General features: G+C 69.8%; 51 protein-coding genes (2 of these 51 cut by a window edge). 41 read left to right on the forward strand and 10 right to left on the reverse strand.

The window, feature by feature from the left end; translation table 11 throughout:
- Both ACEXQC_RS14005 and ACEXQC_RS14010 read left to right on the forward strand, forming a co-directional pair.
- Positions 1–440, forward strand: partial view of a benzoate/H(+) symporter BenE family transporter gene (locus ACEXQC_RS14005; protein WP_374823664.1) — the 3' portion only. Its footprint begins 721 nt before the window's first position; 440 of the gene's 1161 nt are visible here — the last part of the coding sequence; its start codon lies off the left edge, out of view; the stop codon is at positions 438–440.
- A complete protein-coding gene (locus tag ACEXQC_RS14010) occupies positions 437–1417 on the forward strand; it encodes an aldo/keto reductase (RefSeq protein WP_374823427.1) in 981 nt (326 codons plus the stop codon). Before ACEXQC_RS14005 ends, ACEXQC_RS14010 begins: the two co-directional genes overlap by 4 nt.
- Before the next feature lie 125 nt (positions 1418–1542).
- Here the strand turns inward: ACEXQC_RS14010 and ACEXQC_RS14015 are convergent, their stop codons facing one another.
- From ACEXQC_RS14015 to ACEXQC_RS14030, 4 genes are all read right to left on the reverse strand, one after another.
- Positions 1543–1785 carry a hypothetical protein gene (locus ACEXQC_RS14015; protein ID WP_374823430.1) on the reverse strand — a complete coding sequence of 81 codons (243 nt, stop codon included), beginning with the start codon at positions 1783–1785 and terminating at the stop codon, positions 1543–1545.
- A complete protein-coding gene (locus tag ACEXQC_RS14020) occupies positions 1785–2249 on the reverse strand; it encodes a GNAT family N-acetyltransferase (RefSeq protein ID WP_374823433.1) in 465 nt (154 codons plus the stop codon). The genes ACEXQC_RS14015 and ACEXQC_RS14020 overlap by 1 nt, the downstream gene beginning before the upstream one ends.
- Positions 2246–4864, reverse strand: a complete 2619-nt coding sequence (gene valS, locus ACEXQC_RS14025; RefSeq protein ID WP_374823436.1) for a valine--tRNA ligase — start codon at positions 4862–4864, stop codon at positions 2246–2248. The genes ACEXQC_RS14020 and valS overlap by 4 nt, the downstream gene beginning before the upstream one ends.
- A gap of 128 nt (positions 4865–4992) precedes the next feature.
- On the reverse strand, positions 4993–6837 hold the full coding sequence (locus tag ACEXQC_RS14030; RefSeq protein WP_374823439.1) for a phosphoenolpyruvate carboxykinase (GTP): 1845 nt from the start codon (positions 6835–6837) through the stop codon (positions 4993–4995).
- Positions 6838–6949: 112 nt separating this feature from the next.
- Here ACEXQC_RS14030 and ACEXQC_RS14035 point away from each other — a divergent pair, with 112 nt between their 5' ends.
- Positions 6950–8389: a helix-turn-helix domain-containing protein gene (locus ACEXQC_RS14035; protein WP_374823442.1), complete on the forward strand. Its 1440-nt coding sequence runs from the start codon at positions 6950–6952 to the stop codon at positions 8387–8389.
- A 3-nt stretch (positions 8390–8392) separates the two neighbouring features.
- Here the strand turns inward: ACEXQC_RS14035 and ACEXQC_RS14040 are convergent, their stop codons facing one another.
- The gene (locus ACEXQC_RS14040; RefSeq protein WP_374823445.1) at positions 8393–9427 is read right to left on the reverse strand and encodes an App1 family protein phosphatidate phosphatase; all 1035 of its coding nucleotides are present in this window, start codon (positions 9425–9427) and stop codon (positions 8393–8395) included.
- A 116-nt stretch (positions 9428–9543) separates the two neighbouring features.
- On the opposite strand from ACEXQC_RS14040, the gene ACEXQC_RS14045 reads away from it, so the two are divergent.
- The 5 genes from ACEXQC_RS14045 (at position 9544) to ACEXQC_RS14065 (ending at position 13486) form a co-directional block, all read left to right on the forward strand.
- Positions 9544–10194, forward strand: a complete 651-nt coding sequence (locus tag ACEXQC_RS14045; RefSeq protein ID WP_374823448.1) for a TetR/AcrR family transcriptional regulator — start codon at positions 9544–9546, stop codon at positions 10192–10194.
- 115 nt (positions 10195–10309) lie between these two features.
- A complete protein-coding gene (locus tag ACEXQC_RS14050; protein WP_374823451.1) occupies positions 10310–11122 on the forward strand; it encodes an ABC transporter ATP-binding protein in 813 nt (270 codons plus the stop codon).
- Positions 11119–11817, forward strand: a complete 699-nt coding sequence (locus ACEXQC_RS14055; RefSeq protein WP_374823454.1) for an ABC transporter permease — start codon at positions 11119–11121, stop codon at positions 11815–11817. The genes ACEXQC_RS14050 and ACEXQC_RS14055 overlap by 4 nt, the downstream gene beginning before the upstream one ends.
- The gene (locus ACEXQC_RS14060) at positions 11814–12545 is read left to right on the forward strand and encodes an ABC transporter permease (RefSeq protein WP_374823457.1); all 732 of its coding nucleotides are present in this window, start codon (positions 11814–11816) and stop codon (positions 12543–12545) included. Before ACEXQC_RS14055 ends, ACEXQC_RS14060 begins: the two co-directional genes overlap by 4 nt.
- A 5-nt stretch (positions 12546–12550) precedes the next feature.
- The gene (locus tag ACEXQC_RS14065) at positions 12551–13486 is read left to right on the forward strand and encodes an ABC transporter substrate-binding protein (RefSeq protein WP_374823459.1); all 936 of its coding nucleotides are present in this window, start codon (positions 12551–12553) and stop codon (positions 13484–13486) included.
- A 7-nt stretch (positions 13487–13493) separates the two neighbouring features.
- On the opposite strand, the gene ACEXQC_RS14070 is transcribed toward ACEXQC_RS14065, so the two are convergent.
- Positions 13494–14180: a DedA family protein gene (locus ACEXQC_RS14070; protein ID WP_374823462.1), complete on the reverse strand. Its 687-nt coding sequence runs from the start codon at positions 14178–14180 to the stop codon at positions 13494–13496.
- Between the two features lie 151 nt (positions 14181–14331).
- On the opposite strand from ACEXQC_RS14070, the gene ACEXQC_RS14075 reads away from it, so the two are divergent.
- From ACEXQC_RS14075 to ACEXQC_RS14090, 4 genes are read left to right on the forward strand one after another with little or no spacing between them, the layout of a single operon-like run.
- Positions 14332–15744 carry a cytochrome ubiquinol oxidase subunit I gene (locus ACEXQC_RS14075; protein WP_374823465.1) on the forward strand — a complete coding sequence of 471 codons (1413 nt, stop codon included), beginning with the start codon at positions 14332–14334 and terminating at the stop codon, positions 15742–15744.
- Positions 15745–15753: 9 nt separating this feature from the next.
- Positions 15754–16761 (forward strand): cytochrome d ubiquinol oxidase subunit II, encoded by a 1008-nt coding sequence (gene cydB / locus ACEXQC_RS14080; RefSeq protein ID WP_374823468.1) that lies wholly within the window; start codon positions 15754–15756, stop codon positions 16759–16761.
- Positions 16762–16765: 4 nt separating this feature from the next.
- Positions 16766–18436, forward strand: coding sequence for a thiol reductant ABC exporter subunit CydD (gene cydD, locus ACEXQC_RS14085; protein ID WP_374823471.1), 1671 nt, complete (start codon positions 16766–16768; stop codon positions 18434–18436).
- The gene (locus ACEXQC_RS14090) at positions 18433–20265 is read left to right on the forward strand and encodes an amino acid ABC transporter ATP-binding/permease protein (RefSeq protein WP_374823474.1); all 1833 of its coding nucleotides are present in this window, start codon (positions 18433–18435) and stop codon (positions 20263–20265) included. The genes cydD and ACEXQC_RS14090 overlap by 4 nt, the downstream gene beginning before the upstream one ends.
- A gap of 10 nt (positions 20266–20275) precedes the next feature.
- Here ACEXQC_RS14090 and ACEXQC_RS14095 read toward each other — a convergent pair whose 3' ends face one another.
- Positions 20276–21151: an aminotransferase class IV gene (locus ACEXQC_RS14095; protein ID WP_374823477.1), complete on the reverse strand. Its 876-nt coding sequence runs from the start codon at positions 21149–21151 to the stop codon at positions 20276–20278.
- A gap of 40 nt (positions 21152–21191) precedes the next feature.
- On the opposite strand from ACEXQC_RS14095, the gene ACEXQC_RS14100 reads away from it, so the two are divergent.
- The 5 genes from ACEXQC_RS14100 to holA all read left to right on the forward strand — a co-directional run bounded on the left by ACEXQC_RS14100 (position 21192) and on the right by holA (position 30543).
- Positions 21192–22727: an anthranilate synthase component I family protein gene (locus ACEXQC_RS14100; protein ID WP_374823480.1), complete on the forward strand. Its 1536-nt coding sequence runs from the start codon at positions 21192–21194 to the stop codon at positions 22725–22727.
- 107 nt (positions 22728–22834) lie between these two features.
- Positions 22835–25417, forward strand: a complete 2583-nt coding sequence (gene leuS / locus ACEXQC_RS14105; RefSeq protein ID WP_374823483.1) for a leucine--tRNA ligase — start codon at positions 22835–22837, stop codon at positions 25415–25417.
- Positions 25418–25653: 236 nt separating this feature from the next.
- Positions 25654–26586, forward strand: coding sequence for a ComEA family DNA-binding protein (locus tag ACEXQC_RS14110; protein WP_374823486.1), 933 nt, complete (start codon positions 25654–25656; stop codon positions 26584–26586).
- Between the two features lie 461 nt (positions 26587–27047).
- Positions 27048–29369, forward strand: coding sequence for a ComEC/Rec2 family competence protein (locus ACEXQC_RS14115; protein ID WP_374823489.1), 2322 nt, complete (start codon positions 27048–27050; stop codon positions 29367–29369).
- A gap of 127 nt (positions 29370–29496) precedes the next feature.
- The gene (gene holA, locus ACEXQC_RS14120; RefSeq protein ID WP_374823492.1) at positions 29497–30543 is read left to right on the forward strand and encodes a DNA polymerase III subunit delta; all 1047 of its coding nucleotides are present in this window, start codon (positions 29497–29499) and stop codon (positions 30541–30543) included.
- 129 nt (positions 30544–30672) lie between these two features.
- Here holA and rpsT read toward each other — a convergent pair whose 3' ends face one another.
- The gene (gene rpsT, locus ACEXQC_RS14125; RefSeq protein WP_374823495.1) at positions 30673–30933 is read right to left on the reverse strand and encodes a 30S ribosomal protein S20; all 261 of its coding nucleotides are present in this window, start codon (positions 30931–30933) and stop codon (positions 30673–30675) included.
- A gap of 182 nt (positions 30934–31115) precedes the next feature.
- Between rpsT and ACEXQC_RS14130 the strand changes: the two genes are divergently transcribed.
- Positions 31116–32270 carry a pyridoxal phosphate-dependent aminotransferase gene (locus tag ACEXQC_RS14130; protein ID WP_374823498.1) on the forward strand — a complete coding sequence of 385 codons (1155 nt, stop codon included), beginning with the start codon at positions 31116–31118 and terminating at the stop codon, positions 32268–32270.
- Positions 32267–33262, forward strand: a complete 996-nt coding sequence (locus ACEXQC_RS14135; protein ID WP_374823500.1) for a ketopantoate reductase family protein — start codon at positions 32267–32269, stop codon at positions 33260–33262. Before ACEXQC_RS14130 ends, ACEXQC_RS14135 begins: the two co-directional genes overlap by 4 nt.
- A 39-nt stretch (positions 33263–33301) precedes the next feature.
- Here ACEXQC_RS14135 and ACEXQC_RS14140 read toward each other — a convergent pair whose 3' ends face one another.
- Complete coding sequence (locus tag ACEXQC_RS14140) at positions 33302–34195, reverse strand: NAD-dependent epimerase/dehydratase family protein (protein WP_374823503.1); 894 nt, start codon at positions 34193–34195, stop codon at positions 33302–33304.
- A 120-nt stretch (positions 34196–34315) separates the two neighbouring features.
- Between ACEXQC_RS14140 and lepA the strand changes: the two genes are divergently transcribed.
- Genes lepA through hemW form a run of 3 tightly spaced genes read left to right on the forward strand, consistent with a single transcriptional unit; the run spans position 34316 to position 38064 of the window.
- A complete protein-coding gene (gene lepA, locus ACEXQC_RS14145; protein WP_374823506.1) occupies positions 34316–36166 on the forward strand; it encodes a translation elongation factor 4 in 1851 nt (616 codons plus the stop codon).
- Positions 36167–36168: 2 nt separating this feature from the next.
- Positions 36169–36834: a DUF1990 domain-containing protein gene (locus tag ACEXQC_RS14150; protein WP_374823509.1), complete on the forward strand. Its 666-nt coding sequence runs from the start codon at positions 36169–36171 to the stop codon at positions 36832–36834.
- Positions 36835–36840: 6 nt separating this feature from the next.
- Positions 36841–38064, forward strand: a complete 1224-nt coding sequence (gene hemW / locus ACEXQC_RS14155) for a radical SAM family heme chaperone HemW (RefSeq protein WP_374823512.1) — start codon at positions 36841–36843, stop codon at positions 38062–38064.
- 9 nt (positions 38065–38073) lie between these two features.
- Here the strand turns inward: hemW and ACEXQC_RS14160 are convergent, their stop codons facing one another.
- Positions 38074–38625, reverse strand: a complete 552-nt coding sequence (locus tag ACEXQC_RS14160) for a DUF4870 domain-containing protein (RefSeq protein ID WP_374823515.1) — start codon at positions 38623–38625, stop codon at positions 38074–38076.
- Between the two features lie 208 nt (positions 38626–38833).
- On the opposite strand from ACEXQC_RS14160, the gene hrcA reads away from it, so the two are divergent.
- From hrcA to miaA, 19 genes are all read left to right on the forward strand, one after another.
- Positions 38834–39868 (forward strand): heat-inducible transcriptional repressor HrcA, encoded by a 1035-nt coding sequence (gene hrcA, locus ACEXQC_RS14165; RefSeq protein WP_374823518.1) that lies wholly within the window; start codon positions 38834–38836, stop codon positions 39866–39868.
- Between the two features lie 47 nt (positions 39869–39915).
- Complete coding sequence (dnaJ, locus tag ACEXQC_RS14170; RefSeq protein ID WP_374823521.1) at positions 39916–41028, forward strand: molecular chaperone DnaJ; 1113 nt, start codon at positions 39916–39918, stop codon at positions 41026–41028.
- 7 nt (positions 41029–41035) lie between these two features.
- A complete protein-coding gene (locus ACEXQC_RS14175; protein WP_374823523.1) occupies positions 41036–41791 on the forward strand; it encodes a 16S rRNA (uracil(1498)-N(3))-methyltransferase in 756 nt (251 codons plus the stop codon).
- A 29-nt stretch (positions 41792–41820) separates the two neighbouring features.
- Positions 41821–42183, forward strand: coding sequence for a histidine triad nucleotide-binding protein (locus ACEXQC_RS14180; RefSeq protein WP_374823526.1), 363 nt, complete (start codon positions 41821–41823; stop codon positions 42181–42183).
- A 52-nt stretch (positions 42184–42235) separates the two neighbouring features.
- Positions 42236–43168: a PhoH family protein gene (locus tag ACEXQC_RS14185; protein WP_374823667.1), complete on the forward strand. Its 933-nt coding sequence runs from the start codon at positions 42236–42238 to the stop codon at positions 43166–43168.
- Between the two features lie 10 nt (positions 43169–43178).
- Complete coding sequence (gene ybeY, locus ACEXQC_RS14190; RefSeq protein ID WP_374823530.1) at positions 43179–43646, forward strand: rRNA maturation RNase YbeY; 468 nt, start codon at positions 43179–43181, stop codon at positions 43644–43646.
- A complete protein-coding gene (locus tag ACEXQC_RS14195; RefSeq protein ID WP_374823533.1) occupies positions 43643–44944 on the forward strand; it encodes a hemolysin family protein in 1302 nt (433 codons plus the stop codon). The genes ybeY and ACEXQC_RS14195 overlap by 4 nt, the downstream gene beginning before the upstream one ends.
- A complete protein-coding gene (gene era / locus ACEXQC_RS14200) occupies positions 44941–45843 on the forward strand; it encodes a GTPase Era (RefSeq protein WP_374823536.1) in 903 nt (300 codons plus the stop codon). The genes ACEXQC_RS14195 and era overlap by 4 nt, the downstream gene beginning before the upstream one ends.
- 42 nt (positions 45844–45885) lie before the next feature.
- Positions 45886–46863 carry a 4-hydroxy-tetrahydrodipicolinate synthase gene (dapA, locus tag ACEXQC_RS14205; RefSeq protein WP_374823539.1) on the forward strand — a complete coding sequence of 326 codons (978 nt, stop codon included), beginning with the start codon at positions 45886–45888 and terminating at the stop codon, positions 46861–46863.
- Between the two features lie 38 nt (positions 46864–46901).
- The gene (locus ACEXQC_RS14210; RefSeq protein WP_374823542.1) at positions 46902–48578 is read left to right on the forward strand and encodes a ribonuclease J; all 1677 of its coding nucleotides are present in this window, start codon (positions 46902–46904) and stop codon (positions 48576–48578) included.
- A 67-nt stretch (positions 48579–48645) separates the two neighbouring features.
- On the forward strand, positions 48646–51564 hold the full coding sequence (locus ACEXQC_RS14215) for an FtsK/SpoIIIE family DNA translocase (RefSeq protein ID WP_374823544.1): 2919 nt from the start codon (positions 48646–48648) through the stop codon (positions 51562–51564).
- A gap of 3 nt (positions 51565–51567) precedes the next feature.
- Positions 51568–52197 (forward strand): CDP-diacylglycerol--glycerol-3-phosphate 3-phosphatidyltransferase, encoded by a 630-nt coding sequence (pgsA, locus tag ACEXQC_RS14220; protein WP_374823547.1) that lies wholly within the window; start codon positions 51568–51570, stop codon positions 52195–52197.
- Positions 52194–52730 carry a CinA family protein gene (locus ACEXQC_RS14225; protein ID WP_374823550.1) on the forward strand — a complete coding sequence of 179 codons (537 nt, stop codon included), beginning with the start codon at positions 52194–52196 and terminating at the stop codon, positions 52728–52730. Before pgsA ends, ACEXQC_RS14225 begins: the two co-directional genes overlap by 4 nt.
- A gap of 175 nt (positions 52731–52905) precedes the next feature.
- Positions 52906–53214 (forward strand): helix-turn-helix domain-containing protein, encoded by a 309-nt coding sequence (locus ACEXQC_RS14230; protein ID WP_374823553.1) that lies wholly within the window; start codon positions 52906–52908, stop codon positions 53212–53214.
- A gap of 13 nt (positions 53215–53227) precedes the next feature.
- A complete protein-coding gene (locus ACEXQC_RS14235) occupies positions 53228–53455 on the forward strand; it encodes a DUF3046 domain-containing protein (protein WP_374823556.1) in 228 nt (75 codons plus the stop codon).
- A 319-nt stretch (positions 53456–53774) separates the two neighbouring features.
- Positions 53775–54878 carry a recombinase RecA gene (recA, locus tag ACEXQC_RS14240; protein ID WP_374823559.1) on the forward strand — a complete coding sequence of 368 codons (1104 nt, stop codon included), beginning with the start codon at positions 53775–53777 and terminating at the stop codon, positions 54876–54878.
- A gap of 3 nt (positions 54879–54881) precedes the next feature.
- The gene (locus ACEXQC_RS14245) at positions 54882–55556 is read left to right on the forward strand and encodes a regulatory protein RecX (RefSeq protein ID WP_374823562.1); all 675 of its coding nucleotides are present in this window, start codon (positions 54882–54884) and stop codon (positions 55554–55556) included.
- A 38-nt stretch (positions 55557–55594) separates the two neighbouring features.
- The gene (gene miaB, locus ACEXQC_RS14250) at positions 55595–57238 is read left to right on the forward strand and encodes a tRNA (N6-isopentenyl adenosine(37)-C2)-methylthiotransferase MiaB (RefSeq protein WP_374823565.1); all 1644 of its coding nucleotides are present in this window, start codon (positions 55595–55597) and stop codon (positions 57236–57238) included.
- A gap of 6 nt (positions 57239–57244) precedes the next feature.
- On the forward strand, positions 57245–57671 hold the 5' end (the start) of the coding sequence (miaA, locus tag ACEXQC_RS14255; protein WP_374823568.1) for a tRNA (adenosine(37)-N6)-dimethylallyltransferase MiaA. The gene runs 503 nt beyond the window's last position; 427 of the gene's 930 nt are visible here — the first part of the coding sequence; the start codon lies at positions 57245–57247; its stop codon lies off the right edge, out of view.

Genomic DNA, 57671 nt, shown 5'->3' on the forward strand with positions numbered 1-57671 from the left:
TGGTCGGCTCGTTCTTCGGGGGCCACGCCGTGAACCTCGCCGCCATCACGGCCGCGCTCATGGCCGGCCCCGACTCGCATCCCGACCGCTCGAAGCGGTGGATCGCCACGGTCACCTCCGGCGTGCTCTTCATCGTGCTCGGTCTCTCGGCGGGAGCGGCCACCGCCCTCATCTCGGCGGCCCCGCCCATCCTCATCACGGCCGTGGCCGGGCTCGCCCTGCTCGGTGCGCTCGTCTCGTCGATCGCCTCGGCGCTCGAGAACCCGGCGCAGCGCATCCCGGCCATCGCCACGTTCCTCGTCACCGCCTCCGGCGTCGTCATCGCGAGCATCGGCTCCGCCTTCTGGGGCCTCCTGGTGGGCGGCATCGTCATGCTCTGGAGCGCCTTCCCCTGGCGGCGCTCCTCCACAGGCACCACTCCCGAAAGGATGAACCCATGACACCCGTCCGTCTCGGCCGATCCGGCCTCAAGATCTCACCCATCGTGCTCGGCTGCATGAGCTACGGGGAGCCCAGCCGCGGCACCCACGAGTGGTCGCTGCCCGAAGCGGAGTCGCGCCCCTTCTACGAGCGAGCGCTCGAGGCGGGCATCACCACGTTCGACACCGCCGACCAGTACTCCGACGGCACGAGCGAGGAGTTCCTCGGGCGCGTGCTCGGCGACCTCGCACGGCGGGAGGAGGTGGAGATCGCCACGAAGGTGTTCTTCCCCATGCGCTCCTCGGCCAACGGCGGCGGGCTCTCGCGCCGGCACATCCTCACGGCGATCGACGACAGCCTGCGCCGCCTCGGCACCGACTACGTCGACCTCTACCAGATCCACCGCTTCGACCCCGAGACCCCGGTGGAGGAGACGATGGAGGCGCTGCACGACGTGGTGAAGTCGGGCAAGGCGCGGTACATCGGAGCCTCCTCGATGTGGGCGTGGCAGTTCGCCGGTATGCAGCACGTGGCCGACCTCGGTGGGTGGACCAGGTTCATCTCGATGCAGGACCAGTACAACCTGCTGCAGCGCGAGGAGGAGCGGGAGATGCATCCGCTCGCCCTCGACCAGGGAGTGGGGGTGCTGCCGTGGAGCCCGCTCGCGCGCGGGCGGCTCACGCGACCGTGGGGTGAGGAGACCGCCCGCACCGGCACCGACCTCGTGACGCAAGCGATGTACAACCAGGCGGAGCAGGCGGATCGCGCCATCGTGGGGGAGGTGGGGCGGATCGCCGACGAGCGCGGCGTGCCCCGTGCGCAGGTGGCCCTCGCGTGGGTGCGTCAGCAGCCGGCGGTCACGGCCCCCATCGTGGGAGCCACCAAGCCGCACCACATCGACGACGCGATCGCGAGCCTCGACCTCACCCTCACCCCGGAGGAACTGGCGGCGCTGGAGACCCCCTACACCCCCCGAAACCCCGAGGGCTTCCAGTAACCACACAACGCAACGGGCCCCACCCACCCGGCCCCAAGGCGGCACAGCCGCCGGACGGCGCCGCGAAGCGACGGCGCCCGGCGGTTGCGCCGCATGTCGCCCGCGCCGCAGAGGCGGCGGCGCGGCTAAGACGCAGCCGTGATCACGGCTGCGTCAGTACTAGCGTCGTACTCGATGACCGTCTCGTCGTCGAGCTCCACGACGGGGCGGCCCTCGAGCCACGTGAGCGTCCAGCTCCACTCGCCGGCGGCGGCGACACCCTGCTCGGCGAGTTCGCCCTCCACCTCGTAGACCGCGTCGATCACGACCTGCGGGAGCTTTGACGGCGGCTCGTCACCGACGAGCCAGCGTGTGCCGAGTTGGATCATCAGAGGGCCTTGTCGTAGGTGACCCACTTGGTCTTCTCGGCGACCTGGTCGTAGAGCGCGCGAGCGGCCTCGTTGTCCTTCGCCGTGACCCAGCGCAGCACGCTCGCCCGGCGGCGGCGGCCCACCTCGGCCACGGCCTCGATGAGGGCACGACCGATGCCCTGCTTGCGCGCCTCGGGCAGCACGAACAGGTCGTCGAGGTAGATGCCCTTCGATCCGTCGAGCGGCCGGCTGAACGAGCGGAAGTGGGCGAGACCCACGATGGTCCCCTCCTCGTCGACGGCCACGAGGCACTCGAGCTCGTTGGCGTCGTCGATGATCCAGCTCCAGACCAGCACGGCCTTCTCGTCGTGCAGCGGGTTCTCGTAGAACTCCCCGTAGCCCGTGTACACAGCGTGCCAGGGGAAGAACTCTCCCGCTGCAACCGGTCTGACCTCGATCGGCATGGTGGACTCCTGGCTCATGCTGTGGCCTCCGGCTTCTCCTCGGGCGCTAGAACTACATCCTGCACCACCAGCTCCTCGGCGGCCGCGAACGACAGCTCGGCGATCTTGCCGACGGCCTGCAGGTCGGCGGCGGCGAGCTCGAGCAGCGCCATCTCCTCGGCGGGGCCGGCGATCACGGCGGTGGCCACGGGGGTGCGCTGCGAGGCCTTCGCGTCGGTCTTGGCCCGACGGATGCCCACGAGGGCACGCGAGGCGATGGGCAGCAGGCCGGCGTGCTGCGGCAGCTCGGCGGTCACGCCCTCGGGCAGCGCAGACGCGACCGACGTGGGCCAGGCCGCGGCGTGCACGGACCCGTCGTGGGTCCACGACCAGACCTCTTCGGTGGCGAAGGGCAGGTAGGGCGCGAAGAGGCGCAGCAGCACGTCGACGGCGGCCTGCAGGGCGAGCACGGCCGAGGCCTTGCCCGCCGGGTCCGACTCCGCACGGTAGGCGCGCTCCTTGGCGAGCTCGAGGTAGTCGTCGCAGAAGGTCCAGAAGAACGTCTCGGTCACCTCGAGCGCCCTCGCGTGGTCGTACTTCGCGAGTGCGGCCGTCGCGGCCGTGACCACGGCGTCGAGCTCGGTGAGCATGCTGAGATCGAGCGGTTCGGTGACCTGGGTGTAACCGGAGGGCAGCTCGAAGCCGTAGACGAACTTCGCCGCATTGAGCACCTTGATGGCGAGGCGCCGGCCGATCTTGATCTGCGTGGGGTTCTTCTCGTCGAAGGCCGCGTCGGTGCCGAGGCGAGACGAGGCGGCCCAGTAGCGCACCGCATCCGAACCGTGGCTGGCCAGGATGTCGGCGGGCGTCACCACGTTGCCCTTCGACTTCGACATCTTCTTGCGGTCGGGGTCCACGATGAAGCCGGAGAGCGCGGCGTGCGCCCACGGCTTCTCGTCGGTCTCGAGCGTGGAGCGCAGCATGGTGGAGAAGAGCCAGGTGCGGATGATGTCCTGACCCTGAGGGCGCAGGTCGAAGGGGAACACCGTCTCGTAGAGCGCGGGGTCGCGCTCCCAGCCGCCCGCGAGCTGCGGGGTGAGCGAGGAGGTGGCCCAGGTGTCCATCACGTCGACCTCGCCCTGGAAGCCGCCCGGCACACCGCGCTGGGACTCGTCGTAGCCGGGAGCGGCATCCGAGGAGGGGTCGACGGGCAGGATCTCCTTGGTCGCCACGATCGGCTGGTCGAACACGGGGTTGCCGTCGCCGTCGAGCGGGTACCAGACCGGCAGCGGCACTCCGAAGAAGCGCTGGCGCGAGATGAGCCAGTCGCCCGTGAGGCCGCCCACCCAGTTCTCGTAGCGCACACGCATGAAGTCGGGGTGCCACTCGAGCTCCGCACCGAGCTCGAGCAGGCGCGAGCGCAGCGTCTCGTCGCGAGCGCCGTTGCGGATGTACCACTGGCGGGTCGAGACGATCTCGAGCGGTCGGTCGCCCTTCTCGAAGAACTTCACGGGGTGGGTGATGGGCTTGGGCTCGCCGATGAGCTCGCCGGTGCCGCGGAGCAGCTCCACCATGGCCTGCTTGGCCGAGAACACGGTCTTGCCGGCCAGCTGCGCGTACGCCTCGCGGCCCGCGTCGGAGGTGATCGCCTCCGGAGCCTCGCTCACCACGCGGCCGTCGAACCCGATGATCGCGCGGTTGGGCAGATCGAGGTCGCGCCACCAGATCACGTCGTTGAGGTCACCGAACGTGCAGACCATGGCGATGCCGGAGCCCTTGTCGGGCTGGGCGAGGTGGTGGGCCACCACGGGCACCTCCACACCGAAGACGGGGGTGGTGACGGTCGTGCCGAAGAGCGGCTTGTAGCGCTCGTCGTCCGGATGCGCCACGAGGGCCACACACGCGGGCAGGAGCTCGGGGCGGGTCGTCTCGATGAAGACGCCCTGGCCGTCCGGCTTGTGGAACTCGAGCCGGTGGTACGCACCCGGCTGCTCCTTGTCCTCGAGCTCGGCCTGGGCCACGGCGGTGCGGAAGGTCACGTCCCACAGGGTGGGGGCCATGGCCTGGTAGGCCTCGCCGCGCTCGACGTTGCGGAGGAAGGCGAGCTGCGAGGCGGCCTGCGACTCGCGCGAGATGGTGCGGTAGGTCTGGGTCCAGTCGACCGAGAGGCCGAGGTCGCGCCAGAGCGACTCGAACTGCTTCTCGTCCTCCACCGTGAGCACTTCGCACAGCTCGATGAAGTTGCGGCGCGAGATGGGGATCTGGTCGGCGGCCTTCGACGACTTGTTGTCGCCGCCCTCGAACGGCGGCGTGAAGTCGGGGTCGTAGGGCAGCGTGGGGTCGCAGCGCACGCCGTAGTAGTTCTGCACCCGGCGCTCGGTGGGCAGGCCGTTGTCGTCCCAGCCGATCGGGTAGAACACGCGCTTGCCGGTCATCCGCTGGTAGCGGGCGATCACATCGGTGTGCGTGTAGGAGAACACGTGGCCGATGTGCAGCGAACCGGAGGCGGTCGGCGGCGGGGTGTCGATGGAGTACACCGTCTCGCGGGTCGCACCCTCACGCGGGAAGAGGTAAGTGCCCTTCTCGGTCCATTCGGCGTCCCACTTGGCCTCGAGACCTTCGAGGGCGGGCTTGTCGGGTACGTTCGCGGCCATGGGGACCTCCTGGCGATATGGGCGGCACCGTGTCAAGTGGTGAGGTGCCTCGATGTGATCGTTCCAGAATACCGAACGGCCGCCGCCCGCAGGCGACGGCCGTTCGTGGAGGGGGTCTGGATGCGCGGTCAGCGGATGTTGGCGCGCAGGGTGGAGAGCTCGCGGAGCAGACGGTCGGGCACTGCTCGGCCGGCGTCGACGGAGAGCTCGTCGAAGTAGCGGGCCACCTCGTCGACCTCGCGGTTCCAGGCGGGCCGGTCGACGGCGAGGATCGCCTGCAGCTGCTCGTAGGGCAGGTCGAGGCCGTCCATGTTGAAGTCGCGCACCCGGGGGAGCTTGCCGATGGGGGTGTCGACGACCTCGACCTCACCCTCTAGACGGCGCACGATCCACTCGATCACGCGCGAGTTCTCGGAGAAGCCGGGCCAGATGAAGTGGCCGTCAGCATCCTTGCGGAACCAGTTGACCGAGAAGATCGGGGGCGCGTCGTCGCCGAGCGAGTCGCCGATCTTCAGCCAGTGCGCGAAGTAGTCGGTGATGTTGTAGCCGCAGAACGGCAGCATGGCGAACGGATCGTGGCGCAGGCGGCCCACGGCGCCCTCGGCCGCGGCCGTGGTCTCGGAGGCCATCGTGGCTCCCATGAACACACCGTGGGTCCAGTCGCGGGCCTGCGAGACGAGCGGCACCGTGGAGGGGCGGCGTCCGCCGAAGAGGATCGCGTCGATCTGCACACCGTCGGGGGAGTCCCAGTCGGAGGCGATCGAGGGGCACTGGTCGGCGGTCACCGTGAAGCGCGAGTTGGGGTGCGCGGCGGGCGTCGACGAGGCCGGCGTCCAGTCGTTGCCCTGCCAGTCGATGAGGTGCGCGGGGGCCTTCGGGGTGAGGCCCTCCCACCAGATGTCGCCGTCGTCGCGCAGCGCCACGTTGGTGAAGATCGAGTTGCCCCACACGGTGTCGACCGCGGTGGGGTTCGTGGTGATCCCCGTGCCGGGAGCCACTCCGAAGAAGCCGCGCTCGGGGTTGATGGCGCGGAGCTTGCCGTCGGCGCCCTGACGCATCCAGGCGATGTCGTCGCCGATGGTCTCGACCTTCCAGCCGGGCACGGAGGAGTCGAGCATGGCCAGGTTCGTCTTGCCGCAGGCGGAGGGGAAGGCGGCGGCCACGTGGTAGACCTTGCCGGCGGGCGAGGTGATCTTGATGATGAGCATGTGCTCGGCCAGCCAGCCCTCGTCGCGGGCCATCACCGAGGCGATGCGCAGTGCGAAGCACTTCTTGCCGAGCAGCGCGTTCCCGCCGTAGCCCGAGCCGAACGACCAGATCTCGCGGGTCTCCGGGAAGTGGCTGATGTACTTCGTGGGGTTGTGCGGCCAGGCCACGTCGGCCCGACGCGTGCCGTCGGCATCCACGAGGGGAGCGCCGACGGAGTGCACGGCGGGCACCCACGGCGTCTCCTCCTCGATGAGGTCGAGGGCGGCGGATCCCATGCGCGTCATGAGCTGCATGCTCACCACGACGTAGGGGGAATCGGTGACCTGCACGCCGAGCTGCGAGATCGGCCCGCCGGAGGGGCCCATCGAGAACGGCACCACGTACATGGTGCGGCCGCGCATGCTGCCGGCGAAGAGGGTGTCGAGCTCCTCGCGCATGGCGAAGGGGCTGCGCCAGTTGTTGGTGGGGCCGGCATCCGCCTCGTTCTCGGAGCAGATGAAGGTGCGGTCCTCGACGCGCGCCACGTCGGCCGGGTCGCTGCGGGCGAGGAAGCTGTTCGGCCGCCACTCGGGGTTGAGGCGGATGAGGGTGCCCTGGGCGACCATCATCTTGGTGAGGTCGTCCCACTCGCGTGTGGATCCGTCGCACCACACGATGCGGTCGGGCTGGGTGAGGCGTGCGATGTCGCGCACCCACTCGTTGACCGCCGTGTTGCGGCTGGGTCCGTCGACATCGACCATGCTGCTCGTCTCGAGGATGCTCATCGTTGACCTTCTTCTCTTCACTCGCGTGCCTGTTCTTCCACTATTGATGAGGATTCGGGTCCATTCCGGATATATTGACGGAAAGAAGTACGTTTCTTGACAGGAGATGAAGATGGCGGAGAGCAGTGACCTCATCACCCTCGGGCGGCGCATCCGTCACCATCGCAAGCTGCACGGGCTGACCCTCGACCAGCTGGGGGCGAAGGTCGGGGTGGTGGGCAGCCAGCTGTCGCTCATCGAGAACGGGCGCCGCGAGCCCAAGCTGTCGCTGCTGCAGTCGATCTCCACAGCGCTCTCGGTGCCCGTGCCCGATCTGCTGAGCGACGAGGCACCGGATGCGCGCACGGCGCTCGAGATCGAGCTGGCGAAGGCGCAGCAGGGCCCGCTCTACGCCTCGCTCGGCTTGCCGTCCGTGCCCGCCAGCCGCTCGCTGCCCCTCGAGACGCTCGAATCGCTCGTTGGGCTGCACCGGGAGCTGCGCCGCCGCGCGAGCGAGTCGATCGCCACCCCCGAGGAGGCGCGCAGAGCCAACACCGAGAACCGGCTCGCCATGCGCGCTCGCAGCAACCATCTGCCCGAGCTCGAGCAGCTCGCCGAGGAGACGCTCGCCACGGTGGGCCACACCTCGGGCGCACTCACCCACCGCAGCGTCTCCCTGCTGGCCGAGAAGCTCGGCTTCACCCTCATCTACGTCGACGACCTGCCGCACTCCGCGCGCTCGGTCACCGATCTCGCGAACGGGCGGATCTACCTGCCGCCGGCCTCCATCCCCGGCGGTCACGGCCTGCGGTCGATGGCGCTGCAGGCGATGGCGCACCGGCTGCTCGGGCACACACCGCCCTCGAGCTACGCCGAGTTCCTGCAGCAGCGGCTCGAGATCAACTACTTCGCCGCAGCGTGCCTCATGCCCGAGACCGCCTCGGCGGCGTTCCTGCAGGCGGCGAAGCAGCGCAAGGACCTCTCGGTCGAGGACTTCCGCGACGCCTTCGGGGTCACCCACGAGGCGGCGGCGCTGCGGCTCACCAACCTCAGCACCGTGCACCTCGACATGCGGGTGCACTTCTTGCGGGTGGGGGAGGACGGCGCCATCTACAAGGCCTACGAGAACGACGGCCTCGCGCTGCCCGCCGACGTCACGGGAGCGGTGGAGGGTCAGCTGGTCTGCCGCAAGTGGGCAGCCCGGGGAGCCCTCGGCCGCACCAATCGCACGACCGAGTTCTACCAGTACACCGACACCCCCGGCGGCACCTTCTGGTGCGCCACCCAGACGGGCAAGACCGACGCGGGGGAGTTCTCGATCTCGTTCGGGGTGCCGTTCTCGGAGGCGAAGTGGTTCCGCGGCCGCGACACCCAGATGCGCCAGCGCTCCTACTGCCCCGACGAGTCGTGCTGCCGCAAGCCCGCCACCGAGCTCGCCGAGCGGTGGAGCGACAGCGCCTGGCCGAGCGCCAAGCTGCACGCGCACATCCTCTCGCCGCTGCCCTCAGGCAAGTTCCCGGGGGTCGACGAGAACGAGGTCTTCCAGTTCTTGGAAGCCCACGCGGGCAAGTAGCGGCTAGAGGTTGTCGAGCTTCTCGGCGAGGCCTGCGCCGTCGGGGGCGTAGACGCGCGGGGCGAGGGAGGCGGCCGCCGCCTGCTCCGACTTGGAGCGACCACCGGCCAGCACGGCCTCGCTCGGTGAGAGCTGACGGATGGCGATGGCCCGCACGCTGTCGGGCTTCTCGACGGCGAACTCGCCGTAGATCTCCTCGTCGTGCTGCCCGTCGTCGCCGATGAGCACCCAGCGGATGTCGGGGAACTCCTCCGCCAGCCGGCGCAGGTTCTTCTCCTTGTGCTCCCGGCCGTTGCGGAAGAAGCGGTCGTGCGTGGGGCCCCAGTCGGTGAGCAGCAGCGGCCCCCGCGGGTAGAGGTTGCGCGAGAGGAACCGGGTGAGGGTGGGCGCCACGTTCCAGGCACCCGTGGAGAGGTAGATGAAGGGTGCTCCCGGATGATCGGCCATGAGCCGCTCGAGGAAGACCGCCATTCCCGGCGTCGGGGTGCGCGCGTGCACGTCGAGCACGAACGTGTTCCAGAACGCGAGGAAGGGCCGCGGGAGGGCCGTGACCATGACGGTGTCGTCGATGTCGCAGACCACGCCGAAGGTCGTGTCGGCGGGGACGATGTAGACCGGCGCCTCCACCGCATCCGACTCGTGGGTGCGCATCGTGATGGTGTGCCAGCCCGGCTCGAGGTCGACGTCGACTGAGGTGTCGACCACCCCGCCCCTGTCGGCCCGTACCTTGCGCTCGATGCCCTCGATCTCGATGGTCACCTCGACGTCGCCGACGGGCACGCTCGTGAAGCTGCGCCAGCCTCGCACGCGCTCCTCGCGGCGCAGCATGCTGCTCGTCGACTCGCCCTCTTTCGGGGGCTTCGTGAGCAGCACTCGACCGAGCACACGGATGCGCGTGGTGCTGCCGTAGCCCGCGTAAGGGATGACCGTGGGCAGATGGCCCCAGCGCCTCACCCACTTCTCGCGGAAGTCGTGGATGGCGTCATCGATACGAGCGGCGCGGTGCAGGCGGGGTGCCGCGGCGGAGAGTTTTGGCACGACCTCAGTCTGTCACGACCTGAGGTGGAGCGCGCGGTCGCGCCGTTCTGGTGCTGGTTCAGGGAAGACCGAACTACACTCATGTTAACGGGAACCTGCGGAAGGAACGGTCTGAAGTGGCATTCAACGAGCTCATCAGCGGTGCGATGACGTCGACCGGTCAGGTGCGCAACGAGCCTGTGCAGGCCAGGAGCAGCGAGCGCATCGACGCCCTGCTCGACGCCGCATCCGCCGTGGTGGCCGAGGTCGGCATCGAGCGCCTCACGACCGCCATGGTCGCCGAGCGCGCCGGCGCCTCGATCGGCACCGTCTACCGCTACTTCCCCGACCGCATCGCGGTGCTCGCGGCCATGGGACTCCGCGGCTTCGAGCGCTTCCTCCGCCGGAGCGTCGAGAAGCTCGAGGAGCAGCCGCCCACCACGGTCGACGACGTCTTCACCGTGCTCATCGACTCGGCCGTCGAGATGCACCGCGAGGAGCCCGGCTTCACCTCCATCCGCCTGAGCGACCAGATCGCCCTTCCGGCGGTCGACGGCAGCACGGCGGCCGCCGCCCGCATCGCGGGCCCGTTGGCCGGCATCGTGGCGGCCGAGCTCGACGTGACCGACGACGGTTCGCTCTCGGAGCGCTTCGACATCGCGCTGACCGCACTCGATGCGCTCCTCGTGCGCGCTTTCGTCATCGATCCCGCGGGTGACGAGAAGGCCATCGCCGCCTGCCGCGCCGTGGTGACCGGCTACCTGGCCGAGGCGCCTGTCGCGGCCTGAGCCTGCCTTCGCCAATGTGACGTCTTCTGTCACAGGGGTTTGCGTTTCACCCGAGTGATGTTTGGGTTGTCAAGAGGGTTGCAGTCCGCGATCCGATGAACGTTAGGGCGGCACCATGATCGAGTTCCGTTCGGTGACCAAGAAGTTCCCGGATGGCACGGTCGCGGTCGATTCCTTCGATCTCGTCATCCCTCCGCGGAAGACCACCGTGCTCGTCGGCTCGTCCGGCTGCGGCAAGACCACTCTGCTCCGGATGATCAACCGCATGATCGACCCGACCTCGGGCAGCATCCTCATCGACGGGGAGGACACGGGCACCCTCGAGCCCGTGAAGCTCCGCCGCCGCATCGGCTACGTCATGCAGAACTCCGGTCTGCTCCCGCACCGCAAGGTCATCGACAACGTCGCGACCGTGCCGCTGCTCAACGGCGTCTCCAAGTCCGAGGCGAGGGAGCAGGCCCTCGATCTCCTCGACACCGTCGGGCTCGACCGCTCCCTGGCCTCCAAGTACCCGCGCCAGCTCTCCGGCGGCCAGCAGCAGCGTGTGGGCGTGGCCCGCGGGCTCGCGGCCGACCCGAACATCCTGCTCATGGACGAGCCCTTCGGCGCCGTCGACCCGATCGTGCGTGCCGAGCTGCAGCAGGAGACCATCCGCCTGCAGGAAGGGCTCGGCAAGACGGTCGTCTTCGTGACCCACGACATCGACGAGGCCTTCCTGCTCGGGCACCAGGTGGTCATCCTGCAGAAGGGCGGCCACATCGCGCAGGTCGGATCGCCCGCCGAGATCCTCGCGCACCCGGCCGACGACTTCGTGGCCTCGTTCGTGGGCGCCGACCGCGGCAAGCGGGCCCTGCGGATCCAGCGGGTGGGCGACCGCGACGTGGTGGTCGACGAGAACGGCACACCCACGGGGGTCCTCCAGTCGTGAACTGGGTCACCTCGAACCTCGGTCTCATCTGGGAGCTGACCCTCGCGCACATCTCTCTGAGCGCGCTGCCGATCGTGCTCGGCTTCGTCATCTCGGTGCCGATCGCGTGGGTCGCGAACCGCTTCCGGCTCACCCGCGGCACCATCCTCGTGGTGCTCGGACTGCTCTACACGATCCCGTCGCTGCCGCTCTTCATCTTCATGCCGCTCATCCTCGGCACCCCCCTGCTCTCCTCCGTGAACGTCACCGTCGCGCTCACCATCTACGCCGTGGCTCTCATGGTGCGCACGGCGGCCGACGGTCTCGCCTCGGTCGACAAGGACGTGCTGCAGGCCGCCTCCGCCATGGGGTACTCGGGCTGGCAGCGGTTCTGGAGGGTCGAGCTGCCGCTCTCGGGCCCGGTGCTGCTCGCGGGCCTCCGTGTGGTGTCGGCCAGCACGGTGAGCCTCGCCACGATCGGCTCGGTGGTGGGGGTCACGAGCCTCGGCTACCTCTTCATCAACGGCTTCCAGCGCAACATCCCGGCCGAGGTGCTGAGCGGCATCATCGCCGTGCTCCTGATCGCCGTGGTGTTCGACCTCGTGCTCGTGCTGCTCGGGCGCCTCGTGCTGCCGTGGAATCGCAAGGATGCGGCGCCGCGCGCCAAGGCGATCGCCAAGACCCGTGTGGCCGTGCTCACCGGAGGCGGCTCGTGAACCTCCTCCTCGAGGGCATCGCCTGGATCCTCGATCCCGCCAACCAGACCGGGCCGACCGGGTGGTTCGCCCGGCTCGGCGAGCAGCTGGCGTACACCTTCGGTGCCGTCGCCATCGCGGCCGTGATCGCGGTGCCCCTCGGCTATCTCGTGGGGCACACCGGTCGGGGTCGGGACGTGGCGGTCTCGCTCTCCGGCGGTTTCCGGGCCCTGCCGAGCCTCGGTGTGCTGATCCTGCTGGGCCTGGGTCTCGGGATCGGCTTCCGCGCACCCCTCCTCACCTTCGTGGTGATCGCCATCCCACCCATCCTCGCCGGGGCCTACGCCGGCTTCGAGGCCGTCGACCGCAGGACGATCGACGCGGCCCGCGCGGTGGGGATGACCGAGGGCCAGATTGTGCGCAAGGTCGAGGTGCCCCTCGGCCTCCCGCTGCTCATCGGCGGTCTGCGCTCCGCTCTGCTGCAGGTCGTGGCGACCGCGACCCTGGCGGCTTACGTGAGCGGCGGCGCCCTCGGCGCGTTCATCTTCGCCGGGGTGGCGACGCGCGACTACTCGCAGATGCTGGGGGCGTCGATCCTCGTCACGCTCCTCGCGCTCGCATTGGAGGGCGTGTTCGCCCTCCTGCAGAAGCTCGTGGTTCCCCGTGGCGTCGTGGCCAGGGAGCTCAAGGAAGTCCGCACGACTCCGGTTCGTGCGGCGATGGGAACTCCCATCCGAGAAGGGAAATGAATCACATGTTCACAGCAATCAGGAAAGGCCGGCTCGTCGTTGGGCTAGTCGCGGTCAGTGCGGCAGTGGCACTGGCAGGGTGTGCGTCGAGCGATCCTCTCGACACCTCGTCGACGTCCGGCGCCGGCGCGAGCGAGGGCGGCCCGATCGTCATCGGCTCGCAGGCGTACTACTCCAACGAGATCATCGCCGAGATCTACGCCCAGGCGCTCGAGGCGAACGACATCGAGGTGACGCGTCAGTTCAACATCGGCCAGCGCGACGCCTACCTCCCCGCCCTCGAGAGCGGAGAGGTGCAGCTGTTCCCGGAGTACACCGGCAACCTGCTGCAGTACTACGACGCCGAGACCACCGCCAAGACGAGCGACGACGTCTACGCCGAGCTCGCCGGCGCCCTCCCCGAGGGCCTCGAGGTGCTCGACCAGTCGCCCGCGACCGACCAGGACTCCTACAACGTCACGAAGGAGTTCTCCGAGGCGAACAGCGTCACGAGCCTGGCCGACCTGGCCTCCGTGACCACGCCGCTCACCCTCGGCGGCAACTCCGAGCTCGAGACGCGCCCCTACGGACCCGAGGGCCTCCAGAGCACCTACGGCGTCACGGTCGGCTTCACGCCCATCGAGGACTCGGGCGGACCGCTCACGATCCAGGCACTGAAGGACGACCAGGTGCAGCTCGTGAACATCTACTCGGCCGACCCGAACATCAAGACGAACGACCTCGTGACGCTCGAGGACCCCGAGGGCCTCTTCCTCGCCTCCAACGTCGTGCCCCTGATCAACACCGACGCGGCGACCCCCGAGGTCACCGAGGTCATCAACAAGGTCAGTGCGGCGCTCACCGCCGAGGACCTCGTCGACCTCAACTCGCAGAGCGTGAACGACCAGGAGTCCGCCGACACGATCGCCACGAACTGGCTCGAGAAGGTGGCGCTCTTCTAGACCGCCGTCACTCCCTCGGGGCCTCGCCCTCCTCCGCTTCGGCCGAGGAGGGCGGGGCCTCTTCCATGTGCCGTTGCTCGAGGCGGTTGAGCACCTTCTTGACCACGATCACGAGCACCGCGAACAGCACGATCACGCCCACGAAGACGTAGCCGGCCCAGTGCAGCTCGTCGGCGAGCTCGCGGTAGCCGCCCGCGGCGAACGTGCCGACCGAGACGTAGGCGAACGCCCAGAGCACGCAGGCCGGCACCGTCCAGGCCATGAACTGGCGGTAGCGCATGGGGCTCATGCCCACCGTGAGCGGGATGAGGGAGTGCAGCACGGGCAGGAAGCGGGAGAGGAACACGGCGATGCCGCCGCGCCGGGCGAGGTAGTTCTCAGCCCTCACCCAGTTCTTCTCACCGATGCGCCTGCCGAGCCTCGAGGCACGCAGTCGCGGCCCGAAGAACCGCCCCAGGGCGAAGCCGATGCTCTCGCCGCTGAGGGATCCGACGATCACCACGGCCACCAGGGACATGTATTCAAGTGGTGTCGACACGGCGGTCGACGAGACGATCACCACGGTGTCGCCCGGCACCACGAGACCCACGAGCACGCTCGTCTCGAGAAGCATGGCGACGCCCGCCAATGCGGTTCTGACCAGCGGATCCACCGACGAGACGGTATCCAGGATCCAGGACAGGACCTCGTTCATGGATGTATTCCACAGTGCATGCGCAGAAGCCTAGCGTGTGCCCTATGACATTCGCTGAATGGCCGGATCGCTTGTATACAAGCAGCTAGGATGGAGGCATCGCACACCCCCGCGATGGCAGCGTGGCCCCGTTTCCCACAAGGAGTTCCGCGTGAACGAGTTCCTCGACCCCCTGCTGCTGTCACGGTGGCAATTCGGTCTCACCACCATCTACCACTTCCTCTTCGTGCCCCTCACGATCGGGCTCGTCACCACGGTGGCGATCTTCCAGACGGCCTGGGTGCGCACCGGAAAGCTGCACTACCTGCAGCTCACGAGGTTCTTCGGCAAGATCTTCCTCATCAACTTCGCCATGGGCGTGGTGACGGGCATCGTGCAGGAGTTCCAGTTCGGCATGAACTGGTCGGACTACTCGCGGTTCGTGGGCGACGTGTTCGGCGCCCCGCTCGCCCTCGAGGGCCTGCTCGCGTTCTTCCTCGAGGCCACGTTCATCGGGCTGTGGATCTTCGGCTGGGACAAGCTGCCCAAGAAGCTGCACCTCGCGAGCATCTGGGCGGCCACGGTGGGCAGCATCCTCTCGGCCTACTTCATCATCGCCGCCAACTCGTTCATGCAGAACCCGGTGGCGTTCCGCATCAACGAGGAGAAGGGGCGCGCCGAGCTCACGAACATCTGGGAGCTGCTCACCAACAAGGTGGCGCTCGCGGCCTTCCCGCACACGATCTTCGCGTGCTTCATGGTGACGGCGGGCCTCATCATCGCCGCGGCCGCCTGGCACCTCTACCGCAACCAGCACCTCGAGACCATGCGGCCGGCGCTCAAGTTCGGCCTGTGGCTGATGGTGGGCGCCGGTGCGCTCACCGTGCTCACCGGCGACCAGCTCGGGCTCGCGATGGTCGAGACCCAGCCCATGAAGATGGCGGCGGCGGAGGCGCTCTACCACACGGCCACCGGGGCCAACGCGTCGTTCTCGGTGTTCACGCTCGGCACCCCCGACGGCGTGCACGAGCTCTTCTCCATCCGCATCCCGTACCTGCTGTCGTTCCTCTCCACGCACACCTTCGACGGCACCGTGGAGGGCATCAACAACCTGCAGGAGCAGTACGTGCAGCTGTACGGCCCCGGCGACTACTCGCCCACGATCTGGATCACCTACTGGTCGTTCCGCTGGATGATCGGGCTCGGCATGATGCACGTCATGATCGCCGTCGTGGGCCTCTGGCTCACCCGCAAGGGGCGGAGCCCGCGCTGGCGCTGGATGTGGAGGGTCGCCGTGTGGGCGTTCCCGCTCTCGCTCGGCGCCATGATCGTCGGCTGGATCTTCACCGAGATGGGCAGGCAGCCGTGGATCGTGTTCGGTCTGCTGAAGACCGAGGACGCGGTCTCGCCCGGTGTCACCGGCGTCGAGGTGCTCATCTCGCTCATCGCGTTCACCCTCATCTACGGCACCCTCGCCGTGGTGGAGTTCAAGCTCATCAAGAAGGCCATCCAGAAGGGCCCGGATGACGCACCAGAGGAGGATCCCGTGACCGGGGAGCTCCAGCACCAGACGACGGTCTACTAGGAGACGCTCATGGACCTGACAATCCTGTGGTTCTGCATCGTCGGCTTCCTCTTCGTGGGCTACTTCGTGCTCGACGGCTTCGACTTCGGCGTGGGCATGTCGCTGCCCTTCCTCAGCAAGGACGACACGGATCGGCGCGTGCTGATCAACACGATCGGGCCGATCTGGGATCTTAACGAGACCTGGGTGATCGTGGCGGGTGCCGCCCTCTTCGCAGCCTTCCCCGAGTGGTACGCCACGCTCTTCAGCGGCTTCTACCTGCCGCTCCTGCTCATCCTGCTGGCCCTCATCCTGCGCGGCGTCTCGTTCGAGTACCGGCACCAGCGGCCCGAGATGGTGTGGAAGAAGCGCTTCGACCGCATGATCGTGATCGGCTCCGCGGTGCCCGCGTTCCTCTGGGGCGTGGCGTTCTCGAACATCGTCGCCGGGGTGGCGCTCGATGCCAACCACGACTACACCGGCACGGTCTTCGACCTGCTGAACCCCTACGCCCTGCTCGGCGGCCTCACCACGCTGCTGCTGTTCTTCACCCACGGCGTGGTGTTCGTCTCGCTCAAGACCGATGGCGAGATCCGCGAGCGCGCCCGCCGGCTGGCCGTGCGGGCCGGCGCGGTCACCATCGTGGTGGCCGCCGTCTTCCTCGGCTGGACCTCGGTGGCCTTCGGCACTCCCGCGTCGATCCTGCTCTCGGTGGCCGCGGCCGTGGCGCTCGTGGCCGGGTTCCTCGCCAACCTGCGGCGTCGGGAGGGGGTGGCCTTCGCCTTCATGGCCGCCACCATCGGACTCGCGGTGGCGAGCCTGTTCTTCGCGCTCTTCCCCGACGTCATGCCCGCGTCGAACGACCCCGCGAACAGCCTCACCATCGTGAACGCCTCGTCGTCGGAGTACACCCTGCAGATCATGAGCTGGGTCGCGCTGATCTTCCTGCCGCTCATCCTCGCCTACCAGGGATTCACCTACTGGGTCTTCCGCAAGCGCGTGACGCGCGCGCACATCCCGGTCGAGGCCGCACACTAGAACGGTGCGTCCCGTCGATCCCAGGCTCCTGAGGTACGCCGCCTCCGCCCGGGCGTTCTTCGCCGCAGGCGGTGTGCTGGCGGTGCTGCAGACCGCTGCGGTGGTGGCGTTCTCGTACTGCGTGACCCAGGTGATCGTGCAGGCGATCGACGCCGTGCCCCTGTCGGCGCTCGCCCCGCTGCTGCTCACCCTCGCGGGCGTCGTGCTCGTGCGGTTCGTGGTGGGGTGGGCCGCGGATGTCAACGCCGCCCGAGGGGCCGCCGTGGTGAAGAGCGAGCTGAGGCAGCGCGTGCTCTCGGCGGTCTCGGCGCTCGGGCCCGGCTGGCTCGGTGCCCGCAGCGCCACGGCCGTGGGGGTGACGGTGGGGCCCGGGCTCGACGCGCTCGACACCTACTTCTCCAAGTACCTGCCTCAGCTCATCCTCACGGCGATCGCCACGCCCGTGCTCGTCGTGGTGATCTGGTGGCAGGACTGGATCTCGGGGGTCATCGTGGCGCTCACGCTGCCGATCATCCCCGTGTTCATGATCCTCATCGGCTGGGCCACTCGCTCGGTGCAGGAGAAGCAGTGGCAGAAGCTCTCGCGGCTGTCGACGGCGTTCCTCGACGTGGTGGGCGGGCTGTCGACGCTCAAGATCTACGGGCGCGAGGGGCGGCAGGGTGCCCGCATCCGCGCCGTCACCGAGGAGTACCGGGGGCAGACCATGAAGGTGCTGCGGGTGTCGTTCCTCAGCGGATTCGCGCTCGAGCTCGCCGCGAGCCTGTCGGTGGCGCTCGTGGCGGTGTCGGTGGGCATCCGCTTGATCGAGGGATCGCTGGGGCTCGGTGTCGGGCTGTTCGTACTGCTGCTCGCGCCTGAGGCTTTTCTGCCGCTGCGGAATGTGGGGGCGCAGTTCCATGCGGCGGCGGATGGGGTGGCGGCGTCGACCGAGGTGTTCGAGATCCTGGATGCGGGAGCCGGTAGTCCCATCCGGGAGACCCACGCCGACCAGAAGGCGGTCACCGGCCGCGCCGTCGATGTGGATTCCGGCGGGCTCACGGTCTCGGGGCTCGGTGTGCGGTACGGCGAGGCGGTGGCGTTCGAGGGGCTCGACGCGCGTGTGCCCGCCGGGAGCGTGACGGCGGTCACCGGGCCGAGCGGCAGCGGCAAGTCGTCGTTCGTGGCCGCGCTGCTCGGCTTCGCGGAGGCGGCGAGCGGGCGCATCGAGGTCGACGGCGCCGATGTCACCGACGCACCGGCACCCCGCGCGTGGATCTCGTGGGCCGGGCAGCGCTCGACCCTCGTCTCGGGAACCGTGCTCGGCAACGTCGCGCTCGGCGACGCGGAGCCCGATCCGGAGCGCGCTCGTGCGGCACTCGATCTCGCGGGGGCCGAGGGCATCCCGCTCGACGGCGTGATCGATGCGCGCGGCGAGGGGCTCTCGGGCGGGCAGGCGCAGCGCGTGGCGAGTGCGCGCGCCGTCTACCGGGCTCGGCGCCTCGACTGCCGGGTGGTGGTCTTCGACGAGCCGACGTCGGCGCTCGACGCCGAGACGGAGCACGCGGTAATCCGGTGCCTCCGGGCGCTCGCCGCCGAGGGGCGGGCCGTCGTGGTGGTGAGCCACCGTCGTGCGGTCATCGAGGCCGCCGACCACGAGCTGCGGTTCGGCGTGCCAGTGGCCGGGGGTGTGTCGTGAGGCGGGCGGAGGTGCTGCGGCTCGCGCAGCCGCGGCTGCGGCGGTTCCTGCCCGGCATCGTGTTCGGGCTGCTGAGTGCGCTCTGCGCCGTGGCGCTGCTTGCCACTTCGGCGTACCTCATCACGCGGGCGGCCGAGCAGCCGCCCATCCTGTACCTCTCGATGGCCATGGTGGGAGTGCGGGCGTTCGCCCTCGGGCGAGCGGCGTTCCGCTATGTGGAGCGGTTGTTCGCGCACGATGCGGCGTTCGCCACCATGCCGGAGCTTCGTGTGGGGGTGTACGAGCGGCTCGTGCCCGTCTCGCCCGACGGCCTCGGTCGCAGTCGGCGCGGTGACCTGCTGAGCCGTCTGGTGTCGGATGTCGACGAGCAGCAGAACCTGCCGCTGCGGGTGGTCTCGCCGCTCGTGGTGTCGGGCCTCACGGCGGTGGCTGCGGTCGTGGTGGTGTGGCTGCTGCTGCCCTCGGCGGGGATCATCCTGCTCGCCGGGCTCGTGCTGGCGGGGGTTCTCGGCACCGCGGTGAACGCGGTGGTGTCTGCGCGGCAGGAGCGCGCGGTGGCCGGACTCCGCGGCGACTACCAGGCCGAGCTCGCCGACCACCTCGAGAACCTCGACCTGCTCGTCGCCTACGGGGCCGACTCGTCGCACCGGGCCGAGCTCGCTCGACGCGACGAGTCGCTCACCCGCGCGCTCGTGCGTCGGGCGGCGGGATCTAGTGTCACCGCGGCCCTCGTGGCCTCTGTCTCGGGGGTCGTCACGGTGCTCGCGCTCGTCGTGGGCATCCCGCAGCTCGGCAGCGGTGGTTTCGACGGGCCGGCGCTCGCCGTGATCGCCCTCGTGCCGCTCGCCGTCTTCGAGGTCTTCGCCATGGTGCCGCTCGCCCTCGGCGCCTGGCGCCAGGTCGCCGCGAGCGCCACCCGCATCGCCACCGTCGTGCCCGACGAGGTCCCCCGCGGAATCCCCGTCGACCCACCCCCCACCCTCACGCCCTTCCCTGGTGGTGCCACCTCCGCGGCCACCTCCACTTCCGCGGGTGCGGCCACCTCCACCCCCACCTCCGCGGGCGCGGCCACCTCCACCCCCACCTCCGCGGGCTCGGCCACCTCCACCCCCACCTCCGCGGGCTCGGCCTCCTCCACTCCCACCTCCGCGGGCTCGGCCCGGGGGCGCGGGGTGCGGGTGTCGCTGCGGGGGGTGACCGCTCGGTGGCCGGGGGAGGGGGCGCCCGTGGCGCTCGGGCCCGTGTCGCTCGAGCTCGGGGCCGGCGATCGGATGCTCGTGCGCGGGCCGAGCGGCTCGGGCAAGACCACGCTCGCCCACGTGCTCGTGCGCTTCCTCGACCACGAGGGCGAGTTCCTCCTCGACGGCGTCGACGTGCGGCAGTACCCGCAGTCGGAGGTGCGCCGGGTCATCGGTCTCTGCGAGCAGCGGCCCTACCTCTTCGACGACGACATCCGCCAGAACCTGCTCTTCGCCCGCGACACCGCCTCCGACGGCGAGCTGCTCGACGTGCTCGACCGCGTGGGCCTCGCCGACTGGGTGCGGGAGCGCGGCGGGCTCTCGGCGCGCGTGGGGGATCGCGGATCCCTCGTCTCCGGCGGTCAGGCCCAGCGCCTCGCGCTCGCCCGCGCTCTGCTCGCCGACTTCCCGGTGCTCGTGCTCGACGAGCCCACCGCCAACGTCGACCCCGACCGCGCCGACCTCCTGCTCGAGCAGCTGCTCGCCGCGGCGGCCGACGACTCCCGCGCCGTGCTCCTCATCTCGCACACCCCCGTGCCCGCCGGCCTCGTCACCTCCACCCTCGAACTCCGCGCCCCGACCACTCCCTGACCCGCGGAGGCTAGAGGGGGCGGGCGAGGGCCTCGAGGCGCTTCTGCCAGGTGGCCGCGCGGGTCGGGCGCACCACCACGACGGGGCCGTCGATCCACGCGTCGACCACGCTGATGCCGTGCAGCGCGCTCACCACCCACACCTCGCAGCCCTCGAGATCCGCAGGCCGGGCCCGTTCCTCCACGACACGGGTGCCCGTGGCCGAGGCGATCAGCCGGATGCTCCTCGCCGTCACGCTCGACACCCGCGCCAGGTCGCCTGCGGGGGCTGCGAGGGTCTCGCCGCGCCACCACAGCACCGCCGAGCTCGAGCCGTCCACCACGAGGCCGTCGTGCAGCAGCACGACCTCGTCGGCGCCGTTCTCCTGCGCAGCGGCGCGCAGCGAGAGGAGGTGCTCGAGGTCGGGCCCCTTCACGCGCGGCACGCGGCGGGGGTCGGCACCGACGTGGGTGGTGAGCACGGCGGATTCGCGCCGCCTCGGCGCCACCCGCACCCGCAGCCGCAGCTCGGGGGTGCCGTCGGCCTCGAGCGCCGCGAGCTCCACCCGCGGGAAGAGCGCCGCACCGCGGTACGCCCGCAGCCGCCCGATCGCGGCCCCCCAGAACGCATCGACAACCTCGGCAGCCGGCCACGTTGGTGCGACGTCGGCGAGCACGCTCGATGCGGGGAGCCCCGCGGCGGCGCGCTCGACCTCGCGCGATCCGCTCGATGGCTTCCTCTCGGCGATGCCCGCGCGGAAGCGCTCGTGGTGGGTCTCGAGCGCCCGTGCCCGCCCCTCGGCGGAGACGAAGAAGGAGTCGGCCACGAGCAGGGCACGATGCGCCTCGAGCGGGCGCTCCACGAGGGCACCGTCTCGCCACACGAAGGTCGCTGGGGCCTCGGCCACGCGCGCTCCCTCCGTCGATTGCACGATCTACGCTAGTACAGTGCCGCCGACGCTCATCCGACGCCCTCTGGCCGTCGCGGCAGACCCGGCGGAGGTGTTCCAGGCGCTCGCCGGTGACGCCGAGAACGCCTTCTGGCTCGACAGCGGCCCCACGGCCACCACGGGCCGCAGCTACCTCGGCGTCCCCGCGGCAGTGCACCCCTGCCGCTCCTGGGCCGACCTCCGCGCCCTCCTAGCCGACCTCGGCCCCCTCCCGCCCGAGCCGGCACCCCTCCCGCCCGAGTCGGCACCCTTCTCGCCCGAGCCGGAACCCCTTTCGCCCGAGCCGACATCCCTTCCGACTGCACCCAACGGCCCTCGTTTCCACCTCGGCTGGGTCGGGTGGCTGTCCTACGAGCTCGGCCTCCCCGATGGCGCTTCCGTCGGACCCGATGCCGCCATGCTCCTCCGGGTCGACAGGGCTGTCGAGTTCGACCACGCCACCGGTGAAGTCACCCTCCTCACCCTCCGGGATCCGGATGCGGCCGCGTGGCTCGACCGCATCGAAGCGCTCATCACCTCGCTCACCCGCCGCACGACACATTCGCCCCTCGACACCGGTGCGCATCCGCTGTCCGTCGACGAGCTCGCGCATCCGTCGCCCGGGGCCGGGGCCGGGGCCGGCGTCGGGGCGCCCGCGCTCGTGGCGCGGCCGCGCCACAAGTACCGCGCCTACGCCGCACTCGTCGACGCGTGCAAGGCCACCATCGCCCGCGGCGACGCCTACCAGCTCTGTCTCACCAACGAGTTCCGCGTGGACGTGCGGCCCGATCCGCTCTCCACCTACCTCCGACTGCGCACCCTCAGCCCCACCCACCACGGCGGCTACCTCAAGGTGGGGGAGCGGGCCCTGCTGAGCGCCTCGCCCGAGCAGTTCCTCGCCGTCACCGCCGATGGAACGGTGTCGAGCAAACCCATCAAGGGCACCCGCCCCCGAGGCGCAGGCCCGGTGGAGGACGCCCTGCTCGCCCGAGAGCTCGCGGCGAGCGCGAAGGAACGCGCCGAGAACCTCATGATCGTCGACCTCGTGCGCAACGACCTCTCGAAGGTCGCCGCGCTCGGTACCGTCGCGGTCCCGGTGCTGCTCGAGGTGGAGACGTACCCCCAGGTGCACCAGCTCGTGAGCACCGTGCAGGCCACACTCGCCGAGGGGCGCACCGGCCTGGACGCCGTCGAGGCGTGCTTCCCCGCCGGATCCATGACGGGCGCGCCCAAGCGGAGCGCCGTGCGCCGCCTCGCCGAGCTCGAGGCGGCGCCCCGCGGCATCTACTCGGGAGCCTTCGGGTACTTCTCCCTCGACGGCGCCGTCGACCTCGCCATGGTCATCCGCAGCATCGTGATCGACGGATCGGGTGCGAGCGTCGGGGCAGGCGGAGGCATCACCGCCCTGTCGGAGCCCTGGGACGAGGTGGAGGAGACCCGGGTGAAGGCGTCGGCCCTGCTCGCGGTGCTCGGCGCGCGCAGCCCCGAGCCGGAGGAACGCCCGGCAGCAAGGGTGCCGGACAGCGGCCCCCGCCGGGAACGCGCGAACGTTTAGTACTGTTGTCTCCTGGTGCGCCTCGCGCGCCGTTCCGAGCACCTCACCCCACGACCCCCGCCGGCCGACCGGTGTGAGACGCTGCGCACGCAACGAATGAGAGTCCTGTGGTCACCGAGAACACGTCTGCCCCCGAGTCGCGCGACGACGAGGGCGCCGAGCGCTACGACTTCCAGAGCATCCAGAACAAGTGGCAGCCGATCTGGGAGGAGCAGAAGCCCTTCCGCACCGACATCGAGGGCGACAAACGCCCCCGCAAGTACGTGCTCGACATGTTCCCCTACCCCTCCGGCGACCTGCACATGGGCCACGCCGAGGCCTACGCGCTGGGCGACGTCATCGCGCGCTACTGGCGCCAGCAGGGCTTCAACGTGCTGCACCCCATCGGCTGGGACTCCTTCGGCCTCCCCGCCGAGAACGCCGCCATCAAGCGCGGCCTCGACCCGCGCCAGTGGACCTACGACAACATCGAGCAGCAGCGCACGAGCATGAAGCGCTACGCGACCAGCTTCGACTGGGACCGCGTGCTGCACACCTCCGACCCCGAGTACTACAAGTGGAACCAGTGGCTGTTCCTCAAGATGTACGAGAAGGGCCTCGCCTACCGCAAGGCCAGCTGGGTCAACTGGGACCCGGTGGACCAGACCGTGCTCGCCAACGAGCAGGTGCTGGCCGACGGCACGTCCGAGCGCTCGGGCGCCGTCGTGGTGAAGAAGAAGCTCACGCAGTGGTACTTCCGCATCACCGACTACGCCGACCGCCTGCTCGACGACCTCAAGCAGCTCGAGGGCACGTGGCCGTCGAAGGTCATCGCCATGCAGCGCAACTGGATCGGCCGCTCCATCGGCGCCGACGTCGACTTCGCCATCGAGGGCCGCGAGCTCCCCGTCACCGTCTTCACCACCCGCCCCGACACGCTCTACGGTGCGACCTTCATGGTGGTCGCCCCCGATTCCGAGATCGCCCAGGAGCTCGTGGCCAACGGCTCGTCGGATGAGGTGCGCGAGCGCTTCGCGAAGTACCTCGCCGACGTGCAGAAGTCGTCCGAGACCGAGCGCCAGGCCACCGACCGCCCCAAGACGGGCATCTTCCTCGAGCGCTACGCGATCAACCCCGTCAACGGTGAGCGCCTGCCCATCTGGGCCGCCGACTACGTGCTGGCCGACTACGGCCACGGCGCCGTCATGGCCGTGCCCGCCCACGACCAGCGCGACCTCGACTTCGCGCGCGCCTTCGGCCTGCCGGTGCGGGTCGTGGTCGACACGCTGGCTCCCGTCACGGGTGTCATCCCCGTGCTCGACCCCGACGACCTGCCCGAGCTCGAAGACCTCAACCCCGGCACCACGGGCATTGCGCTCGCCGGCGAGGGCCGTCTCATCAACTCCGGATCGCTCGACGGGCTCTCGAAGTCCAACGCGATCCGCAAGATCATCGAGGTGCTCGAGCAGGCGGGCACGGGCCGCCCGGCCAAGAACTACCGCTTGCGCGACTGGCTCATCTCGCGGCAGCGCTACTGGGGCACGCCCATCCCGATCATCCACGGCGAAGACGGCTCCGAGCATCCCGTGCCCGAGGACCAGCTGCCCGTGCTGCTGCCGCCCACCGAGGGTCTCAACCTCACGCCCAAGGGCACGTCGCCGCTCGGTGGCGCCGAGGACTGGGTGAACGTGCCGAACCCGGTCGACGGATCGCCGGCTCGCCGTGACCCCGACACCATGGACACGTTCGTAGACAGCTCGTGGTACTTCCTCCGCTTCCTCTCACCGAACGACGACACGAAGGCCTTCGACCCGCGCGAGGTCGACAAGTGGGCGCCCGTCGACCAGTACGTGGGCGGCGTGACGCACGCCATCCTGCACCTGCTCTACGCCCGCTTCATCACCAAGGTGCTCTTCGACCTCGGGTACGTCTCGTTCACCGAGCCGTTCAGCGCGCTGCTCAACCAGGGCATGGTGCTCATGGAGGGCTCGGCGATGTCGAAGTCGAAGGGCAACATCGTCAAGCTCTCCGACCAGCTCGACGAGCACGGTGTGGATGCGGTGCGCCTCACCATGGCGTTCGCCGGCCCGCCGGAGGACGACATCGACTGGGCGGATGTCTCGCCGGCCGGTTCGGCCAAGTTCCTGGCGCGGGCGTGGCGGCTCGTGGGCGACGTGACGTCGTCGCCGTCGGTCAACTGGCGTGACGGGGATCGTGCGCTGCGTCGGGTGACGCACCGCTTCCTCGCCGAGGCGCCAGGGCTCATCGAGGCGTTCAAGTTCAACGTGGTGGTGGCGCGGCTCATGGAGCTCGTCAACGCGGCGCGCAAGGCCATCGATTCCGGCCCCGGTGGCGGCGACCCCGCCGTGCGGGAGGCCGTGGAGACGGTGGCGCTCGGGCTGTCGCTGTTCGCGCCGTACACGGCGGAGGACATGTGGGAGCGGCTCGGCTACGAGCCCTCGATCGCCAACTACCGCTGGCGCGGGGCGGATCCGTCGCTGCTGACCGAGGAGACCGTCACCGCTGTGGTGCAGGTCGACGGCAAGGTGCGCGACCGCATCGAGGTGTCGCCGAAGATCGACGGGGCTGCCCTCGAGGCTGCGGCGCGCGAGCTGGCGTCGGTGACGCGGTCGATCGGGGATCGCACGGTGGTGACGGTCGTGGCGCGTGCGCCGCGGCTGGTCAACTTCGTGACCCGGCCGTCGTCGTAGGGGCTCTTTCGTAGGGGCTCCGTCGTAGCGGCTCTTCCGCAGGGGCTCCGTCGTAGAGGCTCCGTCGTAGGGGCTCCTGCGGCAGAGTCTCCTCCGGCACGGTCTCCGGAGGGGTCTGCTCCGGCAGGGTCTGCTCCGGCACGATCTTCTCCGGCACCGCCCCTGGGGAGAGTGGTTCTCTCCCCAGATCTGCGGATACGCCATGCTGTCGCGCCGGAGATTCCTACAGTGGCGCCATGTCACGATCAGGATCCCTCCCGGCCAGCCCAGCGGATGCGCGCAACGAGCCGCCTCCGGATCCGGACCGCGCGGCGCCGTCCGCCCGTGGCAGGATCGCCATCGGTGCCGCGATCGTGCTCGTCGTGCTCGCGCTGGTGGCGTCGGTGCTCATCACGGCGCTCTCGCCGGTGGGGGCGACCACGGTGTTCGCTTCCGACCCCACTCAGCCCGGCTCCACGGGCTCCGACGCCGCTCAAACAGGCCCCGCTGGATCCGGCCAGGCTGGATCCGGCCCCGCTGGGTCTCCACCTGCCTCGGCGATCCCTCCGGGCGCGACGGGGGTTGCTCCAGCGGGAGAGGGTGGGTCCGTCGCTGGGGACACGGCTGGGGCGGAGGTGGGTGGGTCGCGGGCGTCGATCCTCGTGCACCTGCTCGGGGCGGTGGCCCGGCCGGGTGTCTACGAGCTCGCGGAGGGATCGCGGGCGGTGGATGCGGTGGCGCTCGCGGGTGGGTTCACCGAGACGGCCGACCAATCCTCGCTCAACCTCGCGCGCATTCTCGTGGACGGTGAGCAAGTGCGTGTGCTCGCGGTAGGGGAGACCCCACCGGTGGCGGCCCCTGGCTCAGGCGCGGGCGGCGGTTCTGGCGGCGGTGGATCTGCTGGCGGTGGCGGTGGATCCGGTGGTGCTGGTGCTTCAGTCGGCGGCGGGTCTGGTGGGGGCGCGAGCGGTGGTGGAGCGGGTGGCGGTGCGGCCGGTGTGCTCATCAACCTGAACGCTGCCACGGCACTGGACCTCGACACGCTGCCTCGCATCGGCCCCGCCATGGCGGAGCGCATCATCTCCTGGCGCGACGAGAACGGGCCGTTCAGCTCGGTCGACGACCTCCTGCAGATCACGGGCATCGGCGACAAGACCCTCGAGTCCCTCCGCCCCCTCGTCACCGTCTGAGCGCTCACGCCGTGCCTCTCGACCTCCGACTCGCACCTCCCGCGGTCGCAGCCTGGCTCACGGCGCTAGCACTCATCGGCGCCCCACCCCTCGCGGCCCCCGCCGCCGCAGCAGCCTGGCTCGTCACGCTCACCCTCGCGCTCCTCTGCATCCGCAGGGCGACCCCATCCACCAGCCGGAGCACCCCACCCACCAGCCACCGCGACCCACCCATCACCCACCGCATCCCACCCATCAACCACGGCGACCCGCCTATAGGTCACCGCAACCCACCCATCACCCACCGCATCCCACCCATCAACCACGGCGACCCGCCTATAAGTCACCGCAACCCACCCATTGGTCACCGCGAGCCAGTCGTCGGCCGCCGTGATCCACCCTTCGCGGTGGCCAGTCTTGCGCCAAGACCCCCGAGATCGGTTCACCTGGGAGGGCTGTCTCGGGCGCGTGGCGTGTGGCGGGTGCTGCTCCCCGGTGTCGCCCTGGCCGCCGCATCTGCAGCGCTCATCTGCACGTCGGTGGTCGCCCTGGGCCACTTGCGGCACCCGCCGGCCCTCGATCTGCCCGGCCCGCGCACCGGCACCGCCATCCTCACCATCACCGGCACCGTGGACGAGACCGACGCGCCGACCCTTGGCGCTCCCGGAGGTGCCGGTGCTGGTGGTGGTGGCGGTGCGGGGAGTGTCGCCCTGCCCGTCAGGGTCATGGTGGAGGCCTCGCTGGAGGGGTTCTCGTTCGGTGGACGCTCGGTGTCCGCGCGCTCGCCCACGCTCGTCTTCGCGACACTCGATACGTCGGCACTGTCGGCACGATCTGCATCGGCGGCATCGGCACCATCGATGGCTTCGTTGGAATCGGCATCGGTGGGCCTGGCATCGGCGCCGGGATCGGCGGGTGGGGGGCTTGCGATCGGGGCGCGGGTGAGCGCTCGGGGCACCTTGACGCCGGTGGAGGCGGGGGAGTCTAGGGAGTTCCTGTTCTTCGCGCGGGGCGGGCTCGAGGTGGTCGGGGATCCTCCGTGGAGCGTCGCCTGGGCCCACGGCATGCGCGACGCCTTCCGCGAAGCCACCTCCGAGCTCCCCGGCGACGGCGCAGACCTCCTCACAGGCCTCGCCATCGGCGACGACACCGAGGTCACCGACGACCTGCGCGACGCCATGACCGTCACAGGCCTCACCCACCTCACTGCGGTCTCCGGCGCCAACTGCGCCATCGTGGTGGCCGCCGTGATGCTGGTGGGCGGCGCCCTCGGCCTGCGTCGCCGCGTGCGGGTGGCGGTGGCGATCCTCGTGCTCGTGCTCTTCGTGGTGCTCGTCACCCCCGAACCGAGCGTGCTGCGCGCCGCCACCATGGCCGTGATCGTGCTGGTGGCCCTCGCCCTCGGCCGACCCGCCGCCGGCATCCCGCCGCTCTGCCTCTCGGTCGTCGTGCTGCTCGCTCTCGACCCGTGGCTCGCCCGCAGCGCCGGCTTCGCGCTCTCGGTGCTCGCCACCGCGGGGCTGCTGCTGCTCACGCGCCCGCTCACCGCTCTGGTGTCGCGGTGGGTGCCCCCGGTGCTCGCCGTCGCGATTGCGGTGCCCGTCGCCGCCCAGCTCGCCTGCCAGCCGATCCTCTTCCTCCTCGCACCTCAGCTCACGCCCTACACGGTGCCCGCCAACCTGCTCGCGGAGCCCGCCGCCGCCGCGGTGAGCGTGCTCGGCCTCATCGTCTGCCTGCTGGCCGTCGTGGCGCCGGGGGTCGCCGAGGTCGCGGCGTGGCTGCCCTGGCTGCCGTCGGCCTGGATCGGAGCGGTCGCCCGCTTCTTCGCGGCAGCGCCCCTCGCCGCCATCGACCTGCCCGACAGCGTGCCGGCCTCGGTGGGCGCCGTGCTCATGCTCGTCCTCCTCGGGGTGGCGCTCCACCGCAGACGCACCCAGCCGAGGGTCGCGCGCGCTGCGGCGCTCGCCATGGTGCTGAGCGCCGTGGTGGTCGCCGGGGCGCTCGCCGGTGGCGCCGTGGGTCGCAACGGGGCCGTGCCGCCGGACTGGCAGCTCGCCGCCTGCGACATCGGCCAGGGAGACGCCGTGCTCGTGCGGAGCGCAGGCCTCACCGCACTGATCGACGTGGGCCCCGATCCGGAGCCGCTCGCTGCCTGCCTGCAGGATCTGGGCATCGAACGTCTCGATCTGCTCGTGCTCACCCACTACGACCTCGATCACGTCGGCGGCCTCGACGCCGTGCTCGGCCGCGTGGATCGGGCCCTCGTGGGCCCCACCGACGGCCCACCCGACGAGCGGCTGCTCGACACGCTCCGCACCCACGGGGCCGAAGTCGTGCCGGCCTCGCGCGGACTCACCGGTACCTTGGGCCGCTACCGCTTCGACGTGCTCTGGCCACCCGACCCCGCCGGTCGGGCCACGCCCCTGGTCGGCAACGATGCGAGCATCATCATGGAGTTCAGCGGACCGCTCCGGATGCTCTTCCTCGGCGACCTGGGGGAGCTCGCGCAGAGCGCGCTCGACTCCACCGCCACCCCCACCGAGGTCGACGTGGTGAAGGTCGCCCACCACGGCAGCGCCGACCAGAGCGATGCCCTCTATCTCGCGCTCCGAGCCCGCGTCGGCATCATCTCGGTGGGTGCCGACAACACCTACGGCCACCCCACCGACAGCCTCCTGGCGCTCCTCGCCCGAGCGGGAACGGAGACCTTCCGCACCGACACCGGCGGCCTCATCGCCCTGGCAGGCACCTCAGCCCACCTCACCGTCTGGACGGAGAACCCTCCGACCCGTGCGCCCCCGTGACGCGCACGCACTGTCACCCCGACCGGCGGCCTCCGCGATGGCGGCGGCGGTGGCGGTGGCCGCTACGCGGCGTCGGGGGTCGCGGGTAGGCTGGAGGCTGGTCGACGGAGCGGGCGAGGAGCACGGTATGGCGGTCGCGAGAGGCGGCAGGTCCACCGCGAAAGCGGGCAGCAAGGCGACCGCGAAGATCGCGATCCCGCAGCTGGAGTGGAATCAGATCCGCCCCGCCCCGGTGGTGCTCGTGAGCGGCACCGAGGGGTTCCTCGCCGACCGCGCCATCCGTCAGCTGCGCGACCTCCTGAAGGCCGAGGATCCGAGCCTCGAGATCAGCGACATCGACGCCGCGTCGTACGCGCCCGGCGAACTGCTCTCGCTCGCGAGCCCCTCGCTCTTCGGCGAGCCGAGGCTCATCAGGATCACCTCGGCCGAGAAGTGCACCGACGCCCTGATCGACGACATCATCTCCTACCTCGACCTCCCGGCCGACGACACCTACGTGGTGCTCCGCCACGGCGGCGGCGTGCGCGGCAAGAAGATGCTCGAAGCCGTGCGGGCGGCCGCGGGAGTGGCCGAGGAGGTCGTCTGCACCGAGCTCAAGCGCGATGCCGACAAGTACGAGTTCGCCTCCGCCGAGTTCCGCGCCGCGGGCAAGCGCGTCTCACCCGGGGCCATCCGGGCACTCGTGTCGGCGTTCAGCGACGACCTCGCCGAGCTCTCCTCCGCCTGCACGCAGCTCATCTCCGACACGAGCGAGGAGATCACCGAGGTCACGGTCGAGCGCTACTACGCCGGCCGGGTCGAGACCAACGCCTTCGCCGTGGCCGACTCCGCCATCGGCGGCAGCTACGGCGACGCGCTCGCTCTGCTGCGGCACGCGCTGGCCTCGGGTGCCGATCCCGTGCCGATCGTCGCCGCGTTCGCCATGAAGCTCCGCACCATGGCCAAGGTGCTCGGCACCCGGGGCGGATCGGGCCAGCTGGCCGGTCAGCTCGGCATGGCGCCCTGGCAGGTCGACCGCGCTCGCCGCGACCTCTCGGGGTGGACGGGCGAGGGCCTCGGCCGCAGCATCCAGGTGCTCGCCGAGACCGACGAGAGCGTGAAGGGCGCCGGCCGCGACCCCGTCTTCGCCCTCGAGCGCATGATCGGCATCATCTCGTCCCGGGGCACCCTCTAGCATTCCGATTCGGGGGCGGTGCGCCTGAGCATCCGGATGCGGGTGCAGGGTGCTGCGCACCGCATGCAGGCGCCGAGCGCACGAAAGAGGGCCCCGCCGAAGCGGAGCCCTCTCGAGAGTGTGCTGCGATCAGATCGCGTCGACCAGCTTGGCGATCGACGACTTGCGGTTCGCGGCCTGGTTCTTGTGGATGACGCCCTTCGACGCGGCCTTGTCGAGCTTCTTGCCCGCGAGCAGGAGAGCGGTCTGAGCCGTCGCCTTGTCGCCGGCTGCCGCGGCGGTGCGCGTGGCGCGGATCGCGGTCTTGAGCTCGCTCTTGACCGCCTTGTTGCGCTCCTGAGACTTCTTGTTGGTGCCGATGCGCTTGATCTGCGACTTGATGTTTGCCACGGAAATAACCCTCTGTATCTGTTCGGATGAATGCGGTGCGAAGCTCCGCTGCGGCCGAGCCGCGGAAAGAGCCACTCGCTGCACCCAACTGATCTCGCATGGATGCGTAAGCCAACAGGCAACATTACCAGGTCCTGAGCGGCAGAACAATCCGAGCTGCTGCAACGGGTACCGTGAAGAGCATGCCTCGCCTCGCTGCGCACACCGACTCGGTCCCGCCCTCCGGCATCCGCCGCATCTTCGAACTCGCGCACTCCCTCGACGACGTCATCTACCTCGCCATCGGCGAACCCGATGTGAGCGTCGATCCCGACATCCTCGCGGTGGGTTCCGATGCCTGGCTCGCCGACGACACGGGCTACACACCCAACGGCGGCATCACCGAGCTCCGTGAGGCCATCGTGAAGACGGTCGCGGAGCGCAACGGCATCCACACCGACCTCGAACGGGTCTGGGTCACGAACGGCGCCACCCAGGCGCTCTCGCTCGCGTTCTCCATCCTGCTCGACCCCGGCGACGAGGTGCTCATCCCCGACCCCGGCTACACGACGTTCTCGATGAACGCCCACCTGGCCTCGGCCACCCCGGTGCCCTACCCCTTGCGCCCCGAGGCCGACTTCGCCCCGGATCTCGACGAGCTCCACCGCCTGGTGACGGATCGCACACGCCTGCTCGTGGTCAACTCCCCGTCGAACCCCCTCGGCGCCGTCTTCGATCGCGCGACGCTGCAGTCCCTGCTCGACTTCGCGCGCGAGCACGACCTCTGGGTGCTGAGCGACGAGGTCTACGAGCGCTTCAGCTACGACCGCCCCCACGTGAGCCTGGCGAGCCTCGACGGCGAGGAGCGGGTGCTCACGGCCTTCTCCGCGTCGAAGACCTACGCCCTCACGGGCGCGCGGGTGGGCTGGCTGCTCACGCCGCCTGGCTTCGCCCCGCTGCTGCGCTCGGTGCAGGAGGCCACGGTGAGCTGCATCAACACCCCGGCCCAGCGCGCTGTGGCCGCGGCGCTGACCGGTCCGCAGCACCACGTCGACGAGGCCGCGGCGCACTACCGCGCCAACCTCGCAGCGGCGACGGCCCTGCTCGACGAGCGCGGCATCCACTACCTCGAACCCACCGGGGCGTTCTACCTCTGGGTCGACGTCTCGCACGCGACCGATGGCGACGTGGCCGGCTGGGCGGAGCGCTTCCTCGTGGAGCAGCGCGTCGCCGTGGCCCCCGGAAGCGCGTTCGGGCGCGTGGGGGAGGGATGGATCCGCCTCTGCGTAGCCGCCTCCGAGGCCGACCTTCTCGAGGGCATCCGCCGCCTCCCCGCCCCTGCGGCGCCCCGCCCATGAGGATCGCCGTCATCGGCGCCGGAGCCATAGGCGGCGCCACAGCCGCCATGGCCGACCGCGCGGGCCACGACGTGGCCGTCACAGCCCGAGGCGCCCAGCTCGATGCCCTCCGCACCACCGGCCTCCACCTCACCGGCGCCTGGGGCGACCACCTCGCCCACCCGCACGCCACGGCCGCCCTCGACGCGACCCCCGAGCTCGCCATCCTCGCCGTCAAGGCCCAGGATGCGCCGGCAGCCCTCGCCGAGAACGCCCCCTTCCTCGAGGGCGTGCCGCTCATCGTGGTGCAGAACGGCCTGGGCGGCGCGGAGGCGGCGGCGAAGCAGCTCGAGGGCACACCGGTCATCGGAGCGCTCGCGCTCTACGCGGCCTCGTTCCTCGAGCCGGGCCGCATCACCATCACCACGGGCGGTGCGACCTACCTAGGCCGCCTGACAGACACACCCGAGGCCGTGTTCGAGACCGCCGCCGACACCCTGCGCGGCATCCTCGACACCCGCCTCACCGCCAACTTCGAGGGCGCGCAGTGGACCAAGCTCATGGTCAACCACGTCAACGCCCTCCCCGCCATCACGGGCCTCTCGGTGCAGCAGACCATCGCCGACCCCCGCCTGCGCGCGGTCCTCACCGCGAGCATGCAGGAGACGATCGGTGTCGCCCGCGCCTCCGGCGTGCACTTCGAGTCGCTGCTCGGCCTCGACGACCGCCTGCTGCGCGCGGTCGGCCGCCTGCCCCGCGCGCTCGCGCAAGTGCTTCCCCTCGTGATGGGCAGGCGCATGGGGGCGACGCCCAACCCGGGGTCGACTCTGCAGAGCATCCGTCGCGGTCAGCGCACCGAGATCGACCACCTCAACGGCGCCGTCGTGGCGGCGGCAGCCGCGGCAGGCCGACGCGCCCCCATCAACGAGGCGCTCGTCTCACTCGTGCACGACGTCGAGCGCACGAGCACCTTCTTCACCCCGGACGAGGTGCGCGCCGCCATCCGCCTCTGAGGCGAGGTGAGGCGAGGCGAGTCGAGTCGAGGCACCAGCTCAGCGCACGTACGACCCCGAGCGCAGCTCCTCCACGAGCGTCGGCCCGTTCGGCTCCCACCCCAGATCGATCCGCGCCAGAGACCCGGTCGCCTGCTGATCGAGCAGCAGCGCATCACCGAACTCCTCACCGAGCCGTGCGTGCACGTCCTCCACCGAGGTCGGCGCGACCCGACCGCCCAGCCCGGCGGCCTCGGAGGCCGCCTCCCCGAGCGAGCGCACCGTGGGGTTCTCGCCGCTCGCGCCGATGTAGTACGAACCGCCCTCGGCCAGGTCGAACGCGAGCACGTAGAGCTCGGCGAGGTCGTCGACGAACACCGTCGTCCAGTGCTGCGACCCGGATCCGATCAACGACAGTGCAGACGAACCGGACGAGTCGGAGACCTGCGGCGCCGACGCCACGAGGTTCGGGATGCCGCCCCCGTGCCCGAACACCACGGCGGGCGCGATGATGCTGGTCTTGATGCCGACCGCCGTGCGCACCCGCCCCTCCACGGACGGCCGCCACGAGGTGAGGGCGGGAGGAGCGAACGGGCTCTCCTCGGTGAGATCGCTGCCGGCCCCGAAGATCCAGATGCCGCTCGTGTGCACGTAGGGCTTGTCGCTGCCCTCGAGCCCGGCGAAGACCGCGGAGACGAAGGTGTCGTCGGTCGGAGCGCTCGACTCGTCGCCGGGGGAGGCGGTGTGGATGACGCCGTCGCTGTCGAGGGCGAGGTGCGTCACGATGTCGCGGTCGGTGAGGTCGCCGAGCACGGCGGTGGCGCCGACGGCCTCCACCTCCCGCGCCTTCTCCTCGGAGCGCACAAGGGCGACGACGGCGCGGCCCTGGCCGCGGAGCTGACGGAGGACTGCGGAACCGATGTATCCGGTCGCGCCGGTGAGGAGGATGGCCATGTGTCGATCTAACCGAACAACACCCCGACCATTCCACTCATGACGCTGTGAGTCCGCCCCGCGGGTGACGTGGCAGAATAGGGCGTCCGGCGATCCGGTCCGACCGACCCAGAGGAATGCGTGAGTCCCCAATCACTGAAGGCGCTGCAGCCCGCCTCCACCGACCCCGCGTTCATCCGCAACTTCTGCATCATCGCGCACATCGACCACGGCAAGTCCACGCTGGCCGACCGCATGCTCGGCATCACCGGCGTCGTGAGCGACCGCGACATGCGCGCCCAGTACCTCGACCGCATGGACATCGAGCGCGAGCGCGGCATCACGATCAAGAGCCAGGCCGTGCGCATGCCCTGGTCGCTCGGTGACGACACCTTCGCGCTCAACATGATCGACACCCCCGGCCACGTCGACTTCTCCTACGAGGTCTCGCGGAGCCTCGCCGCCTGTGAGGGCGCCATCCTGCTCGTCGACGCCGCCCAGGGCATCGAGGCGCAGACCCTCGCCAACCTCTACCTGGCGCTCGAGAACGACCTCACCATCATCCCCGTGCTCAACAAGATCGACCTCCCGGCCGCCGATCCGGAGAAGTACGCCAAGGAGCTCGCCGGCCTCATCGGCGGCGACCCGAACGACGTGCTGCGCGTGAGCGGCAAGACGGGTCTCGGCGTCGAGGAGCTGCTCGACCGCGTCGTCGAGCGGATCCCGGCCCCCACGGGCGATCCGACGGCGTCGGCGCGCGCGATGATCTTCGACTCGGTCTACGACTCCTACCGCGGCGTGGTCACCTACGTGCGCATGATCGACGGTCACCTCAACCCGCGCGAGCGCATCCAGATGATGTCGACCCGTGCCACCCACGAGATCCTCGAGATCGGTGTGAGCTCCCCGGAGCCGACGCAGAGCAAGGGCCTCGGCGTGGGCGAGGTGGGCTACCTCATCACGGGTGTGAAGGATGTGCGCCAGTCCAAGGTGGGCGACACCGTCACCACGGCCGCCAAGCCCGCCACCCAGGCGCTGCCCGGCTACACCGAGCCCCTGCCGATGGTGTTCTCGGGTCTCTACCCCATCGACGGCAGCGACTACCCGGTGCTCCGCGAGGCCCTCGACAAGCTCAAGCTCAGCGATGCGGCGCTCGTCTACGAGCCCGAGACCTCCGTGGCACTCGGCTTCGGCTTCCGCTGCGGGTTCCTCGGCCTGCTGCACCTCGAGATCATCACCGAGCGGCTCGAGCGCGAGTTCAACCTCGACCTCATCGCCACCGCGCCCAGCGTGATCTACGAGGTCACCACGGAGGACAAGAAGACCGTCACGGTCACGAACCCGAGCGAGTTCCCCGGCGGCAAGATCATGAACGTCAAGGAGCCCGTGGTCAACGCGGCCATCCTGGCGCCCAAGGACTACGTGGGCACCATCATGGAGCTCTGCCAGGGCCGTCGAGGCATCCTGCAGGGCATGGACTACCTGGGTGAGGATCGCGTCGAGATCAAGTACACGATGCCGCTCGGCGAGATCGTGTTCGACTTCTTCGACAACCTCAAGTCGAAGACCGCGGGCTACGCGAGCCTCGACTACGAGCCCGCCGGCGAGCAGGAGGCCGACCTCGTGAAGGTCGACATCCTGCTGCAGGGCGAGCAGGTCGATGCGTTCAGCGCCATCGTGCACCGCGACAAGGCCTACGCCTACGGGGTGCTCATGACCGGGCGTCTCCGCGAACTCATCCCGCGCCAGCAGTTCGAGGTGCCCATCCAGGCCGCCATCGGCGCCAGGATCATCGCCCGCGAGTCCATCCGCGCCATGCGCAAAGACGTGCTCGCCAAGTGCTACGGCGGCGACATCTCGCGCAAGCGCAAGCTGCTCGAGAAGCAGAAGGAGGGCAAGAAGCGCATGAAGATGGTGGGCCGCGTCGAAGTGCCCCAGGAGGCCTTCATCGCAGCGCTCTCGGGCGATGTCGAGAAGAAAGACAAGAAGTGACCGTGGCGAGCGCACTCCCTGCTCGGCAGACCGCGGTCGACGCCCCGCTGAGCTACGCGGCCATCGGGGCCACCCAGTCGGCCGACCTGCTCTACTACCCGCCGAAGGGCTTCCGCCCGATGGAGCGGCGGGCGCGCATCGGATCGGGTTCCGCGCGCTTCGAGACCGCGAGCGCCAAGCTCATGGCGTGGGGCGTTCAGCGAGGCTCCGGCATCGTGGTCGGCGACATCCAGCTGCCCCCGCCCACCGACACCGACTACGTGGGCATCGTCTACGACGCCGACGGCAACCCCGTGGCCCCGCGCGACACCCACCCCGAGCAGGCCTACGGCGAAGACGGCACCCCGCTCGTCTCGCCCGGCGCCACCGCCGTGCTCTCGATCAAGGCCTTCGGGTTCACGTTCACCGCCCCCGTGCGGGTGGTCTACCTCGTGGAGGAGCCCGGCCGCCGCGGTTTCGCCTACGGAACCCTGCCCGGGCATCCGGAGTCGGGGGAGGAGAGCTTCGTGGTGGAGCACCTCTCCGACGACTCGGTCTGGATCGTCATCCGCGCCTTCTCTCGCCCGAGCACCTGGTTCTACCGGCTCGGCTATCCAGCCCTCCGCTTCATGCAGGCCCGCGCGACGCGCCGCTACCTCCGCTCGCTCTCGCCCGCGCGAGGGCTCTAGGCGGCCGTGCCCTCCGCTCTTCCGCTGGGCGATCCCGCTCCCGTCGACGGGCTGCTCCCGCTGCGCGGAGCCCCCTCCTCGGCCGATCGCGACTTCGGCCTCTACGTGCACGTGCCGTTCTGCCGGGTGCGCTGCGGCTACTGCGACTTCAACACCTACACGGCCACCGAGCTGCGGGGCGCCAAGCAGTCCGACTACGCCGACGAGGCCATCGCCGAGATGCGCTTCGCCGAGGGCGTGCTCGCGGCCTCAGGGGTGGCCGAGCGCCCGCTCTCCACGGTCTTCTTCGGCGGCGGCACCCCCACGCTGCTGCCGGCGCACCAGCTCGCCCAGATGCTCGGAGCCGCTCGCGACACGTGGGGCTTCGAACCGGGTGCCGAGATCACCACCGAGGCCAATCCCGACTCCGTCGACGCCGCCTACCTCGCCACCCTCGCCGACGCCGGGTTCACGCGGGTGAGCTTCGGCATGCAGTCGGCGGTGCCGAGCGTGCTGGCCACCCTCGAGCGCACGCACGACCCCGCGCGCATCCCGGATGTCGTGCGCTGGGCCCGCGATGCCGGTCTGCAGGTGAGCCTCGACCTCATCTACGGCACCCCGGGGGAGACGATCGACGACTGGCGGCGCTCGCTCGACGCGGTGCTCGAGAACCGCCCCGACCACGTCTCCGCCTACGCCCTCATCGTGGAGGACGGCACCAAGCTCGCCCGCCAGATCCGCACAGGCGTCGTGCCCGAGCCCTCCGACGATCTGCAGGCCGACATGTACGAGCTCGCGGATGCCACGCTCGCTGACGCGGGCTACGACTGGTACGAGGTGAGCAACTGGGCGCACCGCGAGACCGGGCAGCCCTCACGCCACAACCTCGGCTACTGGGTGGGCCACGACTGGTGGGGGATCGGCCCCGGCTCGCACAGCTACGTGGGCGAGACCCGCTGGTGGAACGTCAAGCACCCCGCCGCGTATGCCCAGCGCATGGCGGAGGGCACCTCACCTGCCGCCGGCCGGGAGACGATCGACGGCGACACGGCCGAGCTCGAGCGCGTGCTGCTGCTCACGAGAGTGCGCGGTGCGCTGCGCGTCGACACGCTCGCACCGGAGGCCCGCCGCGAGATCGCCGGACTCATCGCGGAGGGCCTGATAGACGGAAAAGCGGCGCTCCACGGGGCGGTCGAGCTGACCCTCGAGGGCCGTCTGCTCGCCGACGCCGTGGTGCGCCGCCTGACGTGATGCTTCGCGCTACTTGATGAAGCGGAAGTTGAAGAAGTAGCGGTAGGTGCCGCCGCCGTTGACCTTGACGCCCGCGATGATCGCGAGGATGAGGCCCACGATCTGCACGGCCCAGGCCAGGAAGTAGAACAGGAAGCCGATGAAGATGAAGGCCAGGATGGTGCCGATGATGTAGAGCCCCACCACGAAGATCGCGACGGTGATCTGGAAGTTCAGCGACTCCTTGGCCTCCTGGTTGGTGAGGGGCCCGCGATCCTTGAAGATCAGCCAGATGATGAGCGGCGGGATCCAGCCGAGGATGCCGCCGAGCTGGCCGAGCATCGCCCACTGCTTGTCCTCCGCGGGGGAGAGGGGTGCCTGCACGGGAGCGCCCTGGTAGCCGCCCTGCGGGTAGGCCTGCTGCTGCTGCTGGTAGCCGGGGGGCGGGGCCTGGTAGCCGGGCGGCGGGGCCTGGTATCCGGGGGGCGGAGCCTGGTAGCCGGGAGGGGGCGTCTGGCCGGGGGGAGGCGTCGGCTGGCCAGCGGCCGGATCGTACGGCGGCGTTGCGTTGGGGTCAGTCATTGTCTCGTTGCCTTTCAGACGGGGAGCAGGTGCTCGTATCAGAGGCAGGATAGCGCTCGGGCTGGCGCTGGGCAATGATTGAGACCCCGGGTGTCCGCCCCCGCAAGCCCCCGAGTGGGGATATGATTGGCACTCCGGATGCGTGAGTGCCAACCGCATCCCGAATCGGGGCTCCTCACCGGGCCCCCGCGAAGGGAGGAGGTTCGAGATGGTGTCGGAACGCAGTCTCGAAGTCCTCCGCGTGATCGTGCAGGACTACGTCGCCTCCCGCGAGCCCGTCGGTTCGAAGCGCATCGCCGAGCAGCACTCCTTCGGGGTCTCGGCGGCCACGATCCGCAACGACATGGCGCTGCTCGAGGAGGAGGAGCTCATCGCGGCTCCGCACACCTCCTCCGGTCGTGTGCCCACCGACAAGGGCTACCGCCTCTTCGTCGACCACCTCTCCGACCTGCGGCCGCTCAGCCAGGCCCAGCGCCACGCCATCGAGACCTTCCTCGGCTCCTCCGTCGACGTCGACGACGTGCTCGCCCGCACGGTGCGCCTTCTCTCGCAGCTCACCCACCAGGTGGCGCTCGTGCAGTACCCCTCGCTCTCGCAGGCGAGGGTGCGCCACGTGGAGGTCGTCGCCCTCACCACGCGTCGGCTCATGACCGTGGTCATCACGGATGCCGGGCACGTCGACCAGCGCGTCGTCGACGTCCCCGCCGATCTCGACGACGGGCTCATCGCCACTCTCCGCGCCCGCCTCAACGAGGTGCTCGCCGGTCTCACGGTCATCGAGGGCGCCGCGGCGCTCGCCGGGTTCGGCGACCGCTTCCCGCCCACCGAGCGCCCGGTCACCGACAGGGTCGTGGCCATCCTGCTCGAGCAGCTCTCCGCCAACCGGCAGGAGAAGATGCTCATCGCGGGCGCCGCCAACCTCGTGCGCACCGAAGACGACTTCTCCGGCAGCATCCTCCCCGTGCTCGAGGCGGTCGAGGAGCAGGTGGTGCTGCTGCGGCTCTTCAGCGAGATGGAGGCCGACCAGCGCGGCGTCACGGTCTCGATCGGTCGCGAGAACGAGTCGTTCGGCCTCGGCGAGACCTCCATCCTCGCCTCGGGCTACAGCGGTGTGGGCACCTCCATCTCCCGCCTCGGCGTGCTCGGCCCCACCCGCATGGACTACTCGAGCAACATCTCGGCGGTGCGTGCCGTGGCGCGCTACCTCTCCCGCACTCTCGGCGATCCAGGCAGCCCCGGCTGATCTGCTCGACCGGACCCCGAATTCCCCGAACGAAGGAGTAGCCCCTGGTGGCTGACCACTACGACGTGCTCGGTGTGTCGCGCGAAGCGACGCCCGAGGAGATCAAGAAGGCCTACCGCAGGCTCGCGCGCGAGCTGCACCCCGATGTGAATCCGAGTCCGGATGCGCAGGAGAAGTTCAAGGAGGTCACCCACGCCTACGACGTGCTGAGCGACCCCGGTCAGCGGCGCGACTACGACCGCGGCCCCCAGCAGGGCTTCGGCGGTGGTGCGCAGGGCTTCGGCGGCTTCGGAGACATCTTCGAGACCTTCTTCGGCAACCAGGGCGGCGGTGGCTCCCGCGGCCCCAAGTCCCGCGCCGAGCGCGGGCAGGACGCGCTGCTGCGCGTGGAGGTCGACCTCGGCGAGGTCATCTTCGGCACCCACCGCGACCTCGAGGTCGACACGGCCGTGCTCTGCGAGACCTGCAACGGCAGCTGCTGCCAGCCGGGCACCTCTCCCGTCACGTGTGACATCTGCGGCGGATCGGGATCCATCCAGCGCACCGTGCGCTCGCTGCTCGGCAACGTGGTCACGAGCGCCCCCTGCGGCACCTGCCGCGGCTACGGCACCGTCATCCCCAACCCCTGCGCCACGTGCCAGGGCCAGGGCCGCGTGCGTGCGCGCCGCACCATCCCCATCGACATCCCCGCGGGCGTCGACACGGGCCTGCGCCTGCAGCTCCCCGGCCAGGGCGAGGTCGGCCCCGCCGGCGGCCCGCAGGGCGACGTCTACCTCGAGATGAAGGTGCGTCACCACGACGTGTTCTCGCGCAACGAGGACGACCTGCTGTGCACCCTCGAGGTGCAGATGTGGGATGCGGTGCTCGGCACCACCACCACGGTGAAGGCGCTCGACGGCGACATCGAGATCGAGATCAAACCGGGCACGCAGAGCGCCGAGGTGCTCACGGTCAAGGGCCGCGGCGTCTCGCACCTGCGCGGCAACGGGCGAGGCGACCTGCGGGTGGGCATCCAGGTGGTCACCCCCACCAAGCTCGACCACAAGCAGAAGGAGCTCATGAAGCAGCTCGCGGCGGCGCACAAGTACCCGGCGCCGAGCCTCGGCCACTTCCAGCAGGGCCTCTTCGCCAAGCTGCGCGACCGCTTCCTCAACGTCTGACCCGCTCGTGAGCTCGCTGTTCCTCCGCGACGACCTCGCCGTCGTGCCCGTCGAGACGGGCGACACCGTCGAGCTCACGGGCGACGAGGCGCGGCACGCCGTCACCGTCAATCGGATGCGCGTGGGCGAGCACACCACGATCGGCGACGGCCGAGGCCTGCTCGTGCACGGCATCGTGACGCACACGGAGGCGCGCCGGCTCGAGATCGTGGTGGAGTCGGTCGAGCGGCACGACGAGCCGAGCCCCCGGCTCGTGCTCGTGCAGGCCCTCGCGAAGGGGGACCGCGACGAGCTCGCCATCCAGGCCGCCACCGAGCTCGGCGTCGCCGGGGTGGTGCCGTGGCAGGCCGAGCGCTCGGTCTCGCGCTGGTCGGGGCCCAAGATCGCGAAGGGCGTCGAGCGCTGGAGCACCATCGTGCGCGAGGCCGCGAAGCAGTCGATCCGCCCGTGGGTGCCCGTGGTCGAGGAGCCCGTCGACACCAAGGCCCTCGTGGCTCTCGCCGCCCAGCACCGCGTGCTGGTGCTCGAGCCCACGGCCGAGACGAGGCTCAGCGCACTCGACCTCGGCGACGTCGACCCCAGGGGCGGCGTGCGCGCGACCCTGCTGGTCGTCGGCCCGGAGGGCGGGATCTCCCCGCGCGAGCTCGAGGCGCTCACCGCTGCCGGTGCCGAGCTCGTGCGCCTCGGCGACGAGGTGCTGCGCACCTCCACCGCGGGCCCCGCCGCTCTGGCGGTCGCCAATGTCGCCCTCGGGCGGTGGTGAAGGCGGCGGGCGAACGTAGGATTGAGGGCATGTCCAGCGAATCCGAGACGCCCTCGATCTTCACGCGCATCGTCGCCCGCGAGATCCCCGCCACCATCGTGGCGGAGACCGACCGCGTGATCGCCTTCGAAGACATCGCCCCCAAGGCTCCCGTGCACGTGCTGGTCGTCCCGAAGACCGAGCAGTACCGCGACGTGGCCGAGCTGGCCGCCGGCGATCCCGCACTCCTCGCCGAAGTCGTCGCCATGGCCCAGTCCCTCGCGGGGGAGCTGGCCGACGGCGATTTCCGCCTCATCTTCAACTCCGGCGAACGAGCCGGCCAGACCGTCTTCCACGTGCACGCGCACGTGCTGGCAGGCGGCCTGGAGGAATCCACACTTGGCACACTCTGAATCACGACCCGCTTCGTCCGACGAAGCCAGCTTCCACATCGACGGCGTCGAGATGGTGCGCCTGCTCGGTCCGCAGGACAGGCTGCTCACCACGGTCGAACGCCGCTATCCGCTGGTCACCGTGCTCGTGCGCGGCAACGAGATCACGCTCTCGGGCGACTCCGACCAGGTCGACGCCGCCCGTCGCCTCGTGGAGGAGCTGCTCCTGATGGTGCGGAACGGGCAGGACCTCACCCCCACCGAGGTCACCTCCTCGGCCAGCATCCTCGAGAGCGCGAGCAGGCGGAGCCCCTCCGAGATGCTCGGTCAGGCGATCGTCTCGGCGCGCGGCAAGACCGTGCGGCCGAAGACCGCCGGCCAGAAGGAGTACGTCGACGCGATCGACGAGAACACGATCGTGTTCGGCATCGGCCCCGCCGGAACGGGCAAGACCTACCTCGCCATGGCCAAGGCCGTCCAGGCCCTGCAGCGCAAGGAGGTCGAGCGGATCATCCTGACCCGCCCGGCGGTGGAGGCGGGGGAGCGCCTCGGCTACCTCCCCGGCTCGCTCACCGACAAGATCGACCCCTATCTGCGCCCGCTCTACGACGCGCTCAACGAGATGATGGATCCCGAGGTCGTTCCCAAGCTCCTCGCCGTGGGCACCATCGAGGTGGCACCCCTCGCGTACATGCGCGGCCGCACGCTCAACAACTCCTTCATCGTGCTCGACGAGGCCCAGAACACGACGCCCGAGCAGATGAAGATGTTCCTCACACGGCTGGGCTTCGGATCGAAGATGGTCGTCACGGGCGACATCACTCAGGTCGACCTGCCGACAGGGTCGAGCGGCCTCAAGGTGGTCTCGCGCATCCTCGACCAGATCGACGACATCCACTTCGCCGAGCTCACGAGCGCCGACGTGGTGCGGCACACCCTCGTGGGCCAGATCGTCGACGCGTACACCAAGTTCGACCAGCTGCAGATGGCCAGGAACAACCGATGAGGACAGCCCCGTGAGCATTGAAGTGAACAACGAGTCGTCCATCCCCGTGGACGAGACGGCTCTGCTGCGGCTGGCCGCATACGCGCTCGGCGAGATGCACGTGCATCCGGATGCCGAGCTCGCGATCGTGCTCGTCGACGAGGCCGCCATGGAGCAGCTGCACGTGCAGTGGATGGACGAGCCCGGGCCCACCGACGTGCTGAGCTTCCCCATGGACGAGCTGCGCCCCGGCACCGAGGAATCGCCCACCCCCGCGGGCCTCCTCGGTGACGTCGTGGTGTGCCCCCAGGTCGCCGAGACCCAGGCCGAGGCCGCGGGGCACTCGACCCTCGAGGAGATCCTGCTGCTCACGACGCACGGCATCCTGCACCTGCTGGGCTTCGACCACGCCGAACCGGAGGAGGAGCGCGAGATGTTCGGCATCCAGCGCGACATCCTGGTGGGCTTCGCGATGGACGAGCGCCGCCGCCGCAGATGACGATCGCCCTCTTCCTGGTCGCGGCCCTCGTGCTCGTGGCCCTCGGAGGCCTCTTCGCCGCCGTCGACTCGGCGATGCTCACGCTCTCGCGGAGCGACCTGCTCGACCTCGCCGAGCGGTTCCGCGCCAAGCGCTCCCTCAGGGCCATCGCGCTCGACCCCGGCGCGCACCTCAACGCCACGAACTTCGTACGCGTGGTCTCCGAGACCACGGCCGCCGTGCTCGTCACCATCTCGTTCGCGTTCACGATCGACGAGCTGTGGATCGCGCTCGTGCTCTCCGCCGTGGTCATGACGGCGGTGTCGTTCGTGCTCGTCGGATCGAGTCCGCGCAGCGTCGGCCGTGTGCATGCGCGTGCTGTGGTGCGCTGGGGCGCCGTGCCCGTGCACATCGCCCGCGTGGTGCTCGGCCCGTTCGCCGGGGCCCTCGTGGCCATCGGCAACCGCGTCACGCCGGGCCGGCCGCGTTCGGGAGCGTTCTCCTCCGAGGAGCAGCTGCTGAGCATGGTCGACGAGGCCACCGAGCTCGACGTGCTCGAGGAGGACGACAGGGAGCTCATCCACTCGATCCTCGAGTTCAACGACACGGTCGTACGCGAGGTCATGATCCCGCGCACCGACATGGTCACGATCGGCGACGACGAGACCGTGGGCCACGGCCTCGGCCTCTTCCTCAGCAAGGGCGTCTCGCGCATCCCCGTGGTCGTCGACGACGACGTCGATGCGATCTCCGGTGTGCTCTATCTGCGCGACGCCGCCCGGCTGAGCTACGAGCGCCCTCTGCAGCTCGACACCATGCCCGTGAGCGAACTGGCCCGCGAGCCGCTCTTCATCCCCGAGTCCAAGAAGGTCGACGACACCCTCCGGCAGATGCAGGCCGAGTCGAACCACCTCGCCATGGTGGTCGACGAGTACGGCGGCATCGCCGGGCTCGTGACGCTCGAGGATCTCATCGAGGAGCTCGTGGGCGACATCTCGGACGAGTACGACCGCGACGTGGTGGAGGTCGAGCCGCTCGGCGACGGCGGCTACCGCGTGAGCGCGCGACTTCCCGTCGACGAGCTCGGCGAGCTGTTCGACCTCGAGCTCGACGACGACGACGTCGACTCGGTGGGAGGCCTGCTCGCCAAATCGCTCGGCCGTCTCGCCGTGGCCGGTTCGGTCACGCGCGCCTCAGGCCTCGTGCTCACGGCCGATCGTGTGGACGGCCGGCGCAAGCGCATCACCACGGTGCTCGTGCACCGCGACCCCGACGCATCCGCCAGAATGGCCGAACCCCCTACCGAGGAGAACGCATGACCGACCAGCAGGACGACTTCAGGGCCGGGTTCGCGACCTTCGTGGGCCGGCCGAACGTGGGCAAGTCCACGCTCACCAACGCTCTCGTGGGCGAGAAGGTCGCCATCACGAGCTCGAAGCCGCAGACCACGAGGCAGACCATCCGCGGCATCGTGCACGATCCGGCCGGCCAGGTCATCGTGGTCGACACCCCCGGAATGCACCGCCCCCGCACCCTCCTCGGGGAGCGCCTCAACTCCCTCGTGCAGACCACGCTCGGCGATGTCGACGTGATCGGCTTCTGCGTGCCCGCCAACGAGAAGATCGGGCCCGGCGACCGCTACATCAACGAGCAGCTCGACCAGTTCCCGAAGGCCAAGAAGATCGCGGTGGTCACGAAGATCGACTCGGCCTCGAAGCAGCAGGTGGGGGAGCAGCTGCTCGCCGTCTCCGAGCTCCGCGACTGGGACACCGTCATCCCCGTGTCGGCGACGAGCCGCATCCAGCTCGATGTGCTCACGAGCGAGCTCATCCGCCTGCTGCCGCGCTCGGAGAAGCTCTACCCCGACGACCAGTACACCGATGAGGGGCTCGAGTCGCGCATCTCCGAGCTCATCCGCGAGGCCGCCCTCGAGGGTGTGCGCGACGAGCTGCCGCACTCCATCGCGGTCACGATCGACGACATGTCCGAGCGCGAGGACAAGGAGCTCGTGGAGATCTACGCCAACCTCTTCGTGGAGCGCGACAGCCAGAAGGGCATCATCATCGGGCCGAAGGGCGCCCGACTCGGCGAGGTCGGATTCCGGGCCAGAGCGCAGATCGAGCCGCTGCTCGGGCGCCAGGTCTACCTCAACATCAGGGTGAAGGTGGCGAAGGACTGGCAGCGCGATCCGAAGCTCCTGGGGCGGCTGGGCTTCTGAGCGCGTCGATTCCCGTTCACCGTGAGGCGATAGCCTAGAGCCGTGTCTACCGCAGCGAACCCTTTCGGCCAGGTCCTGGTCGCCATGGTCACCCCGTTCACCGCCGAGGGAGAGGTCGACTGGCCCGCCGCCGAGAAGCTCATCGACGAGCTCATCTCGAACGGCGCAGACGGCATCGTGGTCACCGGCACCACCGGTGAGACCTCCACGCTCACCGACCCGGAGAAGATCCGGCTCGTCGAGGTGGGCAAAGACGTGGCCGCCGGCCGCGCCAAGATCATCACGGGCGGTGGCTCCAACGAGACCGCGCACGCCATGCAGCTCGCCAGGCAGAGCGAGAAGGCCGGCGCCGACGGCAACCTCGTGGTGACCCCGTACTACAACAAGCCCACGCAGGCCGGAATCCTCACGCACTTCCGCATGATCGCGGATGCGACGGATCTGCCGGTCATCCTCTACGACATCCCCGGCCGCACCGGTGTGCCCATCAAGTACGAGACGCTGCTGCGCCTCGCCAAGCACCCCAACATCCTCGGGGTCAAAGACGCCAAGGGCGACTTCAGCGAGGTCAGCCGGGTGCTCAACCAGACCGACCTGCTGTACTTCTCCGGCGACGACGCCAACGTGCTGCCGCACATGGCCATCGGCGCCGTGGGCCTCATCGGCGTGACGGCCAACATCGCGCCGTCCTCCTACCGGGTCATCGTCGACGCCGTGAACGCGGGCGACCTCGCCACGGCCACCGCGGCGCACAAGTCGCTCGAGCCGCTCGTGCGCGCCGTCATGACGCACGTGCCGGGCACGGTCGCGGCGAAGTACATCCTGCACGGCCTCGGCCGCATCGGCAGCCCGCGCGTGCGGCTGCCCCTCGTGGGCCCCGAGGAGTGGGAGGCCGCCCAGATCGAGAACGAGATCGACCTCGTCAAGGACATCCCGGGTCTCGATTTCAAGAACTTCCGACCCGACCGCAATGCAGCGGCCGGCGGAGCACTGCCGAAAGTAGCGGGCACGACCCGTTGAGAGAGAGTAGCGGGCACGACCCGCTGAGAGGAGGGCCCATGCAGAGCCCCATTGCAGATCCGCCGCCGCTTCAGGCAGGCACCCTTCGAGTCGTCCCCGTGGGAGGACTCGGCGAGATCGGCCGCAACATGACCGTGTTCGAATACGGTGGCAAGCTGCTCATCGTCGACTGCGGAGTGCTGTTCCCCGAGGAGCACCAGCCCGGTGTCGACCTGATCCTGCCGGACTTCAGCATCGTGCGCGACCGGTTGAAGGACATCGTCGGCATCGTGCTCACGCACGGCCACGAGGACCACATCGGCGCCGTGCCGTACCTGCTGAAGCTGCGCAACGACATCCCGCTGATCGGTTCGGCGCTCACGCTCGCGCTCGTGGAGGCGAAGCTCAAGGAGCACCGCATCAAGCCGTACACGCTCGACGTGACGGAGGGCCAGATCGAAGACCTCGGGCCGTTCGAGTGCGAGTTCGTGGCCGTCAACCACTCCATCCCGGATGCGCTGGCCGTGGCCATCACGACGCCTGCGGGCACCGTCCTGCACACCGGTGACTTCAAGATGGACCAGCTGCCGCTCGACGACAGGCTCACCGACCTCCGCGCGTTCGCGCGCCTCGGCGAGGAGGGCGTCGACCTGTTCCTCGTCGACTCCACCAACGCCGACGTGCCCGGCTTCACGCCCACCGAGCGCGACATCGGACCGGTGCTCGAGTCCGTCATCGCCAAGGCTCCCCGCCGCGTCGTGGTGGCGAGCTTCTCGAGCCACGTGCACCGCGTGCAGCAGGTGCTCGACGCCGCCCACGCCAACGGGCGCCGCGTGGCCCTGCTCGGCCGCTCGATGGTGCGCAACATGACCATCGCCGCCGAGCTCGGCTACCTCAAGGTGCCCGAGGGAGTGCTCGTCGACTTCAAGAAGGCCGGCGACATCCCGGACAACAAGATCGTCTACATGTCCACCGGATCGCAGGGCGAGCCGATGGCCGTGCTGTCGCGCATGGTCAACCTCGAGCACCAGATCGAGGTGGGTCAGGGCGACACCGTCATCCTCGCCTCGAGCCTCATCCCCGGCAACGAGAACGCGGTCTACCGCATCATCAACGGCCTCACCAAGCTCGGCGCCAACGTCGTGCACAAGGGCAACGCCAAGGTGCACGTCTCCGGCCACGCGGCCGCGGGCGAGCTGCTCTACTGCTACAACATCCTCAAGCCCCGCAACGTGCTTCCCGTTCACGGCGAGTACCGTCACCTCGTGGCCAACCAGAAGCTGGCCATCCAGTCGGGTGTGCCCGAGGAGAACACGATCATCGCGGAGGACGGCACCGTCATCGACCTGCGCGACGGCGTGGCGAAGGTCGTGGGTCAGTACGACCTCGGCTTCGTGTACGTCGACGGCTCGAGTGTGGGCGAGATCACGGATGCCGACCTCAAGGATCGCAGGATCCTCGGCGAGGAGGGCTTCATCTCCATCATCGTCGTGGTCGAGTCACAGACCGGGCGCATCGTCGTCGGGCCCGAGATCCACGCCAAGGGCTTCGCGGAGGACGAGCGGGTCTTCGACGCCGTCATCCCGAAGATCAGCGCGGCCCTCGCCGAAGCCGCCACGAACGGTGTGCGCGACTCGCACGCCCTGCAGCAGGTCGTGCGCCGCACGGTCGGCCGCTGGGTGAACTCGAGCCTGCGCCGCCGCCCGATGATCGTGCCGCTCGTGATTGAAGCGTAGGGGTCAGATTTCCCAACACCCGCGGCCGCTCCGACGTGAAGTCGGCGGCCGCGGGTAGCGTGATCGCATGGCCACGAGTAGTAAGTCGACGCCCCGCGCGCGAGCGTCATCGGCGCGCGGGACGGCCGCCCCCAGCACCCGCAAGACCCCCACCCGCACGGCCGCTCAGAAGACGGTGAAGTACCCCGTGGTGAGCGAGGAGCAGGGCCCCGGCGTCATCACGCGGGCCTGGCTCGGCCTCGCGCACGTGGTCGGCGGCGCCGCTCGTGCCTTCGGGCCCGAGAAGCTCGCCAAAGACGAGCGACGCGACGGACTGCCGTTCCTATTCTTCCTCCTGGCCGCCTCCGGCGCCCTCGTGGAGTGGTTCCTGGCCTCCAACGCCGTCGCCGACTCCATCAGCGCCTGGACCTTCGGCGGCCTCTTCGGCCGCGTCTCCTACGCGCTGCCCGTCATCATGCTGCTGCTCGCGCTCTGGCTGTTCCGCCATCCGGCCTCCGTCAACGACAACGGCCGCATCGGCATCGGCCTCTCCGTCTTCCTCGTCACGGTCGCCGGTCTCTGCCACACCTTCAGCGGTGCCCCGGACCCCTCGGCCGGCATCGAGGAGCTCGCCGTGGCCGGCGGCATCGTGGGCTGGCTCGTGGCAGCCCCGCTCATGGCGCTCATCACCCCCATCGGCACCGCCATCGTGCTCTCGTTCTTCGGCGTGCTCTCGCTCTTCATCATCACGAAGACCCCGCCGAACAGGATCGGCCGGCGCCTCCGCGAGCTCTACGCCTACCTCTTCGGCGCTCCCGCGCCCGAGGAGGAGGAGCCCAGGCTCACCAAGGCCGAGAAGGCCGCAGCGGCCAAGGCTGCCAAGTCCTCCTCCGACGCCCCCACGGGTGCCGTGGACGGCCAGCTCGACTTCGAGGCCGACCGCCGAGGCGACGACGCCCTCCCGTGGTGGCGCCGCAACTCGAGCCAGCGCGAAGAGGATCCGGAGTTCGACACCCCGTCGCTCGCCCCCCGCATCGAGGATCGCACTCCTCCCGCCGAGGAGGGCGCGTTCGCGAGCGCGGCCGAGCTCGTCGACCCGGCCGCCGAGCCCGCTCCCGACAGCACCGAGGCCTTCGGCAACGGGCTGCTCCACGACCTCGAGGCGGCCGAGCAGGCCATCAAGCGGATCACGGGCGAGGTGCTCCCCGGCCGCAAGCAGACCACGGGGCTGCTCGACGACGAGGGCACCGAGGCGCTCCAGGCCTTCGCGACCCCGATCCCGGATGCGCCGCTCCAGCTCGACCTCACGGGAACGGGCGAGGTCGCCGGCCTGCAGCCCCCCGCTGCCGCCGCCTCCGAGGCGAACTACCGGCTCCCCTCGGTCTCGCACCTCTCCACGGGCGAGCCGTCGAAGGCCCGTTCCGCCGCGAACGACGACATCGTCGCCTCCATCACCGACGTGCTCAAGCAGTTCTCGGTCGACGCGGCCGTCACGGGCTTCTCGCGCGGCCCCACCGTCACGCGCTACGAGATCGAGCTCGGCCCGGGCGTGAAGGTCGAGCGCGTCACGGCGCTCTCGAAGAACCTCGCCTACGCCGTCGCCTCCAACGAGGTCCGCATCCTGTCGCCCATCCCGGGCCGCAGCGCGATCGGCATCGAGATCCCCAACACCGATCGCGAGACCGTGTCTCTCGGCGACGTGCTGCGGTCGCAGAAGGCCATGAACGACCCGCACCCCATGACCATCGGCGTGGGCAAGGACGTCGAGGGCAAGTTCGTGCTCGCCAACCTCGCCAAGATGCCCCACCTCCTGGTGGCGGGCTCCACGGGCTCCGGCAAGTCGAGCTTCATCAACTCCATGGTCACGAGTGTGCTCATGCGCGCAAAGCCGAGCGAGGTGCGCATGGTGCTCATCGACCCCAAGCGCGTCGAGCTCACCGCGTACCAGGGTGTTCCGCACCTCATCACCCCCATCATCACCAACCCCAAGAAGGCGGCCGAGGCGCTGTCGTGGGTGGTGAAGGAGATGGACATGAGGTACGACGACCTCGAGAGCTTCGGCTTCCGTCACATCGACGACTTCAACCGCGCCGTCATCAACGACGAGATCGTGCTCCCGCCCGCGAGCCAGCGCGTGCTCAAGCCCTACCCCTACCTTCTCGTGGTGGTCGACGAGCTCGCCGACCTCATGATGGTCGCCCCGCGCGACGTCGAGGACTCGATCGTGCGCATCACCCAGCTCGCGCGCGCCTCGGGCATCCACCTCGTGCTCGCCACGCAGCGACCCTCGGTCGACGTCGTGACGGGCCTCATCAAGGCCAACGTGCCCTCGCGCCTCGCCTTCGCGGTCACGAGCGTCACCGACTCGCGCGTCATCCTCGATCAGCCGGGCGCCGACAAGCTCATCGGCCAGGGCGACGCCCTGTTCCTGCCCATGGGATCGTCGAAGTCGATCCGTGTGCAGGGCGCCTGGGTGCCCGAGAGCGAGATCGCCAAGGTCGTCGAGCACGTCACGCGCCAGGCCCGACCCGAGTACCGCGACGACGTGGCGGTGACGGCCGAGAAGAAGAACATCGACTCCGACATCGGAGACGACCTCGAGGTGCTGCTGCAGGCCGCCGAGCTCGTGGTGAACACGCAGTTCGGTTCCACGTCGATGCTGCAGCGCAAGCTCAAGGTGGGCTTCGCGAAGGCGGGGCGCCTCATGGATCTGCTCGAGTCGCGCGAGATCGTCGGCCCATCGGAGGGCTCGAAGGCGCGCGACGTGCTCGTGACCGCCGAGCAGCTGCCCGAGGTGCTCGCCATGCTGCGCGGTGGCGGTGCCACGTCGGGCGCTTCGGCCCCGTCCTCGGCTTCCTCTTCGGCTTCTGCGCCGCCAGCCCCCACGTATGCCGCGCCGCCGGCGGAGGCCCTCGCCAACCCGTTCCCGACCGAGTCACTCGACCAGTACCCTGAAGTGGACGGCGATTCCGACGAGGACGCCTGGGGTCTGACCGGCAGGGAGTAGCGCGTGACGAGCACCGACCACGGCGGCGCGGTGTCGAAGCCGAGCAACTGGAACCTGCCGAACGGCATCACGATCGCCCGCATCCTGCTCGCCCCGATCTTCTTCGCCATGCTGCTCATCGATGGCAGCGGCCCTGACGGCAGCACGGGCGGCTGGCTCCGCTGGGCCGCCGCGGTGCTCTTCATCCTCGCCATCGCCACCGATGGCATCGACGGCCACATCGCCCGCAGCCGCAACCAGGTGACCGATCTCGGCAAGCTGCTCGATCCGATCGCCGACAAGGTGCTCACGGGTGCCGCCCTCATCGGTCTGTCCATCCTCGCGGAGCTGCCCTGGTGGGTCACGATCGTCATCCTCGTGCGCGAGATCGGCATCACGGTGTGGCGCTTCGTGCAGCTCTCCGACCGGGTCATCCCCGCATCACGCGGCGGCAAGCTAAAAACCCTCATGCAGTCGATCGCGATCTCGCTGGCGCTGCTGCCGTTCCCGAGCCTGCTCGGCGAGTGGATGAACTGGGTCAACGGCGTGTTCATGACGATCGCGGTCGTGCTCACGGTGCTCACCGGCCTCGACTACCTCATCCAGGCCAGACGGCTCAACCGCCGACCGGCCGGCCGCCCCGGCACCGCGTGACCGACGACGCAGGCCAGACGGGCGACGCGGATCAGGCGGGCGACGCAGGCGAGAGCCGCCGGGTCGCCGAGCGCATCATCGCCAAGCTCACCGCCTCGCACACGACGATCGCCGTGGCGGAGTCGCTCACGGGCGGCCTCCTCACCTCGGCCCTCGTCGACGTGCCCGGCGCCTCGGCGGTGCTGCACGGGGGAGTGGTCACCTACGACACGGCCCTCAAGCACAGCATGCTGGGTGTCGACGCCGTGGTGCTGGCCGCGCACGGCGCCGTGCATCCGGATGTGGCCCTGCAGATGGCCGTGGGGGTGCGCTCCGCTCTGGCGGTGCGCGGCGAGAACGCCCAGATCGGGCTGTCGACCACGGGTGTGGCCGGCCCCGATCCGCAGGACGGCCAGGAGCCGGGCACGGTCTTCATCGGCTTGGCCATCGGGCACGAGGTGCGCTACCTGCCGCTCACGCTCGAGGGGGATCGGGACGCCGTGCGACGCGAGTCCGTCACCCGCGCGCTGCAGTTCCTCGAGGGTTTCCTGTGAACTGCGCCCGCGTCGTCGTGCAGGGAATGCACCGCGTTTCGATCTCGTTACATCTGAAGTCATTCACAAGAAGTGTCCAGTCCCCGTCGTTTAGAGTTTCTGCTACGAACCTTCGGTTGATACCGCGGTTCGAGTGCCACTCGACAGACCGTGACGGAAATGCAAGGAGGGTCCAATGATTTTAGTTCGTCAGGAGATCGGCGACGTGCTTCGGGACTTCCGCCTGCAGAAGGGCCGTACCCTTCGTCAGGTCGCCAGCAAGGCGAGTGTCGCACTCGGCTACCTCAGTGAGGTGGAGCGGGGCCAGAAAGAGGCCTCGAGCGAGATCCTCGCCTCGGTGGCAGAAGCCCTCGACACGCCCATCTCGGTCATCATGCGCGAGGTCGGTGACCGCCTCGCGATCGTCGAGGGCATCGACCCCATCCCCGACACCGTTCCGGACGAGTTCGTCGCCGACTTCGACGCCGACCTCGTCACCCGCTGAGCGCAGCGGTCAGGTGAGACTGAGCGAGTTCCGCACGGCGATCTCCGACGAGTTCGGTGACGCCTACGGGCAGGTCGTCACGCGAGACCTCGTGCTCGTCGATCTCGCGGACCAGACCGCGGAGCAGGCGCTCCGTTCCGGTTCGGCTCCGCGCGACGTCTGGCTGGCCGTCTGCCGAGCGGCGGACGTGCCCTCCCAGAGGTGGCACGGCGCTGGGCTCCCCGCTCAGCCCCGTGGCTAGCCCACCCGATCATCCGAAAGGCCCCCGGTTCACGCCGGGGGCCTTTTCGCATTCCTCGAAGATCGGATGCGACACGCCGCGTTTGTATCGAACATACCTTCGTATGCGCGTAGGCTCCTGCACAGCGGGAGTGGCAGTGACGCTTCTCCACAGAACGGCTGCAGCCCGACCCGGTGTCGGTGGTGCTGTCTACCGTGGGGATCGTTCGAATCACTCCCGTGACGCCTTGTCGTTGTCGGCCGGAAAGCTCGGACGCACATGACAGCCTGTGGGCACACCATCGCCGCCGAGAGGCCGCACACACCAGAAGGAGATCGAGATGCCGTCAGAAGCAAATCGTGAGAAAGCACTCGAGACCGCGCTCGCCCAGATCGACCGTCAGTTCGGCAAGGGGTCGGTCATGCGCCTCGGCAGCGACGACAGGGCACCCGTCGAGGTCATCGCCACCGGTTCCATCGCTCTGGATGTCGCCCTCGGCATAGGTGGGCTCCCGCGCGGCCGCATCGTCGAGATCTACGGCCCGGAGTCGTCGGGTAAGACCACGCTCACGCTGCACGCCATCGCCAACGCCCAGCGGGCCGGCGGCATCGCGGCGTTCATCGACGCGGAGCACGCGCTCGACCCCGAGTACGCCAAGAAGCTCGGTGTCGACATCGACTCCCTCCTGGTCTCGCAGCCCGACACGGGTGAGCAGGCACTCGAGATCGCCGACATGCTCGTGCGCTCGGGCTCGATCGACCTCATCGTGATCGACTCGGTGGCAGCTCTCGTGCCCCGTGCCGAGATCGAGGGCGAGATGGGCGACTCGCACGTGGGTCTGCAGGCGCGCCTCATGTCGCAGGCGCTCCGCAAGCTCACCGGTGGCCTCAGCCAGACCAACACCACCATGATCTTCATCAACCAGCTGCGCGAGAAGATCGGTGTGTTCTTCGGCAGCCCCGAGACCACCGCGGGTGGCAAGGCGCTCAAGTTCTACGCCTCCGTGCGGCTCGACATCCGTCGTATCGAGACCCTCAAGGAGGGCACCGACGCCGTGGGCAACCGCACGCGCGTGAAGGTCGTGAAGAACAAGATGGCTCCGCCCTTCAAGCAGGCCGAGTTCGACATCCTCTACGGCATAGGCATCTCCCGCGAGGGCAGCCTCATCGACTTCGGTGTGGAGCACGAGATCGTGCGCAAGTCCGGTGCCTGGTACACCTACGACGGAGACCAGCTCGGCCAGGGCAAGGAGAACTCGCGTCGGTTCCTCACCGAGAACCCCGACATCGCGCTCGAGATCGAGAACAAGATCCTCGCCAAGCTCGGAGTCGGCGAAGCCGGTGCGGCGGCTCTCAAGGCCGCTGATCTGGCTGCGGCCGCTGCTGTCGCGGCGGGCAACGTCGACTCGATCCAGCCCAAGATCGCCTCGCGGAAGGGCGCCTAGCGCGTGAACGACATCGTCAGTCTCGATTCGGTGCGCCGAGGGCGGCAGCGCTCCTCGGCGGCCGGATCGGCTGCCGAGGTCACCCACCCCGTCTTCGGGCGCCGGTCGCCCTCTCTGCCGCCCGTGCAGTCGTTCCCCGTGGTCGAGTCGGCGGAGCCGGTGGAGCTCGAGCCGCCGCAGAGCGATGAGGAGCGGCTCGCCGACGTGAGCGACACGGTCGTGCGCGCGCTCGGCCGTCGCCAGCTCTCCGCGGGCGAGACCCACGACCTGCTCGTGGCTCAGGGGGCCACCTCCGACGAGGCCGACGTGCTCGTGGCCAAGTACGAGGAGTTCGGTTACCTCAACGACTTCGCGCTGGCCGAATCTCTCGTCGAGCGTCTGAGCGAGCGCAACCACAAGAGCCGCGCGGTCATCTCGCGGGAGCTCGCGGCGCGCAAGATCCCCTCCGAGATGGTCACCGAGGCGCTCTCCCGGCTCGACGACGACCACGAGTTCGACCTGGCGCACGAGGCGGCCATGAAGCGCATCGGTCAGCTGGCGTCGTACGACGACACCACGGCCGAGCGTCGTCTCGTGGCCTTCCTCACCCGCCGCGGTTTCGGCTCCGGTGTGGTGCGCGAGGTCACGCGGCAGGCCATGGCCACCCGCAAGTCGGCGAGCGGCCCCCGCTTCCGCTGACCTGGTGGCCGTCCGGCAGTTCGTAGACTGGGTGGATCATGAGCACAGTGAGCGAAGCCCCCACGGTGATCGTGCCGTCCACGGCGGCACGGGAGACCTCGGGGCGCGTGCGCACCTACGAGGTGCGCACCTTCGGGTGCCAGATGAACGTGCACGACTCCGAGCGGTTGAGCGGATCGCTCGAGGCGGCCGGGTACGTACCCGCCGAGGGTGTCGAGGCCGACGTGGTCGTCATCAACACCTGCGCGGTGCGCGAGAACGCCGACAACAAGCTCTACGGCAACCTCGGCCAGCTCGCGTCGATCAAGCGCAAGCACGAGGGCATGCAGATCGCCGTGGGCGGCTGCCTCGCGCAGAAGGACAAGAACGTCATCCTCGAGAAGGCGCCGTGGGTCGACGTGGTGTTCGGCACCCACAACATGGGGGCTCTGCCTCGACTGCTCGAACGCGCCCGCCACAACGACGCCGCGGAGATCGAGATCCTCGAATCGCTCGAGACCTTCCCGTCGACCCTGCCCACCAAGCGCGACTCGACCTACAGCGGCTGGGTCTCCATCTCGGTCGGCTGCAACAACACGTGCACGTTCTGCATCGTTCCGGCGCTCCGCGGCAAGGAGAAGGACCGCCGCCCCGGCGAGGTGCTCGGAGAGATCCACTCCCTCGTCGACGACGGGGCCATCGAGGTCACGCTCCTCGGTCAGAACGTCAACTCCTACGGCGTCGAGTTCGGTGACCGCTTCGCGTTCGGCAAGCTGCTGCGCGCGGCCGGGCAGATAGAGGGTCTCGAGCGCATCCGCTTCACGAGCCCGCATCCCGCGGCGTTCACCGACGATGTGATCGACGCGATGGCCGAGACGCCCGCCGTCATGCCGCAGCTGCACATGCCGCTGCAGTCCGGCTCCGATCGCATCCTCCGGGCCATGAAGCGCTCCTACCGTTCGGCGAAGTTCCTCGGCATCCTCGACCGGGTGCGCGCCAGGATCCCGCACGCGGCGATCTCGACCGACATCATCGTGGGCTTCCCCGGTGAGACGGAAGAGGACTTCCTCGAGACACTGCGAGTGGTGGAGCAGGCGCGGTTCGCCTCGGCCTTCACCTTCCAGTACTCGGTCCGTCCGGGCACCCCCGCGGCCACGCTGCCCGACCAGGTTCCGCGTGCGGTGGTGCAGGAGCGCTACGAGCGCCTGGCCGCGCTGCAGGACAGGATCTCGCTCGAGGAGAACCGCGGCCTCATCGGCCGCCGGGTCGAGCTCGTCGTGGCCAACGGAGAGGGGCGCAAAGACAGTGCCACCCACCGCTTGAGCGGTCGCGCGGAGGACAGCCGGCTCGTGCACTTCGAACTGCCGGAGGGGTCGCCCCGCCCGCGCCCCGGCGACGTCGTCTCGGTGGTCATCACGCAGGCCGCACCCTTCCACCTCATCGCCGACAGCGACGGCTCGCCGCTCGCCGTGCGCCCGACGAGGGCCGGAGATGCGTGGGACAGGTCGGAGGCCGAGTCCTGTGGCGTGCCGAGCCCGGCGGCAGGCGCTACCAGCACGCCCGGCAAGGTCGGCCCCGTCTCGCTGGGCCTGCCGACGCTGCGCATGGGCCCACCCGTGGCCGCGGCCCCGGCAAGTGTGGCAGCCGCACCCACGGTGTCCACGGTGCCCATCTACAGTCCCACCGACGATCTCCGCGGGTAGCGGGCGGTGAGCACCGAGCCACCCGCCCTCCTCGCGGTGGTCGGCGCCACGGGAACGGGCAAGTCCGATCTCTCGCTCGACCTCGCCGAGCGACTCGTCGCGGGCGGTCGACCGGCGGAAGTCGTGAACGCCGACGCGATGCAGCTCTACCGCGGCATGGACATCGGCACGGCCAAGCTCCCCGTGGCGGAGCGCCGCGGCATCCCGCACCACCAGCTCGATGTGCTCGACGTGACCGACGACGCCTCGGTCGCCGCCTTCCAGCGCGAGGCCAGGCGCGACATCGACGACATCATCGCTCGTGGGGACACAGCCATCCTCGTGGGCGGCTCCGGACTCTACGTCTCGTCGGTGCTCTACGACTTCAGCTTCCCGGCGCGCGACGAGACCGTGCGTGCGCGACTGGAGGCGGAGCTCGAGGAGTCGAGCCCGC

The sequence above is a fragment of the Herbiconiux liukaitaii genome (assembly GCF_041927495.1).
GTDB classification, from domain to species: domain Bacteria; phylum Actinomycetota; class Actinomycetes; order Actinomycetales; family Microbacteriaceae; genus Herbiconiux; species Herbiconiux liukaitaii.

Bases quoted from the DNA above. Each gene is read 5' to 3' on its own strand.
- ACEXQC_RS14030 (WP_374823439.1), bottom strand. From the start codon at position 6,837: ATGAGCATCCTCGAGACGAGCAGCATGGTCGATGTCGACGGACCCAGC.
- holA (WP_374823492.1), top strand. From the start codon at position 29,497: ATGGCGGTCGCGAGAGGCGGCAGGTCCACCGCGAAAGCGGGCAGCAAG.
- valS (WP_374823436.1), bottom strand. From the start codon at position 4,864: ATGGCCGCGAACGTACCCGACAAGCCCGCCCTCGAAGGTCTCGAGGCC.
- ACEXQC_RS14065 (WP_374823459.1), top strand. From the start codon at position 12,551: ATGTTCACAGCAATCAGGAAAGGCCGGCTCGTCGTTGGGCTAGTCGCG.
- ACEXQC_RS14185 (WP_374823667.1), top strand. From the start codon at position 42,236: ATGGTGCGCCTGCTCGGTCCGCAGGACAGGCTGCTCACCACGGTCGAA.
- ACEXQC_RS14195 (WP_374823533.1), top strand. From the start codon at position 43,643: ATGACGATCGCCCTCTTCCTGGTCGCGGCCCTCGTGCTCGTGGCCCTC.
- ACEXQC_RS14210 (WP_374823542.1), top strand. From the start codon at position 46,902: ATGCAGAGCCCCATTGCAGATCCGCCGCCGCTTCAGGCAGGCACCCTT.
- ACEXQC_RS14110 (WP_374823486.1), top strand. From the start codon at position 25,654: ATGTCACGATCAGGATCCCTCCCGGCCAGCCCAGCGGATGCGCGCAAC.
- ACEXQC_RS14135 (WP_374823500.1), top strand. From the start codon at position 32,267: ATGAGGATCGCCGTCATCGGCGCCGGAGCCATAGGCGGCGCCACAGCC.
- ACEXQC_RS14020 (WP_374823433.1), bottom strand. From the start codon at position 2,249: ATGAGCCAGGAGTCCACCATGCCGATCGAGGTCAGACCGGTTGCAGCG.
- hrcA (WP_374823518.1), top strand. From the start codon at position 38,834: ATGGTGTCGGAACGCAGTCTCGAAGTCCTCCGCGTGATCGTGCAGGAC.
- ACEXQC_RS14035 (WP_374823442.1), top strand. From the start codon at position 6,950: ATGGCGGAGAGCAGTGACCTCATCACCCTCGGGCGGCGCATCCGTCAC.
- ACEXQC_RS14130 (WP_374823498.1), top strand. From the start codon at position 31,116: ATGCCTCGCCTCGCTGCGCACACCGACTCGGTCCCGCCCTCCGGCATC.
- ACEXQC_RS14160 (WP_374823515.1), bottom strand. From the start codon at position 38,625: ATGACTGACCCCAACGCAACGCCGCCGTACGATCCGGCCGCTGGCCAG.
- miaB (WP_374823565.1), top strand. From the start codon at position 55,595: ATGAGCACAGTGAGCGAAGCCCCCACGGTGATCGTGCCGTCCACGGCG.
- ACEXQC_RS14180 (WP_374823526.1), top strand. From the start codon at position 41,821: ATGTCCAGCGAATCCGAGACGCCCTCGATCTTCACGCGCATCGTCGCC.
- ACEXQC_RS14050 (WP_374823451.1), top strand. From the start codon at position 10,310: ATGATCGAGTTCCGTTCGGTGACCAAGAAGTTCCCGGATGGCACGGTC.
- ACEXQC_RS14140 (WP_374823503.1), bottom strand. From the start codon at position 34,195: ATGGCCATCCTCCTCACCGGCGCGACCGGATACATCGGTTCCGCAGTC.
- era (WP_374823536.1), top strand. From the start codon at position 44,941: ATGACCGACCAGCAGGACGACTTCAGGGCCGGGTTCGCGACCTTCGTG.
- recA (WP_374823559.1), top strand. From the start codon at position 53,775: ATGCCGTCAGAAGCAAATCGTGAGAAAGCACTCGAGACCGCGCTCGCC.
- ACEXQC_RS14015 (WP_374823430.1), bottom strand. From the start codon at position 1,785: ATGATCCAACTCGGCACACGCTGGCTCGTCGGTGACGAGCCGCCGTCA.
- ACEXQC_RS14215 (WP_374823544.1), top strand. From the start codon at position 48,646: ATGGCCACGAGTAGTAAGTCGACGCCCCGCGCGCGAGCGTCATCGGCG.
- cydB (WP_374823468.1), top strand. From the start codon at position 15,754: ATGGACCTGACAATCCTGTGGTTCTGCATCGTCGGCTTCCTCTTCGTG.
- ACEXQC_RS14010 (WP_374823427.1), top strand. From the start codon at position 437: ATGACACCCGTCCGTCTCGGCCGATCCGGCCTCAAGATCTCACCCATC.
- ACEXQC_RS14230 (WP_374823553.1), top strand. From the start codon at position 52,906: ATGATTTTAGTTCGTCAGGAGATCGGCGACGTGCTTCGGGACTTCCGC.
- ACEXQC_RS14070 (WP_374823462.1), bottom strand. From the start codon at position 14,180: ATGAACGAGGTCCTGTCCTGGATCCTGGATACCGTCTCGTCGGTGGAT.